The sequence below is a fragment of the Sphingobacterium sp. G1-14 genome, from assembly GCF_002196555.1.
Taxonomy (GTDB): domain Bacteria; phylum Bacteroidota; class Bacteroidia; order Sphingobacteriales; family Sphingobacteriaceae; genus Sphingobacterium; species Sphingobacterium siyangense.
Genome location: NZ_CP021381.1, coordinates 576,714 through 634,384, shown reverse-complemented (window position 1 = coordinate 634,384; position 57,671 = coordinate 576,714). Strand labels below are relative to the sequence as shown.

The window sequence follows — 57,671 nt, the reverse complement described above, 5'->3', positions numbered from 1 at the left end:
GGTTCATCATATGCCGCATAATAGGAAAATCACCCACTATCCCCATTCCGCCAAGGATCTGCCTGGATTCACGCGCAATCTGCAGCGCCATATTCACATTGTTCCGCTTTGCCATGGAGATTTGCTGTGGAGTAGCACGTCCCTCATTTTTGAGCTGCCCTAAACGCCACGACAACAACTGCGCCTTGGTAATTTCCGTCAGAAATTCCGCTAGCTTCTTTTGCTGCAATTGAAAACCAGCAATTGGTTTATCAAACTGATGTCGCTCCAAAGCGTATTGAACCGCAGTTTCATAACAGTCTATTGCTGCTCCGATCACTCCCCATGAAATTCCATAGCGGGCCGAATTCAAACAGGAAAGCGGTCCACGCATTGAATTTACAGCAGGAAGCACATTTTCCGCAGGGATATAAACATCATGAAAAACCAATTCCCCTGTTTTGGAAGCGCGCAAAGACCATTTATGCAGGGTCTCTGGCGTTTCAAAACCAGCCATTCCACGTTCAACAATTACTCCCCGCACCTTTCCGGCCTCATCTCGTGCCCAAACGACAGCAATATCGCAGACAGGCGAATTTGTAATCCACATTTTGGCTCCATTCAATAAAAAACCATCTCCTTTTGCCGTCAATTTCGTTTCCATTCCCCCCGGATCAGATCCATGATTAGGCTCAGTAAGCCCAAAAGAACCGACCAACTCGCCCGATGCTAACCGCGGCAAATATTTACGACGCTGCTCCTCGCTACCATAGGTATAAATCGGAAACATCACCAAAGAGGATTGCACCGATGCCGCCGAACGAATTGCCGAATCACCGGCTTCCAATTCCTGCATAATCAAGCCATAGGAAATCTGATCCAATCCCGCCCCGCCATATTCAGCAGGAATATAAGGCCCTAAAGCTCCAATTGCTCCCAATTTAGGCATCAATCCCGCAATAGCACGGTGCTCCTGCGCCGCGTCTTCAATGAAAGGCTTAATCTCTGTGTTCACAAAATCACGGACAGACTGCCGTATCAGTTTATGTTCTTCGGACAATAAATCGTCCACCTGGTAATAATCGATATTAATTTGTTTGATCATGATATAGTCTACATTAGCTTATCTAAGATAACGATTATTTTCCACTGAACAATATTCAGCACAAACTTGTCATTAAAAAATTTATTTCATATATTTAAACTAATCCACGAATAAAATAAACCATTATGATACAAGCAGCGCTTAAAACACTTGGAATATCTTCTCAGAATTTAGGATCATCAACTGGACAACAATGGTTTTCCGAGGGTAAAGAATTCGAATCCTTTTCACCTGTCGATGGAAAGCTCATCGCAAAAATAAAAGGCAGCAATCGTCAGGACTACGAAGCGGTCATTAAGCAAGCCGGAGATGCTTTTTTACAATGGCGCCTACTACCTGCCCCAAAAAGAGGAGATATCGTTCGCCAATTGGGTGACAAGCTCCGTGAACTTAAACCCATTCTCGGAAAATTAGTTTCCTATGAAATGGGTAAATCTTACCAAGAAGGCATGGGGGAAGTGCAAGAGATGATCGATATCTGCGACTTCGCGTTAGGCCTATCTCGCCAACTGTATGGTAACACCATCCATTCGGAACGCCCCGGGCACCGCATGTACGACCAATATCATCCTTTGGGCGTTGTAGGTATTATTACAGCATTTAACTTTCCGGTGGCGGTATGGGCATGGAACACCGCCCTCGCACTGGTCTGCGGCAACACTGTCGTCTGGAAACCCAGCGAAAAAACACCGCTATGTGCCATAGCTTGCCAAAAATTACTTGCAGAAATCCTACACAGCAACGGGCTGCCCGAGGGAATATCCAACCTCGTCATGGGCGACAGAGAAGTTGGCGAGTGGCTTTCGGCAGACAACCGCATCGCTTTGATTTCTGCAACAGGATCCACGCGCATGGGAAAAGAAGTCGCCGTCGCCGTAGCACAACGCCTCGGTAAAACACTTTTGGAACTCGGTGGAAACAATGCAATCATCGTTACTCCAGACGCAGACTTAAAAATGACCATCATCGGTGCTGTATTTGGTGCCGTAGGTACAGCCGGACAACGCTGTACAAGCACCCGAAGACTTATTATCCATGAGCACATTTATGACAATGTCAAAAAACAACTGACCAAAGCTTATGGTCAGTTAAAAATTGGTGACCCTTTGGACACGAAAAATCATGTAGGACCATTGATTGACAAAGCCGCCGTAAAATCATACTTAAACGCACTGGACAAAATTAAAACACAGGGGGGAAAAATGCTGATCAAGGGAAAGGTACTTGAAGGCAAGGGCTATGAAAGTGGCTGTTATGTACAGCCTGTTATTGCCGAAGTCGAAAATCATTATGAAATCGTACAGCATGAGACCTTTGCCCCTATTCTTTACTTAATCAAATACAAGGGAGATATCAGTGCGGCCATAGACCTACAAAACAGCGTCGCACAGGGATTGTCTTCTGCCGTCATGACGAACAACCTAAGGGAAGCCGAGCTATTTCTGAGTGCTGCTGGCTCTGATTGCGGTATCGCCAACGTCAATATCGGCACATCAGGAGCCGAAATCGGAGGTGCTTTTGGAGGCGAAAAGGAGACTGGCGGAGGTCGGGAATCTGGGTCAGATGCCTGGAAAGCCTATATGCGCCGTCAGACAAATACCATCAATTATACGACTGACCTACCTTTGGCACAAGGTATCAAATTTGATTTATAAACCATTTACACACAAAATTATGAGCAACGTACATGAAAGATTAAGCAAACATATATTGGCCGATGGATTTCCTTTGGTTATGGATATGGAAAAATCCCATGGTTCTTATGTCGTGGATGAAAATGGGGATGAATACCTCGATATGTTCAGTATGTTTGCTTCTATGGCCGTGGGTTACAATCATCCACATTTGGTCGAACAACGTGACTTCTTAGGCAAAATGGCCGTCAATAAGCCAGCCATGTCTGATATTTACCCAAAAGAGTTTGCTGATTTTGTCGACACTTTTGACCGCGTAGCCATACCGAAAGAACTCTCCTATGCCTTTTTCATATCAGGCGGAACACTCGCCGTGGAAAATGCTTTAAAAGCTGCCTTTGACTGGAAAACAAGGCTTAATTTTGCACAGGGAATACAAAAGGAAGCCAGCCAGGTCATTCACTTTAAACAGGCTTTTCATGGCAGATCCGGTTATACCCTGTCCTTAACAAATACACAAGACCCCAGAAAATACCTTTATTTTCCAAAGTTCAACTGGCCACGCATTACCAATCCGAAGTTGAGCTACCCCTTAACAAGCGAACATATTGAGCAGACCATTACTTTGGAGGAAAAGGCTGTCTCAGAAATACGCCAAGCCCTTGCCGCCAACCCCAACGATATCGCCTGTATCATTATTGAACCGATACAGGGCGAAGGTGGCGACAACCATTTTCGAAAGGAATTTTTCGTACAGCTTCGTCAAATCTGTGATGAAAATCAGATCCTATTGATTTTTGACGAAGTACAGACCGGATTGGGCATTACGGGGAAAATGTGGGCTTACCAACATTACAACGTAATTCCCGATATCATTGCCTTCGGCAAAAAAGCACAGGTATGTGGTATACTGGCGAGTAAGGAAAAATTTGATCAGGTGGAACATCATGTCTTTAAAGAGTCCAGTCGTATCAATTCAACATTTGGTGGTGATTTTATGGATATGCTCCGCTTTAAATTAATTCTTGAAGTCATAGAACAAGAAAATCTCGTTCAAAATGCAGCAGAAAAAGGGCACTATCTACAAGATAAGCTCCAGGAACTGCTAGTGAAAAAACCGCAGCTGTCCAATTTACGAGGAGAGGGTTTATTCGTTGCATTGGATTTCACATCGGAAGCTGCACGCAATGAATTTATCAAAAATGCCTATGCAAATAAACTGATTATGTTAGGCTGTGGAGAGAAAAGTATACGTTTTAGACCGCACCTTAATGTGAGTTATGAGGATATCAATAAAACGATAGCAATTATAGAAAAGAGTATTTCCTAAAAAATAAGCAATGCTAAAAAGCTTCAATGTAGCCTATAGTATTGCTTATTTTTTTATAAACTATCTATCTCTACATACATTGGGACGGTCAATATCGACCAGTTCTGAAATTCCATACTCATCAAACAGGTCTAAGAGTGCATCTGTACCCTCTTCAAGTTTGTAATCCATCTCTTCTTTATATACAGGGATCATTGCATAAAAATTGATCAGATTACCATCTTTGGTCTTTAACTCCAAAAATTCCTCATCAAAACTTAGCATAGGTGGAAGCAGCAACATACAACCGAAACCTGTATTTGCAATATCCTCGGCTTCCATCCCATTGGGAATGGTATGCCCATATCCCAACCAGGTTTTGTACTCATGTGGAAACCGCGCTAATCTTTTCAAAAAGTAGACCGGCCAATAATTGTTGTCATCCTGAAATTCCTCTTCTCCGATCTTCCAATCTGCGGGCAACACGACCATCAGCTCCGCCCGTTCATAAGACTCTTTGTTTTCCACTTCATCTGGAACATGCATAGCCAAATCACTCATGCCTGAAGTAACCAATATATGGAATGGATAGTTTGCACTTGGTTTAATCCAATGCACATCGATATGAACAAGTTCGGAGATAATTTCATGGAACACCATATCGGGTTCGGCAATATATTTGGTCAAATGCTCCTCGATTTCATCCAGATAAACACATTGTACCTCCGGAAATAGGTTTTTTGGATCCTTATCATCAGATTGATCTTCATAACGGTAGACCGTAGACCCTCCAGCAGTAATTTCTGTATCTTTTTTTTCGGACGGAGATTCTTCCTCTTCGCCGCTCATAATTTTTTTGACTTTATCCCAAAATGACATATTATCTTATAAATGGTGAAAATTTTAGCGATTATTTTCTATTCAAATTTATTCAATTACAGCTACTACAGGCTGTCTAAATCTTGTTTTAACTGGTTTTCCTTTGACCTGTCCCGGCATCCATTGTGGCGATCTGCGCATAGCAGACAACACAGCCTTTGCAAACTCGGGACTCACTTTATCGGGATTCTCGATTTCAATATTACAGATCGCTCCATCTTCACAAACAATAAATTTCAGCATTGCCGTCTGCCGAGATCCATATTTTGCATAGGCCACACTGTCCATTGCCCTGATTGTTCCCGACAAATCCAGGTTATTTTGCAAAAATCTGGACCAGGCCACCACCCCGCCCTTGAAATAGGGAAAATCATCAACGTGCTGTGCAATACTGTCTGCAGGAATATCCCGTTTAGCAATCACTTGTGCACTTGCAGAAGTACACAATACCATAAAAAGTAGAATTGAAAAAAAAGTCTTAAATCCCGTTAAATACATAATCTATCCTATCCATAATCGTACCATTTAACGCTTGTATAAGATAATTTATTGCTTTAAATCCTCCGGACTAATTGAGCGGCATAGCAACCTCTGCATTAAACGCCCCTGTTTCATCAACAAGAAAACTGATCGGATGCTCCGGATTTTTAATAATCTCGAATAAAGTCAATCCCCAAGGTTTCCAAAAATTTTCCAAAACTTGGCCATAAGTCTTATTTTGCCAATGATCAAAGATAGGTTTCATCGACATATCCGCTAATGGCATAGGTTCAACATAGACTTTTTGCGGGGTGTTTAGATAGGTATAATCTGGCAGACGATTAAATAAGTAGGCTGAATAAAAATAGCGTGCACACAATTCTTCAAACTGGATCGGGTGTAATGTTTTGCCCGCAATGACTTTGAGAATATCTTCGTGATAAATATTGTTTGTCGCATTATCTTGAAGACAGGCAACTACAGCAAAGTCCTTCATACGGATCGAGAAGATCAATGTATTGATTTCATCACGATACATAAATGTATCCGGTGCATTCTCAACAGGTACAACAACCAATGAAAATGGGAATGTATTTTCAAACTCCATCGGTACAACCAGAGACTGTAACATCGCATGTAGATTCGTAAAACGCTGTGCAAGCGCCTGAGAAAAGTTCATATCTTCACCAGAAGCTTTTTGCTGCTGAATTCCCGCAAGAATTTCATTAAAAACCACCCCATAGATGATTTTTGTCATCCATTGAAACAATAGTAATGGATCCAGCTGTTTGACGGCTTCATAGCCTTGTTCAAACGACTGTTCTACCGCACGCTCCATTTGCTCAATAGCTTCGGCTGCAGCCATGGAACACGGTAGTTTCAACGATTTGTAAGTAACCAGATTCTCATCCAGCATTTTAAAAGGTTTATCTTCCAATTGAAAAGATTTCATCATCCATACAGGAAACACCTGAATGGATTCTTCTTCCGACTGAAGCTTATTCCCTGTTAAAAAACAAATATCTGAATCAAACTGAAATTGTTTGAATGGATTATACAAAGTTGTCGCCATAATGCTGGCAAAGTTAAAACAAATCGAAAAGTCCGCAAGAAAAGCAAATTCTTATTACGATATGGTGACTTGCATTCTTAAACTTATTTTATTTTCAGAAATTATTGAAAATTCAAAAACTTTAAATACCTTTGATATAGGCAATCACAAAAAGGATGGGAAAGCCGATCGGTTCAATAGTCCGATAAAAATAAATTGAGGTATTGGCAAAATAAAAGCACGATGGAATTACAAGAAGCAAAACAACAGTTCATAGACACCTGGGGCGCATTAGGTTCTGAATGGGGGATCAACAAATCTGTTGCTCAGGTTCATGCCCTACTCCTTTCTGCAAGCAATCCCATGTCTACAGATGAGATTATGGAAAAGTTAGTGATCTCCCGCGGGAATGCCAATATGAGTATCCGGCAATTGATCGATTATGGTATTGTCTACAAAAAACATATTGCTGGTGATCGAAAGGAATATTTCGTCGCAGAGAAAGAGGTCTTAAAATGGGCGATGAAAATTGCAGTGATGCGTAAGCAGAAAGAGCTTGACCCCGTAATGGATATTCTAAAGGATATAAGCCAGAATACCGAAAAGGACCAGACTGCAGAAGGTAAGGAGTTCCATAAAACGGTAAAGGACATCCAAAATCTGACGGATCAACTCGAAACTATTGCCAACAAGATTTTCAATACAAGCGGTGGAGATTTATTAATCAAATTGATCAAACTAATGATGTAGCGTCATGAACTTCAATATCCTAGCGTACGCAATCTACGGCCTGCTCACCTGTTATATTATTCTTTGGGTCGGTCGGTTATTCCATAAAAATGGCCGGATTTTCATCCTATCGCTTTTCCGCCAGGAGGTCAACTTGGCAGATACGACAAATAATCTATTGCTGCTTGGATATTACCTACTCAACATCGGCTATGCAATCCTGCAATTTAGTTATTGGCGACAAATTGAATCATTTGATGAAATGATCTGCAGCATTGCCTTTAAAACAGGACGATTACTTTTTGTCCTTGTTGGGTTACATTACTTCAATATGCTCAGTATTTACTTCTTCGCAAAAAAAAAGAATTCATTAACCATTAAACATTAATATCATGGGAAATTTAACAGTTATCGGGTACTTTATCTACTTACCCATTGCAATAGGATTAACCTATTATGTTGCCTACGTGCTTTTTAAAAATAGCATTGTTTACATGAATGATATCTTTGCCGGTAGGCCGGAGGTAGCCCATGCGACGAATAATTTATTTCGCATTGGATTCTACCTCATGAATTTGGGATTTGCACTCTACATACTTGAAATCAGCCTGTACAAGCCGAGCATTCAGGAACTTATTGAGCGCCTGAGTTATAAAATCGGTGGATTTAGCATATATCTTGGTGTAATGCTCTTTCTTAATATGTTTCTCTTCTTTAGAGGCAAACGGATTGCAAAACAACGAAGAAACATGGATACAACCTTCAATGCATAATTAAAACAGACTGTAAATACACTTGCCATGAATAAAATAGTCATCGCTGGAGGAACAGGTTTTGTTGGACAATATCTTTCCGAGAGATTTCGTACATTAGGCTATCAGGTGATCATCATTGGCCGTCGGCCGGGCAATATCCTTTGGACCGATCGATCCGCTATTTCCGATTCACTGGAAAATGCAGCGATGCTAATCAATCTAGCCGGAAAATCTGTCAACTGTCGGTATAACGAAAAAAATAAGGCCGAAATATTTTCCTCACGAACAGCAACGACTACGCTTCACGGCGAGCTCACAGCAGGCTGTACCAATCCACCAAAGCTATGGCTAAACGCGAGTACCGCCACCATCTATCGTCACGCCGAAGATCGTCCAATGACAGAAAATTCGGGGGAGATCGGAACAGGTTTTTCCGTTGATGTTGCAACATTATGGGAAAAAACCTTTTTCGACTTCAAATCGGAAAAGACAAGACAGGTGGCGCTTCGGATGGCGATAGTTTTGGGCGCAGATGGAGGGGTCATCCTTCCTTTTAAAAACCTCGTTCGTACTGGCCTCGGTGGAATACAGGGAAATGGTCAGCAATATTTTAGCTGGATTCATATTGAAGATCTATTTCAAATCATTTTATTCTTACAGGGTCGTGATGACATCGCCGGTATCATAAATTGTGCGGCACCCAACCCGATTACGAATAAGACTTTTATGGCAACTTTTCGACAGGTAATGAACCGTAAAATTGGCCTACCATCTCCAAAATGGCTACTGGAAATAGGTGCGGCTTTAATTGGCACGGAGACAGAGCTGCTTTTAAAAAGCCGTTGGGTATTACCTGAAAGGTTGGAGAACAGTGGATTTACCTTCAAGTTTCCAACGATTTCAACTGCTTTGCAGGATATTTTGCAGCGGGGATAAAAACCGAAAAGATAAATACGTGGGGTAAACCATTATCCCACGTTAACCTTGAAATTTTCAAATACAAGCGGCGCAGTGACAATAGCGCCCTCGTTATTTTTTACGCCTTTAAACTCGGAGGTTTTTCCTTTCTCCAGCAGGTTCTTCATCTCTTTTTCGTCCAGAAAGATACCATTTAATGTCCGCCAGATCTTAAAATCACATCCACGGGCATAATGGTCGCACTGGGCCACTTTATCGTAGAGCAAAATCAATCCCTTCTCACATTTCGGACATTTTATCTTTCCTTTTTGTTGAGGTTTAACTTCCTCTTGTGCGAGAGAAATCCGCAGTGTCAACAATTCTTTTGTGATTTTGGCCGTATAGTCCTTAATATGTTTCATAAAAACATCATAAGACACCTTATTGGCCCGCATTTCCTCCAGCTTCTGCTCCCATTTACCGGTCAAAGTTACTTTGGCAATGGAACGATCTTTTACAAGATTGTATACCGCAAGCCCCTTTTCCGTTGGAATCAGTTTTTTCTTGTCGCGCTTAATATAATCACGTTGGAAAAGTGTTTCGATGGTTGCAGCACGCGTAGCAGGTGTACCAAGTCCACAGTCCTTCATAGCCTGTCGCATCTCATCGTCTTCAATTTCCTTTCCCGAGGTTTCCATGGCCTTCAATAACGAAGCTTCGGTATGTATGGGTCTTGCTTTGGTAAAACGTTCGGCAAGTTCGAGGGTCAGAATCTGCAATAATTCCTCGGCTAATAGCTTCGGTAATTGCGCATTTTCGTTATCCTGATCGTCATTGTTTTTATCTTCATCAGGCGCTTCGATCTGCTCCGCGGAAAGACGCCAGCCGTATTGCTTGATCACAGTACCTTTGGCGATAAGTTCAACTCCCTGCGCATCAATTGTCACGGTGGTAATATCTTTTATACAAACTTCCGAGAAACTTTCCACCATACGCTTGGCAATCATATTGTAAACGTTCTGTTGCTCTTTGAGCATGGGCCCCGGCTTTTCATCCGTCACCAACAAGGCATGGTGATCAGTTACCTTTTTGTCATCGACAGAACGTTTGTTCAATTTTGCGCCGATCAGATTTTTTGCAATAGACGCGATGGATTCATCTGCGGTATCTGCTAAATGTTGAAAAAGTGCGCCAATTTCTTCAAAAACATCCTCACCGATGTAACGGGAGCCCGTACGCGGATAAGTGATGACCTTCTTTTCGTAAAGTGTTTGCGCAATACTCAGTGTCTGATCTGCCGAATAACCATATTTTTTATTTGCATCCTGTTGCAGCGATGTCAAATCAAATAGCAAGGGTGGCTGTTCTTTTGTTTCTTTGGCTTCCACCTTTGCCACACGGGCATTGGAACCAACGGTCAATCGCGCAATGGTTTGCTCGGCAACATCCTTTTTATCGATCTTATTGGAGGTTGCCTTAAAACTGATATTGTCTTTTTCAAACCCGGCCTGGATTTTATAAAATGCCTGGGGTTTAAAATCTTTGTTTTCCAGATAGCGTGAACAAATCATGGCCAAAGTTGGCGTCTGTACACGGCCCAAAGAAAGTAATCCTTTATTTCCCGCCGCCAAGGTGATGGCCTGCGTCGCATTGATACCGATGAGCCAATCTGATTCCGAACGTGAGCGGGCAGACATATATAGGCTATCGTATTCCGCACCTGCTTTCAGATTGGCAAATCCTTCTTTAATGGCCTTATCTGTTTGACTCGATATCCAAAGACGTTTAAAAGGAACTTTAGAACCCAAAAAATAGTATATATTACGAAAGATCAACTCCCCTTCCCGTCCAGCATCGGTAGCCACAATGATTTCTTCGGCCTGTTCTAAAAGGGATTTTATGGTGTTGAGTTGCTTAACTGCTCCGCTATCATCCATCTGCTTGCCATCACGTTTCACCTTCTTCGACTCCAGCTTAAATGTTGGTGGAATGATCGGCAAGTTCGAGATTGTCCACGAATTGTATCCGTAAGCCTGTGGCGTACAGAGTTGAACCAAATGACCAAAAGCATACGTAAAAGCATAGCCATTGCCGGCGATATAACCGTCTTTGACTTCCTTCGCCCCCATCACTCGAGCTAGATCACGCGCCACGGAGGGCTTTTCAGCAATTACAACCTTCATTTTAGATATGAGATGTTAGATTTTCGATCCGAGACTAGCTGTAATGCCCGAGGGTATTACAGCTAGTCTCAATTTAATATTGATGTTTTAACCCTTTACCTTAAACGTCCCTATTCTATGGATGGTATCGTTATTCCTTTGATTTTACGATACAGCTCTATCGCATAAACATCAGTCATACCTGAAACAAAATCCAATACACAACGAATTTTCGAATACGAATCTTGTTTGTCCGTATAAAATTGTTCAGGAATTAACGCAACTAGCTTTTTATCGTAATTGTTCTTGTTCTTCTTCAGGTATGCCGGAACAAATTCTTTCAATAGGGCATCCATCACCCGGTAGCCAGCAATCTCAATCTGTACAACTGTGGGTGCATTATAGATTTTTGCAATGGAAATCTTCGAGATTTTGTTCATTTGTGTAACAATATCTTCATCTAGGGCATCCATCAACGCTGATGCGAAAGTTCCTGACAGAAACTTGTCCTGCTCACGTACAAAGACATCAACACATCCTTTAATCAAGGTATTGATCGCTTTGGCACGTAACAATGCTACGCGGCTTGGGGTATCCAGCAATCCATCGAGTCTGTCACGAAGATTTTCTTTACCACATAGTGGCAATAGTAATTCTTCGACTTCCTGATAGGACAATATTTTAAGATGATGAGCATCTTCTAAGTCAATAATATTGTAACAGATATCATCTGCAGCCTCCACGAGATAAACCAGGGGATGTCTCAGATAGCCCTTTGGATTAGAGGGATCTTTTAATAGTCCCAATTCATTGGCAACCTTCTCAAACGCCTTTTGTTCTTCTGTAAAAAAGCCATATTTCTTGCGGTGATGGCTCTTCTTAAGGTGGCCATCAATTGCCAAACAGGGGTATTTTACAATGGAAGCCAGCGAAGTATAGGTCAATGCAAAACCTTTGGGATCCTTGCCCTGGAAGGCATGCGTCAAAATCCGCAGGGCATTTGCATTTCCTTCAAAGTGGGTCAGATCTGCCCATTCTTCGGCTGTGACCTGCTCTTGGTATTTACGTCCATCTCCATCTGTGAAATACGTAGATATGGCGGATTCACCCGAGTGGCCAAAGGCTGGGTTGCCCAAGTCATGTGAAAGACATGCCGCCGAGATAATATTTCCGACTTCTTGCAGAAAGGGGTAATCATTATCCAGGTTTGGATTTTCCTCTTTCAGCTGCGCATAAAACATACGCCCCAAAGAGCGTCCCACACTGGCAACTTCTAAACTATGTGTCAATCTATTGTGCACGAATACAGCACCAGGAAGTGGAAAAACCTGCGTCTTATTCTGTAATCTCCGAAATGGGGATGAAAAGATCAAACGATCATAATCCCGTTGAAATTCCGACCGGGCCACAAGGTAACTATCTACGCTCCGATCTTCGTAACCCCAGCGCTTTGCAGAGAGCAAATCTTTCCAATTCATTTTTTCAGACATAGCGCAAACTTAGATAAATTTGCCTTTAAATACAATTATAATCATAGGATACAGCTTCGGAAATTATCCGAATGACTGTCCGCATATCGCTATATTTTACTCCTGTTATTCACCTATTCAGGAGTCATTATTGCAACAGTATCCATGATTGCATTTCAAAATGACAAATTTTACAAACAGCTGTTATCAAAGTCATTTTTATACAGGTTATATTCTGTATCTTTAACCTAAATACCAATAGGGATCCATCATGACGAAATATCAAACACTTATTCCAAAACATTTTGAAGGTACAATCGAAGGCAAAAACACGCATTTGCTCTTATTAAAAAACGAAGGAGGGATGCAGGTACTCTTAACGGATTACGGTGCACGTATTGTCAGTATTTTGGTACCTGATAACAAGGGAAATTTAGTGGATGTAGCACTGGGCTTCGATTCAATTCAGGCCTACCTAGATTCTGATGAGAAATACCATGGATGCACAGCAGGGCGTTTCGCCAATCGCATTGCTGCGGGTAAATTTGAAATCGACGGAAAACACTATACGCTTCCGCAAAACAATGGCAATAATTGTCTTCATGGTGGTATTTCGGGCTTTCATGATAAGGTTTGGGACAGAAGGGTAACTTATCAATCGCACGTCGAATTTTATTATGTTTCCCCAGATGGTGAAGAGGGCTTCCCAGGAAACTTAAAAGTTATGGTTTCTTATACCCTGACCAGAAATAACGAGATCATTATCAAATATCATGCGCAATCGGATGCCGATACGCACGTCAACTTGACCAATCATACGTACTTCAATCTGGATGGGGAAGGCAGTGGCGACGTATTGCAGCAAATCCTTCAGATCAACTCAGATGAGGTCTTATTTGTAGACGACAACCAGATACCAAATGCAATAGTACCTGTGGAGGGCACCGCCTTCGACTTCCGCATACCCAAACCTATTGTTCAAGATATTACTGCAAATAACGAACAATTGATCGCTGCCAAAGGCTATGACCATTGTTATGTCAACAACCAGCCTATTTCGCAGCCTTGTGCAACAGTCTATTCAAAAAACACAGGCATTCAGCTGGATGTTTTTACAACGGAGCCTGGTGTACAGCTCTATACAGCAAACTGGATGACGGGAAATGATTTTGGCAAAAGAGGTTATAAATATTTGCCTTATGCCGGATTTTGTCTGGAAACACAGCATTTTCCGGATACGCCCAATCAGGCGGAATTTCCTTCAACCCTGTTAAAAGCGGGCGAATCGTTCGACTCCGAGACACATTTTAAGTTCTCTATAAAAAAATAAGAAAAGAAAACGGCCGGTAAGCATGTGCTTACCGGCCGTTTTATGTTGATGTGCTGTTTCCTTTGTAGGGTCACAGCACATTTTTTATTTTAAAAGATCATCCAATGCTGATTCGACTTTTTCAAAACCAAAAGTTGCTTTGACCTCTCCGAACATACGTTGAATCTGATCATTGCATAGATTTCCAATGCTTCCTTCGTGCGTATGGTTTACCTCTTTTGATGGCTTGAAACGGCCTTCATCGATATCAATGCCGATAGTCCTGTAGGCCTCCCGGAAAGGAACCCCTTTCAGAACCTCGTTGTTCACGACTTCAACAGAGAACAAATAATCGTATTTTGGATCGTCCAAGATATTCTCTTTAACGGAAATGTTTTCCAACATGAAAGTTGCTATTTCAAGACATTCATTCAGCGATTTAAAAGCCGGGAATAAATTTTCCTTTAACAATTGAAGATCTCTATGATAACCAGACGGCAGGTTGGTAGTCATCAACGCAATTTCATTTGGCAATGCCTGTATCTTATTACAGCGTGAACGGATCAACTCAAAGACATCTGGATTCTTTTTATGCGGCATGATGCTCGATCCCGTCGTTAAATGTGCCGGAAAGGAGATAAAGCCAAAATTTTGATTAATATACAGACATACGTCCATTGCAAATTTGGCCAATGTCGCCGCGATGGAACTCATGCCCTGTGCCAAGATACGTTCGGTCTTTCCTCTCCCCATCTGTGCATAAACCACATTGTAATTTAGGTCTTCAAATCCCAGCAATTGCGTCGTCATCGTTCTATTTAATGGAAAAGATGATCCATAGCCTGCAGCAGATCCTAAAGGATTCTTATTACAGACCTTCCAGGCGGCACGCATCATCTCCAGATCATCAACAAGGCTTTCTGCGTAAGCACCAAACCATAATCCAAAAGATGAAGGCATTGCAATCTGCAAGTGCGTGTATCCCGGAATCAGAATATGCTTATATCGCTCGCTGAGTTGGATCAATTCATTAAAAAGAGCTTCTGTATTCTGGATGATATGCTGAATCTCTGAGCGGAAGTATAATTTTAGATCGACCAAAACCTGGTCATTACGGGATCTGCCGGAGTGAATTTTCTTACCTGCCTCTCCAATACGCTGTGTAAGCAGCATTTCGACCTGTGAATGCACATCTTCTACCGAGTCCTCAATACGAAAGTCACCGGCTAAAATTTCTTTATAGATATTTTTCAGTTCTTTTTGTACAAGCACTAGATCCTCATCGGTCATCAGATTTATGCTATTCAACATGCGTGTATGGGCCAATGAACCCAAAACATCCGCAGCAGCAAGTTGCAGGTCCATTACGCGGTCATTGCCCACCGTAAACGATTCTACAAAAGAATCGACATCTATATTTTTTTGCCAGATTTTCATTCGTATAATTTCTTTTTGATCCCGTTATTATCAAAAGCCTTTGGTCGGTTTAGCGTTGATTGAAGCTCCTGATAATTCTATCACATACAATTTTTACAAAAATACCAATTGCAAATGGTTATATCAATGCAAAGATTGCATACATTTTGCTCGGACAATTTGATGAAAAACAAAAAATCTCGTGAAAAAAAAGGGCCGTTACAAAAAAAATTAAATGTTAAAAGTTTGTTAAATCGCGATAAACACACATTATAAGTAACCACTCACTTTATTTTTAAAAGTTATTTTGTCAGTTTTTTAAGTATTCCTATGTTTGTAGTGTAAGGGAGATGAAAAAATAAAAGATGGTAAGGTTAGTAAATACTTACCGCTTTAAATACACCGAAATTTCAAACCAAATATGATAGACCCCAAAGTCTTAAAACTTGAAAGAAATTACCTAACCAATTGTGAATCGAAATTTAAAGGCACGTCAAACCAAGATGTGCCTTTTTTCTTGTGCTGCTTATTTTATTGTTTTCAAAGCTGTAATCCGTTCGCTACCAATCGATGGTTTATTGTATATTTTTTGTCAAGTAAGCGATAAGAGGTCGAGCCAAATTTCTCTTTTAATTGAAATTTTGGCTATTTTTGTTTGACATAATTGAGAATATTCAACATAGAAACGTATACGATGGGAACAGAAAGCAAGAGACAGCAACGTTTTGCTGGGGTGATTCAACAGGATTTAGCAGCATTATTTCAACGCGAAGGTAATTCATGGGCTCCTGGAGCATTTATTACGGTTACACGGGTTCGTGTTACGCCGGATTTAGCGATTGCCCGCGTTTACGTGAGCTTTTTAAACACAAAAACGGCACAGGAGGATATTAAGGCCATTCGTTCCAAAACATCTGAAATACGCTACAAACTGGGTGCAAAAATTAAGAACCAGGTAAAGATTGTTCCTCAATTGGAGTTCTTCCTCGATGATACCAACGAATATGTTGAACACATGGATAAACTATTTGAAGAGATAGGCAAAGAACCGCGTCAACCAGAATAGTACCATCTATCGCAGCATGTTAAATAACCATGGTATTTGAACTGGATACGAAAAGACTGGAGTTTCCACACCCAAGCTATGCAGAAGAAGATGGTTTACTCGCCGTAGGTGGAGATCTTTCGGTAGATCGTTTGCTACTGGCCTATAGTAACGGAATTTTCCCCTGGTTCAGTGATGATAGCCCGATACTTTGGTATGCCCCAAATCCCCGATTTGTGATCGATCCGTCCAAGATCAAGATCAGCAAGAGCATGGCGAGTGTTCTCCGGAAAAAAACATTTTCCTTATCGATAGACCGCAGCTTTAAAGAAGTCATTCGGCTTTGCGCAACTATGAATAGAAAAGATCAGACTGGAACCTGGATAACACAGGACATGATCGAAGCATATAGTAAACTTGCGGAGCTGGGGTATGCACATTCGGTGGAAGTTTGGCAAGATGGTATACTGGTTGGGGGGCTTTATGGCGTGTTAATCAATGGGGTCTTTTGTGGCGAAAGCATGTTTTCAAAAGTCGCCAACGCTTCGAAAGCGGCTCTGATTTACATCGCCCAAGAAATTGAACTTCGTTTAATTGATTGCCAATTTCACACGGATCATTTGGAAAGCATGGGCGGAGAATACCTCTCCTTGACAGATTATTTAGCAATACTAACAAAAGACCAAAGACATGAGTAATCCCTATCGTAAACATTTTGACATCGCTTCAGCGGTAACTTACCTCACCACACCAGGATCCGGCTTACTTTCACGTGAAACAAAGGCCTGGCGCGCCAAAAGAGACCAAGATTTCTTCGACGCGAACAGCACCTTACGTGAACAGCAAGGTGCAACTTTAGATGCCTGTCGGGATACGCTCGGTAAATTTTTCAATTGCCCTTCCCAAAATGTCTTCTTATCAAGTTGTTTTTCCTTTGCCTTCAATGCGCTATTGGCAGGTTTACCAAAACAAGCTAAGGTTTTATTACTGAATAATGATTATCCTTCCGTTAATTTTCCGACGATATTAAGTGGTTTTGAACACCAATTTGTCACGATGGACGAACAATTGGAAACGAATTTATTGGACACAATAGCAACATTCAAACCAGATGTTCTCATCCTTTCCATTGTTCAATATATTTCGGGGTTAAAAATAGATCTATCCTTCATACAGGAATTAAAGCATCAGCATCCCGAGTTGTTGATTGTAGGCGACGGCACCCAATACTTAGGGACAGATCTTTTTGATTTCGCACTTTCTGGCTTTGACGCCGTATTATCAAGTGGATACAAATGGCTTATGGCTGGCTTTGGTAATGGCTTTGTCCTCTTAAGTGAAAGACTCAAAGCGATGCTTTATGCGGATATCCAAAAAAATTACAGCTTCCTCAACAATCAATGGATGAATAAATCTGTGGTACAACTCTGTTTTGAACCAGGGCATTTGGACACACTATCGCACGGAACGCTACAGCAGTCTCTTCTTCAATTGGAGGAATGGGGCTTTGCCGAAACTGTGGCCTATACCCAAAAATTGATCGAAGATGCCCGCACAGAACTTGCCGACAGAAAACTGTTATTGGACAGCATCATCAATAGACGTCCACAGAGTAATATTTTCAATATTCAGATCAACCCAGACAATTATCAAACACTCCTGGATGAGGGCATAAAATGCTTTCCCCGAGGTTCGGGAATCCGTGTCGGATTTCATTTATACAATGACCACGCGGACCTTGAGAAGCTACTATATATTATTGACACAAAAGTAAAGTAAACATGAAATTTAGAATAGGCGACTTAGTACGGTTTGTCGATGAACCCATTGAGGGGCATATCACATCCATGCAGCCCAACGATATTGTAGGCGTTACAGACGACACTGGTTTTGAGATTCCGGTACCCATGGATAAAATTACCCTTGTCTTCGGTAATATGCGCCGTGCAGATGATGAACTTGACCAACATGCGACACCACTGACACCACATCGATTTATCGAAAAAGGAATACTTTTGGCCATCTCGGGAGATCACAAAGATGGACTTGCCAAATTACACATCATCAATGAAACGAGTTTTGAGCTTCTGGTATCCGTCGCTGAAGCTACAGCGAATAAAGTGAAAGGTATTTTCAGTAATAAGATACCACCGCATGACTCTATGCAGTTTTACACAGGCAACTTTGCAAATGTTGGTAAATGGCCTACCTTCCGTTTTCAGATCATACGTCATAGCGGCAGTTTGCAGGAACTGACCTCACCAATCAACAGAGAACAACGTGTTCGTCCTGTAGATCTTACTAATCCAAAAGTCCTTAACGAAATTTTGGATGAAAAAATATGGTCTTACGAACTGGATAAGATTGAAGAGGATTTAGGACTGGACAAGCTAAAAAGTCATTTCGTACCGCATCGTCCAAATAAAAAATAAGCTAGATGAATTTCATCTAGCTTATTTTTTTCTGAAACTGCTTGATCTTATTGGCCAGAAAGAACCTCCAGTCCGCTTTGATTGCTGTTGGTGTCTGCGAAGTCATGAAAGTTTTATTTGGACAAACGGCTTTATTTTATTCAGTTGTCGCAGAAACCTTCTTGGTACTCAACAATAACATTAAAATTCCAATCAAATAGACAACCCAGCCCCAGCGCATGTGCAAGGATTTAGAAAGCAATTTATCGGCAAATCCCCAACCGAAATAGTTATTGATCTTAAACCAGACCGCTGTTATACTCAACAGGTACCAACAGGCGGCTAATCGAGTCATCCATTGATAAGCTCGAACTGCACGAACAAAAAATAAAAGGGCAGTTACCCCCAGAATAAGTAATGTAATAAAGAATAAATAGGCATCTACCTGATATAAATTCCAATTTCCTTTAATAGGCACTTTTAAGAACGGCGTCATGCTGGACAAAAAAGAAATGACTAGTCCAACGATGGCAACGTATTTTTTGATAATAATCATGATTCAAATTCCTTTAAAACTGCTACGAATATAAGTTGAATATTGACACATATATAACTTGTATTTCACTTTTTGAAAAATTATTCTATTTTTAAGCGCAATTAACGCTTAGAACAAATAAAAAACAAAGCTAACAAAAAGAATATCAGTCATTTAAACCTTATTTTTCTCTTGTTTAAAAGAGATGAGTATAATTTTTAGCATTAAGCCGAACAATAAACATGAAAAGAGAAGTTGAAGAAATCGCTGCAGAACAACCCGCACAGCCAAATAAAAAGAAAAGGGTATATATCATTATTGGCGCCGTCCTATTGGTTATTCTAGCGGGTGGCGGGTATTACAATTATAGCCAGCGACAAGCTTTCGACGGCTTGCAGGTAGACAGTGCCGCCACGGCTGCCGTCGGATTTGACAATGCCGATCCCAAAGACCTGGAAGATGCTGATGGATGGAGTTCATTAGAAGACTATCAACATTGGAATAATGCAATCTTCACTCTTCCGGAATACGACAACATTCCATTACGCTACAGAAGGGGGATTACAAAGATATTTATGGGCAATAGCTACCTAGAGCCCGTAGATGATAAACCTATATACAAGTTTACCCGGATAAAAGATCGGGCTAAATCTGTTTTCTGCTATGGAAACTTTACAGATCGCAACGATTCAGACAGTTGGAATAAAGAAATGGCTTTCCTAGTAGAAAAGAACGACTACCAGAGTAGTGCCATCTGGATCATATCGGCAAAAGGCGATATTTTATTCTGGAAGGAATATTCAAGCGAACTGCCACTCATTAACAGCTTCAAAAAGGGACAGAAAATTTTTATGGACGAGATGAAGTTAGTACCTGCTCCTGCCGATGGAATTATTGTCAAGAACAAAAACTCCAAGTACGCATTAATTTACAATAAAAGCAGCAAGACCTTCGACAGCTATTATCAATATAGTGATAGTGAAATTCAAGAAGCTACTACTTCTGAAGAAGAACCTTATGTGGAAGAATTGGAAGATGTTACCATCGACTCTGCAAGCACAAATACGGGTATTAAAGAATAGATTATCGTATTTTATCGCTTAAAATTTTCGTCACGATGTATCGTGACGAAAATCATTTAGCATCAATCTATAACATAAGTAATTATAAAACAGATTATTAAATAGAAAAAACAACTATTTAAAATCTTTCTAAATTAATCCCTTTGACAGATTTTTGACACAAGCACAAAGCTTTTAAGCTACATTTGTACCGTTAAATATAAGCGAGGGATTAGAGCTTTGAAAAATCTTAAAGTATTAGCGTTTACTCATAAACATGTCGAACTAAAAGATCTAGGTAATCTAGTAATCTGCAATGAGGATTTAGAAAGTCGCCTCATCAATCTAAAGCATAGCCTAGACATTCCAGAGATCTTTTATATTGGTACTTGTAACCGAGTAGAGTTTGTATTTTATGGTGCTCATGAATTGACCCATGAATTCATTGCTGATTTTATGGGGAAATTAAACTTCTGTGTACCTCAGGAAAGACTACAATGTTACTTGGGACAGGTCAACAAATACGAGGGTATGGATGCTTTAAATCACCTGCTTCGGATGTCATGTTCACTTGAAAGTCTTGTTGTTGGTGAAAAAGAAATTTTGGCGCAGGTACGTCGGGCATATGATCGTTGTAGAGAAGCTGGTTTTACTGGAGATTTTCTACGTCTGATGATGGATCGTCTCGTAAAAACTGCTAAAGAAGTATACACCTATACTAAAATTTCCAGAAACCCAATTTCCGTTGTCTCTCTTGCCTATCGCAAATTACGCGAATTAAAACTGGTTGAAAACCCTAGGATCGTCATCATTGGTTCTGGAGAAACCAATCAGAATTTAGCAAAATATTTTCAGAAGAACCAAAAAGCTAAGTTCGTTATTTTCAACCGCACAGTGGAGAATGCAAAGGCCCTAGCTGAAGAATTAAATGCTGAAGCTTACCCCTTGGCTGATATTGATCAGTACAAAGAAGGTTTTGATATTCTGATTACTTGTACAGGTGCGCCTACCTCCATTATTGACAACACACTTTACCAATCGTTATTAAACGGAGAAACTGATAAGAAAATTATCATTGACTTAGCCGTTCCGAATGATGTTGATGCTGAAGTTCTCCAAAATAATCCGATTCATTATATCGAAGTGAGCAGCTTACAAGCTATTGCGGAGAAAAACATCCAAGAGCGTTATAATGAATTGGAGAGTGCCGAAAAGATTATCCAGGACAATATCCAAGAATTTTTACCTTTAATCAAACAGCGACGCGTAGAAGTTGCTATGCGTGAGGTTCCTGAGAAGATTAAAGAAATTAAATCATTCGCTCTAAATGAGGTTTTTGCCCAAGAGGTTCAAGCCCTAACCCCCGAAGCGAGAGAGGTCTTGGAAAAAGTCATCAACTATATGGAAAAGAAATACATCAAGGTTCCAATGGTTATGGCGAAAGAAATTTTGGTTAAAACTCCAGAAACGGAAAAGAACTAATACTAAACCTGCTCTTGGAGCAGTGATTTCCTTCTACTTTTTATTATCACCCTAGGTTTTGTACTAAGGTTATTCTGCTCGCTGAATGTGCTCTGCTCACATCCCATGGAGCTACCCTTTGACTGTTTCCCATAAATTTCGGTTTATCAATTATTTCCTGACATATAATGACAGTAACGTGTCAACATATTCCTTCTATTTATTTATTTTTGCTCTGATTAATGGTATTAAACACATTTTTCCGAAATTGTTCATTTTCCGGGGCTCAATTGAATTGAAACACATTCTGTGCTAGTTGAATACGTAGCTACCGGTGGAGCATCTTTGTGATTGTTTTAATAGGTAAAGTAAAATTAACGTGAATAGAAAACTAATTATCGGTACCCGGGGAAGCGTTCTTGCCATGTGGCAGGCAAATTTTGTAAAAGATCGATTGGCAGAAATCGGAATTGAAGCAGAATTAAAAGTCATTAAAACACAAGGTGACATTATTCAACACCTTCGTTTGGATAAATTAGAAGGCAAAGGATTTTTCACTAAAGAGCTTGAGGAAGAGCTTTTAAGCGGGACCATTGATTTAGCTGTACACTCACACAAAGATTTACCTACGGTCAATCCTCCAGGATTGATCATTGCAGCGGTTTCTGAGCGCGAAGATCCAGCTGAATTATTGATTATCCACAAAGATTGTGTAGACATCAAAAAACGTCTTTCATTAAAGCACAATGCGACAGTTGGAACATCATCTAACCGTAGAAAAGCGCAGATCTCGGCACTACGTCCTGATCTAGAATTTGACGATCTCCGTGGTAATTTGCAGACAAGAATCCAAAAACTACGTGATGAGCAATATGATGCCATAGTACTTGCAAAAGCAGGTATTAGCCGTATTGAAATGGATATTACAGATTTTCATGTGGAGGAGATTCCTCCTGTTGAAATTATTCCGGCACCAGCGCAAGGGGTACTTGCTATTCAGATCCGTGAGGTTGACAGGGAACTTTTTGGAGCTTTACAGCCCCTGAATAATGAAGAAGTGGCAAAAACAATCTCCGTAGAACGTTTGGTATTAAATAAATTTGACGCCGGCTGTCATGCGCCACTTGGCTGTTATTGCCGCAAAAGCGGCGATGAATACGAAGCTTGGGCCTCTATTGCTGAAACAAGTGAAGATTTCCCTGATCGTGTTTACCTTAGAGATACCGATGCGACACGTTTAGCGGAGCGAATTTTCAATAAGTATGCAAAGGATAGAAAGCTTCCACAATCTGTATTTATCTCCCGGGAGGTAGACGAAAATTCCTATTTCGCAAGAGCAATGGGCAAGCATAATATTACTATTGAGGGCCGTTCTTTAATCAAAATATTCCCTATTATCAATAAACTGGATCCTTTTATCCTAAAACACGTTGACTGGATTATATTTTCAAGCAAAAATGGTATTGAGCACTTTTTCAATTTAGAGCCTCGTTTGAGCAAAAAGACCAAGATCGGTGTCATTGGCCGCGGCTCGGAAGAGATTTTGCGTAAATATGACCGCGTTGCTGATTTCTCTGGCGACAGTGAGGGCATCAATATGGAGGAAATTGCGAAGAAATTTGCTGAATTGGCCAATGGTGGTACCGTGCTTATTCCACGTGCGAAAGAATCTTTGGAAACAATCCAAAAAGCGTTAAGCCCGGAGACGAAAATCATCAATATACCGGTATACGAAACGGTCTTAGAAGAAAATGTAGATCCATCCAATGCGGAAGTATTGGTTTTTACCAGTCCAAGCAACGTGGAAGCTTATTTTGCGGACAATCTGTTGGAACCGGGCCAGAAAGTAATTTGTATTGGCCGCTCTACCGGTGCAAAGTTTGATGAGATGAATGTCCCTTATACACTTCCTTATTCTCCAGATGAAATAGGTCTTTCTGAAGCCGTTTTTGGATTGGAGTATTAGAATCGTATAAAGTAGTTTGTATTTCAACGTCGGTAAACGATTCCACTGACTTTGAAATAAACAACATAGATCATAAATAATCTTAATATAATGTTACAACGTCCGAGAAGAAATCGTAAATCTGCCGTGATTCGCGACATGATTCAAGAGACACGTTTAGACGCGTCAAATTTGATTTTCCCACTTTTTATCGTCGATGGGCAAAATCAAAAAACTGAGGTTAAATCGATGCCTGGCATCTATCGCTATTCAATAGACAATCTATTGAAAGAAGTGGAAAGTTGCCTAAAGTTGGGCTTACGCTCATTTGATCTTTTCCCTAACATTGAAGAGTCCTTAAAAGACAAATATGCTACAGAAAGCTACCGTGATGGAAGTTTATACTTACGTGCGATTGCAGCTGTAAAGAAAAATTTTCCGGAAGCTTGTATCGTAACGGATGTTGCTATGGACCCTTACAGCAGTGATGGGCACGATGGAATTGTCGAAAACGGTGAGATCCTAAACGATGAGACATTAGAGGTATTGGGCAAGATGGCTTTGGCACATGCGCAATCAGGTGCAGATATCATTGCTCCATCAGATATGATGGATGGTCGCATCGGTTACATCCGTGAGCTATTGGACCATAATGGTTTTACAAACGTTTCTTTGATGTCCTATACGGCAAAATATGCTTCGGCCTATTATGGTCCTTTTAGAGATGCCTTAGGCTCGGCGCCCAAGCATGGCGATAAAAAGACCTACCAGATGAATCCTGCCAATGCAAAAGAGGCGCTTATCGAAGCACAGCTCGATGCACAGGAAGGAGCAGATTTTCTGATGGTAAAACCAGGACTTCCCTACTTAGATATCGTTAAACTTCTTGCAGACAACTTCGATCTGCCAATTGCGGTATATAATGTCAGCGGAGAATATGCGATGTTAAAGGCGGCTATTCAAAACGGCTGGTTAGACGAACGTGTCATTCTAGAAACGTTATTGAGCTTCAGACGTGCTGGCGCTACTGCAATCTTATCCTACCATTCCAAAGAAGTATTGGAGAAAGGTTTTATTTAACAACTTCCAAACTATCTTCGATAATCGGAATATAACTAACAGAAGCTCGGGAATTCATTTCCGAGCTTCTGCTTTTTTTAAAATATTATTTAAACCTTTTTATTACATTGCGGTCAAACAGAAAATTATAATCCACCTTATTATGTTAAAAAGTATTATAATCAGCAGTTTCCTGTTATCGGCTCCTTCCGTACATGAACATACATTTTACTCCTTTTTAGAAGGCAATTGGATTGCGGCCAACGCTAAATTGAAATCAATCATATTTAATAAGAATGGCGACGCCTTTTTCACCTTTTCAAATTCAAACCATCAAAGTCCCCCAACTTCAGTTCATCAAAAAGTGGGCAATTTTGCAATATTAGATAGCAAAAAATTCAGTGGGTACTTTTTTAGTCCAAGCCTTTTTGGAAAATATAATGATAATAAGACGGCTTTTGAGATTGAAATTAAATCGGCCAATGAGATTATCCTGTTTGTCAATAAACAAAAAATACAATTGCTAAAAAAGGAAACTATTACTCAATTTAAATAGCTAATATCAGGCTATTATGGATTCCTTACGTTTCTATGAGACTTATCTTCTCAAAAAAAGATAACTTCGCATTCAAATACATAGACTATGCAAGCACCTGATATTTCAAGAGCAAAATCTGCTGAGCTATTTGAAAAAGCAAAACAATATTTCCCTGGAGGCGTAAACTCTCCTGTTAGGGCCTTCAAATCCGTATATGGTACCCCATTATTTATTGAACGTGGCGATAAGGCGCATCTTTGGGATGCGGACGGCAATGAATTCATCGATTTTTGTTGTTCATGGGGTCCCCTAATTTTAGGGCACAATAATGATCAAGTTCGTGAAGCAGTAGCGGCACAACTCGGGAAAGGCTTAAGTTTTGGCGCTCCTACTGCGTTGGAGAACCAACTAGCTGAGTTGATTATCGAAAACAATCGATTTATTGAGAAAATTCGCTTTGTCAGTTCTGGCACCGAGGCTGTAATGTCTGCTATCCGTTTGGCTAGAGGCTATACGAAACGTGATAAGATCATCAAATTTGATGGCTGTTATCATGGGCACTCCGATTCTCTTTTGGTAAAAGCTGGTTCTGGCCTGGTAACCTTTGGTGAGACATCTTCGGCCGGTGTACCTAAAGCATTTGCAGACGAAACCATTGTTATCGAATTAAACGATAAGCAAGCTTTAGAAGCTGCTTTTGCAGAGTTTAAAGATCAGATTGCGGCAGTTATCATTGAGGGTATACCTGCAAACAATGGCTTATTGTTGCAATCTAAGGAGTATGTTCACTTCTTACGTAATATCACCAAAGAACATGGTACAATGTTGATTATGGATGAAGTGATCACAGGATTCCGTGTTGGTTTTGAAGGTGCTTCAGCTTACTATGATGTACAACCTGATATTATTACCTACGGTAAAATTATTGGTGGCGGAATGCCTGTCGGTGCTTATGGAGCCTCAAAAGAATTGATGGCCTGTATATCTCCTGATGGTGCAGTTTACCAAGCAGGAACTTTATCCGGAAATCCAGTTGCTATGGCTGCCGGCATTGCTGCATTGGGTATCTTGGCTCAAAAGGATTTCTACACAAATTTAAATGCCAAAACAGAGGCTTTCGTCGATGATATGCGTACTTATATTGCCGAGAAAGGATATAAAGTTCAACTTTTCCATGTTGCTTCTATTTTTTGGTTTGCATTTACAGAACAGCAAGAAATTAAAAAAGCGAGTGAAATCGATCCTAAATCGATGGAATCTTATAAAATTATGCACCGCGAGTTGTTAAATCGCGGCGTTTATTTTGGCCCTTCAGGCTATGAAGTAGGTTTTGTTTCTGATGCACATACAGCAGCGGATCTTGACCTGGCAAAAAAACATATTTTTGATGCGTTGGACATTGTCTTTAGCGCATAAAAATCAAACTACTTTAAAAAAAGCCCTCTAGTATATTACTGGAGGGCTTTTTTTATAGGTTAGTGGAAGTTTCGGTTTGAATCAACGTACTTATTAAAGTTTGTTTGCCAACTTCTTATCTTTGGATTTCATCTTATTTAATCCGGCGATAAGTTCATCCAACGAAAACTTACCTTTGATATCCATAAATACACTTTCATCTTCATCATCATGGACCAATAAAGAAACCCGCTGAATGACATTGTTCTTATCAATACGAGCATTTAGCGAAATTTCCTGGCCATCGGTGTTAATAACCAGAAGTTCCTCAAATTTATTTTTCTTTAAAAACTTATGGTAATCGTCCAAAATACGCGCATTCTTTGTTTTATCATTATTTGAAAGTGTTAGCATTCTGAACTTCTTCAATTTCTTTACAATTTCGGCCATTGCACGCGCATCTTCATCGTTATCATCCTTTAAGGCTTTTTTCATAAAGGGTTTTGTTAACCACATCGGTAAATTAATAGCAACAATCTCAGCATCGTCAGATACATTGGACCGGCTGACGAAATCCATATTGGACGCTTTTTTTATCATGCATGACTGCATGGTGAAAAGAACGCCAACTAGGCACAACAAGGTTAGTAATCTTTTCATAATTGTCTACTTTTTGTTGTTGTTATCTCCTTTGTTCTTATTCACTTTATTATTCCCTTCGTTGACCAAGCTAGTCACATCTTTCAACGGTATAGCCCCGTCCAGGATCATAAATAGGTTTTGCCCATCTCCATTGATTGTAAGTAACAGATTGTTTAGGATATCGGCATTTGCGGACATATTTTCCACCATGAACCTGATATCTTGCCCATCACTATTGAGCGACATAAGTTCTTCATATTTTAAATTTGACACTGCCCCCCGAATAATACCTGTTAGAGCTTTATCTTCTCCATCCTCAACAATCAGCATCCGCAACGATTTAACATTCTTAAGTAGTGGTGTAATTGTCTGCATATCCTCATCGTCTATTTTCAAATTACCCAATAGTTTGAACATCGGCGCCCCGATTTTGAGTGTTGTCACACCTTTCTTTCCTTGATATTGTTCAAAAAGTTTATCCAATTTTGAAATTTGTGCATTTGCCATACTTGCTACAAGTAGAAGGCAAGCTATTAAAAAACCTTTCATTTTATTTTAGTTAATCGTTATTGACATTTGTTTTATATTCATTGCTTTATCTACACCATTTTCCAGATTATTTGCCAGTAAGCCCAAAGATTTTAGGGTCAGTTCAACAGCTTCCTGTTCGTTCGCGACAGGTTTCCCATTCAAAACAACATAATCTGCCCGGTAGGACTCTTCTGTTGTCAATTCCGAACTTTCAGTCACGACTTCTTTCTTCACTATCCAATCTTTGGCCTGTTTTTTTACTTTTGGACGTTTAAAAGTTTCTGCTGTTCGCATCGCCTTTCCACTGTCCTCCGCACTTACCTCATCATTAAGTTTGGGAACTGTTATTTCTATATTTTGATCGTCAAGCAGCTTCTTATCGGCAGGCTTCGACTCACTCATTTCTTTTTTGGCGAGCACAGGTCCTTGTATTGCTGATTCCTGATTTAGGAATAGTGCAATTCCAATAGCCATTACCAACATGGCTGCTGCTGCATATTTTATCCAGCTATTATTCCACCACACAATACGTTTCTTATCATCATTGATCTCACTTTGGAAGTCCTCAAAGGACCAGTCCATTGTCTTATTTTTTTCCTGATTCAATGATTGAAAAAAAGCATTATCCGAGTTCTTCAATGCTCTTTCTTCCTCTAATGACGACTGACCATTAAAGTACTTCTCTTCCAATTCTTTTAATTTCTTATCTTTCATCACTGTATATCTTATTTTCAAAGAAGATGAAACAATCGGGTTTATTTTTTACCTGAATAAATCCGCGTGGTTTCATAATCGAATAATCTTGTCAATTGTTCTTTTACCTTCTGTCTTGCACGCATCAGATTAACTCTGACTGCTGACTCCCCCATCTCCAATACTTCACCGATTTCATCGATATCATAATCCTCAACATCGCGCAGATGCATAACAAGCCGTTGTTTTTCGGGAAGAGAATTGATCATCTCCAGAATAATTTCTTTCGTATTCCCAACGGTATGTTCCGTCATCGCAACAACCTGATGCTGTTCAACAAAATCCGCCCGGATCTTATCTCTTTTTAAACGATTGAGTGCTTCATTTTTCACACTCTGCATGCAGAAGGCTTCCATATTTTTGTATTGAAGCAACTGATCTTTTAATTGCCACAACCGCATCATCACATTTTGTACCGCATCGAAAGCCTCGTCATCATCAATCAAGATCCGTTTCGCAAAGCGAAATAGCTTATCCTTATGGATGAAAACGGTATTTTTAAATTGCTCTTGATTCATGTTATCGTCAATATTGAGACTTACGCTATTTTAATTTTTAATCGGCTTATGCTCCATCTCAATATCACCCGTGCCTTTTATATAATCAAGACATTTCAGCAGATCGATTTATTACATCTAATATGACTATTTTTTTAAAAATATTTAATTCACTGTGTATTAAACTTCAATGAGTATCCCAAACGGCCTATTTTTAACCTTATTACAAACAAAATAGGAACATAGACTGTTACTTAAGATGCTGAATGATTAAAAAATTAAACAAAAAAATTATGAAGTATTACAGAATTACAGGTATTACTGCTGCAGTAGCGCTCATGGTAGGCGCTATTGGGTGTAACAACTCATCTACGAAAAGTACAGGTGGAGCTGACTCAAGCAGCAGTATGGACACAAATACTGCACAAAAAATGGACTCTATCACCGTTAGTCCTATTGCAGACTCGAAAGAATTTCCTGGAGCTGATCTGCAGATCGCCTCGATCACTGCAGAAAAGGTAGGAACAGACTCCGCAAAAGTAACTGTAAAATATGCGATCAAGAATTTCAAATTGACTGAGATGACCGATGATGCCCATGCTGCCCATATGGCAAATTCGCATGATGGCCAACATATCCATTTTATTTTAGACAATAAACCTTACACGGCTCTTTACAAACCCGAGAACTCCGTAACAGTACCGTTAAATTCGGAACATTACCTGCTCTCATTTTTATCAAGATCCTATCATGAATCCATAAAAACCACTGAAGCTTCTAAATTGGTAAAATTTAAGATTGATGCAACGGGTAAATTGACGACAGATGCAACACCAAAGGAACCATCACTTTTCTATTCGCGACCTAAAGGTGAGTATAAAGGAGCTGAAACAAAAAATCTCCTGTTAGATTTTTACGTAGTCAATACCAAACTTGCTCCAGACGGCAACAAGGTAATTGCAGATATCAATGGCCAGACATTTACATTGGACAAATGGGGGCCATATGAGATAAAAGGGCTGCCAATGGGCAACAATAAAGTAAAATTGACTCTAGTGGATAAGGATGGTAATGCTGTTACTGGAGATAATGTTTCGGTAGAACGTGATATCAAATTGTCTGAAAAATAAATTGCGGGCTGTCCTAAACACAAAAGAGTCGCATTAAAATGCGTCTCTTTTGTGTTTAGGACAAACTTTGAGCGACAAAAAGACATTGTCTTTATTCCTTTTTGATTAAGGCAGTTTGTCAAAATCAATTTTCGGTGCATTATTTTTATTCCGGAATTCAAACTTACTTCCTGGCTTAACAACTTCATTAAAGAAACCACCATTTCTAAGGAAGTATCCGTTTTTGATAATACCGCCGATTGCATCAATGCGTTGATTTGCACGATAGGTATTATCGACACTGAAAGAAGCCTCCTGTACAGCTTTCCATTGTCCATCATAGACCCATTGATTGCCAAACTCGACCTTTCTACCCAGGTAGCCTTGATTAGGACTAAAGTTCTCTAAGAAACTATGGAATCGTTTCAGGTAGGTGTTTGTCTGTGGACGTTTGAAGCTTGCGATCACATTCCATGCATGCTCTTCGGGCACAAAAAACCAAGCCGTATAATCAGTATTCCCTTTTTCATCAGGCACGCCTTTCAAGAGAAACTTATAGGTTACCCCTGCTTTCCAAAAGTACTTACGGTAACTCTGTCCGCCTGACCCTTCATTTCCAAACTCACCCGAATGCACATCCTTTCCTTTTTTTAGTAGATGGATTTTTTGCTCATCTGGAATACTTTTCGGGTCATCTGTGTGAAATGGACTCCAGACGGAAAATAAGATCCGTCGCTCGGTTTCTGAATTAACCTGTATACCAAAGTAGCCTTCGCCAAAACCATTCGCCATAAAATAGGAACCAACTTTATCTTCTCCTTGAGGGACGGTTACTTCGTTATAATAGTAACTAACGTTACCCTCCGTAGGAACAGTATAATTGAGATGACAAGAAGGGCCTCTTCTGGACCAATAGTAATACTCAGGATCATTGGAAAATAGAAGACCTTCCGAAGCCGCTTCGCCGCTCACAAGCAATTCGGTTACATCGGCAAAATTGCTTCCCGATTTACTTAAGCCTTTTAAATTAACCTGAACGTAACCGGGCGATTTTACATCAATCGACAGAGGCGCTGTTTCCGACAGCTCAATACTTTCCACATTCACGATCGTCTTTTTTCCTAAAGCGTCTACTGCTATTTTGGATTTTCCAGCATCGTTTTTTGCCTTCAGTTTCAAAGTCAATTTCCCCGCCTTTTGAGCCCTAAAATAAACCGATACCACTTCCTGATCGCTTGACCATTTTACAAGGCCATTACGACCGGAAATTTCCGCTTCACCAGCTTGTCCTGCGGTAATGAAAGCATTCCCGGCAAGTGGTACGGCATAAGTCTTCCCTACTGTTTGCGCTATACTGCTTATCGAAAGACAGGATAAAGCTCCCATAAAGAGATACTGGATAAAGTGTTTTCTTTTCATACTTTATTTTTTTTATCAATTTATATATCAAACCTAGGCTAGTTATACTACCTGCGGTTATTAATGCTTGCCATGCATTCGAGATGCTGCTATACTCGAATACTTCACGAAACCAAACTCCTTTAGTTGTTCTGAAACTCAATTTATCAGCTATCTTTCTGTTGCACTTTACTATTGAATAAAGATGGTATCGGTTTGCGAAACTGGATTATTTGATGAAGATAAGGCTTAGATTTACAGAAAAAGAAAGGAAATGTATATCAATCGATTGTGTAAAAAAACAGCAATAATTGACCATTATTCCTTTCCATTTAAATGAACTATTATAAAATGAGATGTGTATTTTAACATTTTAAAAATACGATCTAATCTTTTTGTGTATTTTTAAGATCAGAGTCCCCTTTAATAAAAGCTAAAATAGCAAGCTCCATGGACAAATCGGCTGATAGCACATCAAAACGTATCTTAGGACAAAAACAAATCTCCATATTGATCCATGGACTCGCCTGGCTTATTTTCTTATCCTTTCCAGTATTATTTTTTAACAACGGTCAATTGGAAATTAAGGAAATACTTTTTGCGCCGGCATTTTGGATTTTCACAGGCTGTTTTTTAATCCTATTCTATGTCAATGCTTACCTGCTAATTCCTTATGCGATAAGAAAACGAAAATTTATCAGTTACGGAATCTCCATTATTTTGACAGGCTTGTTATTAGCCTGTTATCTTCAGCCCTTCGATCGCTTGATGCATATTGGACGTCAGCAATTACCTACCCCTGGAGAAAGAGAATTTTCGTCTAGGCATCACCCTGATTTTCCACCGCCGCCATCTGCTAGGCATTCCCCAGACCGAGGTCCGGGGCAGACCCCGGGACAACGGCCACAACCCATCGATATTGCTTCCGTGTATATTTTCCTGTTAACCATTAGCCTTGCCGCACTCTATAGAATCGTAACCTACTGGATGGAAACTCAGCAAAAGATGCAATTGGTCGAACAAGACCGGATGAAGGCCGAACTTTCCTTCTTAAAAGCCCAGGTCCACCCCCACTTTTTGTTCAACACCTTAAATAATATTTATGCATTAGCATTGACCAACGATGATGCCGTCGCGAGTAGTATTCATCGTCTTTCACAATTAATGCGTTATTATATGGATGAACGGCATAGTGATACGATTGACATCAAGATTGAAATACAGGCTATACAAGATTTTATCAATCTCCAAAAGCTACGCACTGGCCCAAATTGTTCTATCAGTGAACACTATGCGGGGCTAGAACACCCTAAAACGATACACGCATTTGTGTTGCTTCCTTTTGTTGAAAATGCGTTCAAATATGGATTAAGCACAATAGAGCCCTCCCAATTAAGTTTTGAAGTCATTCTAACGCCAACATCCTGTGTATTAAATGTAAAGAATAGCATAGCTACACAGTCAACCGAACAACACCGAACAGGAACAGGTCTTAAAAATGTTAAACGTCTATTGGAACATTTTTATGCCAACAAACATCGCCTGACGATCCAGCAGGAGGATCATTCTTTTTTCGTTCAGCTTATCCTTTACATTTCTTCATAAATTGTTTCTATATTAGGCTATACGATTATATATACAAAAGCAGTTTATCTTAATTTAATCGATGTTAACTTGCATAGCTCTTGACGATGAACCCCTGGCTCTTCGTATTATTTCGACGTTCACAGCAAAGCATCCTGCTATACAGCTTGCTGCAACCTTCAGTAACCCCCATGAAGCGAAGCTATATCTCGCCAATAACAGTGTTGATTTGATTTTTTTGGATATTGATATGCTCGAGATCAATGGTATTGATTTTGCAAAGAACTTAAAACCAAGACCTTTATTGATTTTCACCACAGCACATAAGGAGTATGCGATAGATGGATTTGAACTTGATTCAGTAGACTATCTTCTCAAACCATTTGACTTCGTCCGTTTTGAACGGGCCATCGATAAAGCGATGACACGTTCAGCTACACAGAGCCATCGCCCCTTTTTAATCGTGAGTGTAGAATATCAACGAATCAAGATCTATCTTGACGAAATTGAGTGCTTGGAAAGCATGCAAGATTATATCAAAATACACCTTATACACGGAAAAACAATATTGACTCTATCGACAATGAAAGCCATGCTCGAGCGTTTGCCAAAAAATCAGTTTATCCGTATCCACCGCAGCTTTGTTATCGCAGTCAAACACATCATTACATTTTCACAGCGTAAAGTACAATTACCCAACTTCACATTGAAAGTCGGCGATGGTTACTATAATGAGGTTATCCAATGTCTACGTGATTCGTCGATGCAATAAGCCTCTTTATCGTTACTTAACATTATTTTACATCTCCGTCTATTACCTTGCTTCCATAAATAAAAAAGAAGAGATATGGAACGCAAAAATTTTATAAAAACCCTATCATTGCTCGCATTTTCAGGGCCAATGGTCTGGGCAGCTTGCAAGAAAGACGATACCACATCAATTACGGATGAGGGCACTGACGTAAATGTCGATTCAAGCTGCAGTGTAACACCTTCGGAAACCGAAGGGCCTTTTCCGACAAAAACACCTTCAAGTTATGTCCGATCAGATATACGCAAAGGTGATGGTATTGGGGCGAATATGCTCGGTTTAATTACCATTGTTAATACAAACAATAGCTGTGCGGCACTAGAAGGAGCTTTAGTGGATATTTGGCATTGTGATGTGGAAGGTAACTATTCCCAATATGGCGGAACACAGATGCAATCCAGCAACTACCAGTCTGTCAATTGGTACCGCGGTAGACAAGTTACGAATGCCAATGGACTTGTTTCTTTCCAAACCATCTTTCCGGGCTGGTATCAAGGTCGAGCAACACATATTCACGTTCATGTATATGATGCTACAGGTAAATCGCTATTAGTGACGCAAATCGCCTTTCAAGATAGTCTGTGTCTTGAAGTCAATAACACAGGTTCTTCTTATGGTTACAAAAAAGGTGTTTCAGGATATACCTATAATGCCAATGACAACGTATTCAGCGATGGTGTTACCAAAGAAATGTCTACGGTCACAGGATCCTTATCTGAAGGTTTCCAAATGAAAATGACGATTCATGTTAATGCTTAACAGCCTGATCATGCAGGATATTAGAATCTATATCGCGGAACAGCGAGGGGAAACATCAATCGAAACACATTTAGTCAGGAGCACACTCAATTATAGCTCCTTTGCTGCTCCTCACCGGGAGGCTATTGGCCGGTTGCAACAAGTCAATAGCTGGCAAGTCGCGCTTCAAGAGACTTTGGAACTCCCGACCAATCAGGATACAGTCTCATTTTTGATTCCTTTGGTTGGGGATCTACTCGTGACGATGGATGGCCAAACCTATACCGTTCCTGTCGGAACAATCTTAGTACACAATTTTGAAAATAATACGGCAATTCACATAAAGGCATCATCCGAAGTTGGGGAGCCTGCGATCTTTCAAGAATTTGTGCTTAATTCGGCAATAAACACTCCTACACTACCTCATATTGTGAATCTTCCACTTTCATCTTCGTTTGAGAAAAACAAGATGTATCCTGTAGGCACCGACTTAGCTACTGATTTTCAGTTCTACTTCGGTGCATTTGCCGGAAAACATGATTTTGAATTACAGATTGGCCAAGACCAAAAAAGCGCATTTGCATTTGCATTAGATGGTAATTTTGAAGTTGAAGAACGTATTCTTTATCCATCTGATGGTCTTTATCTACCAGATTCAAAAAATTTAGACATCGAATGCTTATCGGCAACTGGCCTTTTGGTGGTTTTGTGTTTCTAACGGAATAGATTTAAAAAACGATGATTTCCAAAATAACGACCACGATAAACATAAAAAAGTGAAGGGTCTACCCTTCACTTTTCCACACGATGTTAATAAAATGTTGAAAACCTCATTTCGCTTTTAAGGTGATCCCTCAAGTTACTCACAACTTGTTGATATTGCTGTTTAATATTTTAAAAATGGCTAAAAACCAACGCTTTTCAAGTTTAATCCTGTACGCTCGTCTAAACCGAACATTAAGTTCATATTTTGTACAGCTTGACCAGATGCTCCTTTCAGCAAATTATCGGTCGCATTTAAAATAAGGAGCTTATTTCCGTGCTTTTCGAGGTGGATAATACTTTTATTTGTATTAACGACCTGTTTGAGGTCAATATTTTTAGGACTGACATGTGTAAAAGGGTGAGCGGCATAATAGCTGTCATACAATGCGTAGGCCTGCTCTTCAGACAAATCGGTGTCTACATAAATTGCCGAAAAAATTCCGCGGGCAAAATCGCCACGTTGAGGAACAAAATTAATTTTTGCAGCAGCACGTTCCAACAATGATCGGTCTGACACCGGCAAAAATCCCGCTTGTAGCTGATCCAAGGACTCTGAAATTTCCTGCAAATGCTGGTGTTCAAAAGATTTGTAAGCAGAAAGGTTATTGTTACGCCAGGAGAAATGCGTTGTTGCACCTGGTTTTTGTCCTGCCCCTGTTGATCCAGTCGTTGCATTAACATGGATTTGATCAGGTAATAAGCCTTTACTCGCTAATGGCAATAAAGCCAATTGGATATTTGTTGCAAAGCATCCTGGATTAGCAATATACTGAGCCGTTTTGATTGCCTCTTTGTTTAGTTCCGGAAGCCCATACACGAATTGTTGACCTTGGAAAGCTGTATTCGCACGAAGACGATAATCTTGTGAGAGATCAATAATCTTCACGGATGCATCGATTGGATTTACATCTAAAAATTTGCGTGCATCACCATGACCAACACATAAGAACAATACATCAATAGCTGAGTGAAAGTCCGAAGAGAAGGTCAATTCAGTATCACCAAATAGATCATTGTGAACTTCATATAACTTATTTCCTGCATTGGAAGCGCTATTAGCAAATACGATTTCCACCTCAGGATGATAAATCAATACACGTAATAATTCACCACCAGTATATCCTGCCGAACCAATTATTCCTACTCTTATCATTTTTTTGAATTTAGAATTTAGGTATGCGTTATCACCTATCATGCCATGTACTTTTTCTTATCAAGTTTACTTTAAGAAAAAATACATGGCATAAAACACGGTTTATTTTTTATTCACTTTGTGCCAAATGATGGTTTGATTTCCAAAAATTTTGGAGAAACCTTTCACATCGTCACCTGTATAGCCCTTATTCATTTCACCATAGCTGCCGAATTTATTGGACATCAAATCGTGTTCAGACTCGACACCAATGACGACAAAACGGTATGGGTGAAGTTCAACAATCACTCGGCCAGTCACTGTTTCTTGTGAGGATTGCAAGAATGCTTCGATATCACGCATAACGGGATCGTGCATTTGGCCTTCGTGCATATAATTTCCGTAGAAAGCAGCGATTTGATCTTTCCAGGACAATTGCCATTTAGTTAAGGTATGTTTTTCTAAGGCATGATGTGCCTTGATTAAAATGACAGAAGCAGCGGCTTCAAAACCCACACGGCCTTTGATACCAATGATTGTATCACCAACGTGGATATCACGGCCAATACCGTATGGTTGAGCTATTGTCTGTAATTCTTGAATCACTTTAACGGAAGCCATTTTCTCACCATTTAATGCAATAGGCTCTCCTTTTTCAAAATCGATTGTAATTTGTTGCGGCTCTGAAGAAGTCACTGGAGTTGGCCATGCCGACTCTGGTAAGTATTGGTTGGATGTCAATGTTTCTGCTCCACCAACAGAAGTACCCCAAAGACCTTTATTGATGGAGTATTTTGCTTTTTCAGCAGAATACTCTACACCATGCTTATTCAAATATTCTATTTCGGCTTCACGCGACAATTGTAGATCACGGATTGGGGTGATAATTTCCACTCCTGGAATCAGGGTCTGGAAAATCATATCGAAACGTACTTGGTCGTTTCCTGCACCTGTAGATCCATGAGCAACACATTCAGCGCCAATTTTCTTTGCATAGTTTGCAATTGCGGTTGCTTGGCATACACGCTCAGCAGATACTGACAATGGATAAGTCGCATTTTTTAACACATTGCCAAAAATCAAAAATTTAATAGTTTCGCGGTAATAGTCTGCCGTTTCGTCTATAGCTGTATGTGATTTCACACCTAAAGCATAAGCACGTTCTTCAATATTTTTTAATTCTTCATCCGAAAAACCACCTGTATTTACAACTACGGAATGAACTTCTAAACCTAAATCTTGTGTAAGATAAATACAACAGAATGAAGTATCTAATCCCCCACTAAATGCTAAAACTACTTTTTTCATTAGAATGTTATTTTATGAGTGTTTGTTTTCAACGGCTGATTTAAGCTCGTTTCACTCGGTTTTTTATTATTATGTTGAGAGAACCTTGAACTGATCTTGTTATTACGAACATCTTCAGTTACCTGTTACATCTATTTTCAATATAATCGCTCAGCCTTAGCTTAATATCCTTTTGCGACTTTGTTATGCTTCGGAAAATTGACAGCAATAAATTTATTGGCCGATTTCCAAAACTTCGCCTGTATACGCTTTAGCAGAGACTGTTTTTGTGTAATTCTTTCCAAACGTTCTTTCGCTTCATGCTTGCGCTGGATCTTCTCCCGCAATTCACGTTCTTTCTCTTCGGGATCCCAAAGCATGGCGGTACACATACAGTTTTTACGGTCTTTACTCATCAGGATCTCATAATTCACGCAGCTTTGACAGCCTTTCCAGAATTCATCATCGGAAGTCAATTCGGAATAGGGAACCGGTTCATAGCCCAGTTCTGAATTGATTTTCATCACGGCGAATCCGGTTGTCAAACCAAAGATCTTCGCTTTAGGGTATTTCTCACGTGAAAGCTCAAAGACTCTTTTTTTGATTGCTTTTGCCAAACCGACTTTTCTGAATTCGGGATTGACAATCAAACCTGAGTTAGCGACATAATCCCCATGCCCCCAAGTTTCTATATAACAAAAACCTGCCCATCGGCCATCTCTATGTAAAGCAATCACTGCTTTACCTTCATTCATCTTGTTGGCAACGTATTCTGGTTTACGACGCGCAATACCAGTACCACGAGCCTTTGCAGACTCGAACATTTCGTCGCAAATAACCTCTGCATAATGTGCATGCTCAGGTTTAGCCGGGATAATTAAAAAATCTGATATAGTCATTGACTTACGACCCTAATAATAAAACAACAACTACTGTCGTGTTTTGTTACTAAATAAATTAAAATAATGGATTCAAAACCATCGGACAATCATGGTCTTGCTTGGAAAGATTCACTACCTCAAATCAAGCCCGAGGTAGTATAGGTCGTCGGAGGCGTAAAACAGGTATTTCTACAAAAATGAAAGCACAAAAGACCTTCTTCATAAACTTCTCAAAAGTTTGAATATAAGAATAATCGTTCTTTTTGTTCTGTTTCATTTTTTTATGCTCTGTCAATTGTTTCTGACGATGCAAATGTATAAAAATATTTTTTTCTTTTCCACAATATTCTCATTGATTTTTTGCAAAAATTAAAAATTTACAATCCACCGTCAAAACCTTCCTGTAAGCTTCATTTTCAAGCAATTAATCCACAACAAGTCGGTAATAGAACGATCACATTAGCGATATTAATTTGACAATAAAACGGATAAAGGTTTAAGGCTTTATCAATTGAAATTGTTGTTTTTTCTATCGGTTCGTTATTTTTAGTCAAAAACGATACTTTTGTAGGGATCATTTAATGGAGAATAGTATGTCACCGAGTTTAATTTTCTATATTATTTTTGCCGTCCCTTACATTATCTTTATGTATTGGCTCGTCAAACAGGACAAACATAAATATGCCTGGGGAATAGCAATCATTACTATTGTTGCCCTATTAGCGATCTACGTATCGCAGAAAGCCAGTAAAGTGGCCATGGACAATTATCAACAGCATCAGATCGACTCTAGAGAGATCGAGCGGGAAGAGCGTTTACAAAAACAACAGGATAGCATTAATCATGCTCAACAATAAAAAAGCGGCTAATGCCGCTTTTTTATTGTTCGTTTGTATAATTTGGAATAATCCCTTCCAATTTAAAGAGAAAAGCATATTCCAATGCAATTTCCTTTAAATAGTCAAATCGACCAGATGCACCACCATGACCATAATCCATATCTGTTTTTAACAGTAAAACCGCATCTCCTATTTTAGTAGCTCTCAGTTTTGCTACCCATTTTGCTGGTTCAAAATACTGCACCTGACTATCGTGCAGCCCGGTTGTGACCAATAAATTAGGGTATTCTTTTGCTTCAATGTTTTCATATGGAGAATAGGCCTTCATATAATAATAGGCTTCCTTCTCATTGGGGTTACCCCATTCATCATACTCATTTGTAGTCAACGGTATTGTATCATCCAACATGGTATTCACCACATCTACAAATGGTACCTGAGCTATTATGCCATGATATTGCTCAGGCGCAATATTAGCGATTACACCCATCAGCAAACCTCCGGCACTTCCCCCTTGCGCATAGAGATGTTCGGGCATACAATAATGTTGATCAATCAGGTATTTACCACAATCCACAAAATCATAAAAGGTATTCATCTTGTGCATCATTTTTCCATCTTCATACCATTGGCGCCCCATTTCCTCACCGCCTCTGATATGTGCCAAGGCATAGATAAATCCACGATCCAACAGACTTAGTCGATTGCTCGAAAAAGTGGGATCCATCGACGCACCATAAGATCCGTAGGCATATTGCAATAATGGAGCTGAACCATCAAGTTTGGTTCCCTTTTTATAAACAATAGAGATGGGCACTTGAACACCATCTCTTGCTGTTGCAAAAACACGTTCGGTGATATACGCGGTTTGGTCATACCCTCCCAAAATCTCCTGTTGCTTTAATAATATTTTCTTCTGCTTAGCCATATCATATTCATAGACTGAGCTTGGTGTCACTAAAGAAGTATAGCCATATCGTAACTTATCACTGTTGTATTCAACATTAATACCCGGGTATACCGTATAGGCAACTTCTCCGAAATCCAAATAGTGCTGATGCTGACTCTTTAAATTATAAATTGCCAATTGGGTCAATCCATTTTTCCTTTCAGCAATCGCCAGAAAATCCTTAAACTCTTCAATATCGCTGACCAATACATCCGGTCGATGGTCTATGAATGGCTGCCAGTGGCTGCGATCTGTACGATCTAAGGGACATTGCATGATTCGGAAATTAATAGCTCCATCATTGGTAAGTATTAAGAACCGATCTTCCAATGCAACAACCGAATAGAGAACATCCTGTATCCTAGGCTGAAAAATACGAAATTCCGATTGCGGTGAGTCAGCATTTAATAACCAAATTTCTGAGGATAATGTCCCTTCAGAATTGATCATAACATATTTTCCATTTTTGGATTTACCAACTCCGATATAATTTGTGTTATCTTTTTCTTCATACACAAGCACATCTGCTGCCGGATCGCCCCCCAGTGTATGTCGCATAATCTTTTCACTAAGCAAGGTAACAGGATTCTTGGCCGTATAGAACAAGGTTCGATTATCATTTCCCCAAATAGCGGCTCCCTCTGTATTCTTTATCTGGTCGGGATAGATTTCTCCGGTCTCGATATTTTTGATAAATATGGTATATTCTCTCCGAGAGACAGTATCCACACTAAAGGCAAGCAAACGATTATCCGGACTAACAGAAAATCCTTTTGCCGTATAATATGCATGCCCTTCGGCAAGCTGATCTACATCCAACAGCACTTCCTCTTCGCCCTCCAGTGTCCCCTTTTTCCGACAGAATTTAAAATATTGTTTTCCCTCTTCCGTCCGGCTATAATAATAGTAGCCATTTTTGTAATAAGGCACAGACTCGTCCTTTTCCTTAATCCGGGATTTCAATTCATCAAAAAGATTTTCCTGTAAATCTTCGGTATCTTGAAGCATTAAATTGGTATAATTGTTTTCCTCTTCCAGATAGTCAATAACTTCTTGCGATTTTTCTCCTTTTTTAAAGTAATCAATCATCCAGTAATAATCATCTTGCACAGTATCATCATGTATCTTTCTGACATGAGGGTAAATTGCCGCCACTGGGGCCATCACATTAGGCCAAACTATTTTCTTATTTTGTTGCATTCGCTCTTTTATACGCTAATCAATATATACTCTTTCTTATCCTAGCTATCTAGATCATCTAAATAAAACAGGAGACTCTTAGAAATGGTTTGAATTTAAGATATTTCGTCAACAGTTTGCTAAGAGATATGGATTATAAATACTTTTAATAAAAATTAACAGTTCAGAAGAGGCATTAGCATTATCTTTGCTATTCTGCTATAGGCAGGAATATGCGAGCTTACACGCTCATGAAGAAAATTTAAAATAAACAGGAGAGAATAACCAGGTGGAACGCGTGCATTGCAACAAATGAAAGCAGACACTTCATTAAGAATTATTTACATATGAATTTAAAACAATCACTATACCTAATTGCTTTAGGCTCATTGCCCCTTATCTCTTTCGGACAATCCGATACCATTCCAGCAAATTGGTTCAATTTGGATTATAAAACAGATGGGGTCATGGGAATCAGTACCGAAAAAACATATAAAACGTTATTGAAAGGAAGAAAATCTACTCCAATCATTGTTGGGGTATTGGATGGAGGTGTTGATGTTTATCACGAGGATCTCAAAGATGTTGTGTGGATCAATACGAAAGATAGTCTCACGAATGGTATAGATAATGATGGTAATGGCTATATTAATGATAAATACGGCTGGAATTTTATTGGAAACGCCGATGGAAAGGACGTTCAGTTCGATAACCTGGAATTGACAAGACAGCTTAGGGTTCTGGACAAAAAGTTTGCAAACATCACAGCGGCAACAGAACTCAATGAAGCTGGTCGAAAATCTTTCGCTAGTTATCAAAAGATGCTTGCCAAATATAAAAACAAGCTAGAAGAAGCTAAGATGGGCCAATTTTCCTACGATGCGCTCAAACGTAACATAGACGCTGTGGTACGTGAAATAGGTAAAAAGCCCGAAGATATCACACAGGAGGATATAGACAATTTCAAAGCAACCACAAACACGCAACGTATCGCACTTGGCTATGCAAAGGATGAAATCAACAACGGCGGCTTCGCCAAATTTTTTGATGATATCACCGAAGGTGCAAAATATTTCAACAATCAAGTTGATTATCATTTAAACAAAGCATACGATTCTCGACCTATTGTTGGAGATAATTATGAAGATGCTTCAGAGCGATACTACGGAAATGCAGATGTAAAAGGACCGGACGCATTACATGGTAGCCATGTCGCTGGAATCATTGGTGCAAAACGTAATAATAATGTTGGTATCAACGGCGTAGCGGACAATGTTAAAATACTCACAGTTAGACTTGTCCCCGATGGTGATGAACGTGATAAAGACGTCGCAAATGCCATTCGCTATGCAGCAGACAATGGCGCTAAAGTACTTAACATGAGCTTTGGGAAAAGTTATGCCTATAATAAACAGGCCGTAGACGATGCCATCAAATATGCTGAATCCAAAGATGTCCTGATGGTACATGCCGCAGGGAATGACAGTGAAGATAACGATATAGAGCCTAATTTTCCGATGAAGTATTATACGGATGTAAAAGGTGATACAACCGGGGTTGCTAATGCTTGGATCACAGTGGGTGCAACCGGCCTTCATTTGGACAATGAACTATTAGCCGATTTTTCCAATTATGGTAAAAAAACTGTCGATGTTTTCGCGCCTGGCGTCCACATCAACTCAACGGTACCAGATTCCAAGTATAAAGAAGAACAGGGCACAAGTATGGCTGCTCCCGTTGTCGCTGGTCTGGCCGCCATGATTCGTTCTTATTACCCTAATTTGAGCGCTGTGGAAACGAAACAAATTATTATGGAATCGGTAGAAAAGCCGAATCAACTGGTACAGGTAAAAGTTGGTGAAGATGCCAGCAAAACGGTTCGATTAGCAGACATTTCGGTCACTGGAGGAATCGTTAATGCATATAACGCTATTATAAAAGCAGAGGAATATACTAACAGAAAGAAAAAATAAATATTTTCTCGTTTTTTATACCAAAACTATCTTTTGTCCGTTTAATTAATTAACTTACAGAGACAAAACAACAGATGCTTATGGTAGAAAACTTTACCCAATCAGAAAACGAAGTTCAAAATTTGCTAACCCAAAACGAAAAGGTAATGACAGACGAGGACATAGAAAATGAATTGAAACTTCAATTACCAAAAATGTTGCTTCATCCAAGCAAAAGATGTGTTGAGAATATCCTTGCATATTCTAAACAACTAGAAAAAAGAAAGGCCTAATCTAGAGATTAGGCCTTTCTTTTTCACCTTACGACATCCATGATCAGCTATAGTGTAAAACAGCTGTGACTCGCCTTACCTTCCACAAACTAAAATCAGATTATTCTCCTTTTACTAGGTTTCAAAATTTCTTTTTTGATGGAAATTTTGGCTAGTTTTGAACCGATGTTAAAACAAGAACGATACAAGGCTTTCGTAGATTATTTCTCCAAAAATAGTCCTGACGCACAGACAGAACTCAACTATAGTAATCCCTTTGAATTACTGGTTGCCGTTATTTTATCTGCACAGTGTACAGATAAAAGGATCAACCAAGTCACGCCCAAGTTGTTTGCACGCTACCCAGATGCACACAGCTTGGCAGCTTCCAGCGTAGACGAGGTGTTTAGCTATATACGATCTGTAAGCTATCCGAATAACAAGGCCAAACACCTTGTGGGGATGGCTCAGCTACTGATTGAAAAGTTCGACAATATTGTACCCGAAAAAATTGAGGATCTTGTGAAACTTCCAGGTGTAGGTCGAAAAACTGCTAATGTCATTTCCTCTGTTGTTTATCATAATCCCGCTATGGCCGTAGATACCCATGTTTTTCGTGTTGCAAACCGTCTTGGGCTAACTTATCGTGCAACAACACCATTAGCTGTGGAAAAACAATTGGTAAAAAATCTACCTAAAGATACGATTGCCATTGCCCATCATTGGCTTATCTTACACGGGCGTTATATATGCCTGGCCCGAAAGCCACTGTGTGAGAAATGCCCTATCACTTATATGTGCAAATACTTTGAAAAAAATCACCATATAAAAAGTGTCTCAGCTATACCAGAGACAAAAAACTAATTTTTTTAGTGAAAATATTTGGTTTATGATTTTTAATTTTTAATTTTGAGAAATATATACTAAAAATATGAGCAACACAGATAAACTAAAAGCTTTACAGCTGACGTTAGATAAATTGGAAAAGAACTTTGGAAAAGGTTCAATTATGAAATTAGGTGATACTGCTGTTGAGCCGATCGAAGCTATTTCTACAGGATCTCTAGGCTTGGATATCGCCTTAGGAATTGGCGGTGTACCAAAAGGCCGTATCATTGAAATATATGGACCTGAATCTTCAGGTAAAACTACCTTAGCAACTCACATTGTTGCCGAAGCACAAAAAAAAGGCGGTATTGCAGCAATCATTGATGCTGAGCATGCTTTTGATAAATATTACGCTCAAAAATTAGGCGTAGATGTAGAAAATTTATTGATTTCTCAACCAGATAATGGTGAGCAAGGTTTAGAAATTGCTGATAACCTAATCCGTTCTGGTGCAATCGACGTTATTGTTATTGACTCCGTTGCCGCTTTGGTGCCAAAAGGTGAGATCGAAGGCGAAATGGGTGATTCTAAAATGGGGCTTCAAGCTCGTTTGATGTCACAAGCTTTACGTAAGTTGACAGGTACAATTTCAAAAACAAACTGTTGTTGTATTTTCATCAACCAATTGCGTGAAAAAATTGGTGTGATGTTTGGCAACCCAGAAACAACAACTGGTGGTAATGCATTAAAATTCTACGCTTCTGTACGTTTAGATATCCGTCGCACATCACAAATCAAAGATTCTGATGAAGTATCGGGTAACCGCGTAAAAGTGAAGATTGTAAAAAATAAAGTTGCACCTCCGTTCCGCATAGCGGAATTTGATATCATCTTTGGTGAAGGTATCTCTAAAGTAGGTGAAATCATTGATCTAGGTGTTGAATATGGTATTATTAAAAAAGCAGGCTCTTGGTTTAGCTATGGTGAGACCAAATTAGGACAAGGTCGAGATGCTGTTAAAGCCTTATTATTCGACAATCCAGATTTAATGGACGAACTTGAAGCTAAAATCCGTGCTGAAGTGACAGGAGAAGATCCAATGCTTAACATCGAGGAAAACGAAGACTAGTTGCTGTAAAAATTAGTATAATGTAGGTAGCCATCCTGTTTAGGATGGCTATTTTTTTTACGAAAATTCAAGTGCTTAGATGATTATTTTGTTACATGTCCAAAGTTTTCAATTTGTACTAATAGATTTTATTAATTTTAGCAGGTCGAGCTAAAAACGCCTGACATCCAAATGCTAAACTTAATATAAACAATGAATCGTAAACTAATTCTATTTCTTTTAATACTGCTAGGCTCAGTATTTCATCTACATGCACAAACGATACGCATACTCTCCTTTAATATCCACCACGGAAACCCACCCACCGAAAAAGAATCAGTTATCAACCTTGACACAATTGCCAAAATTATTAAAAATTCAAAAGCTGACCTCGTAGGTCTTCAGGAAATCGATGTCAATCTCGGTAGATCATATTTTGAAAATCAAGCCAAAAAATTAGCCGAATTAACAGGCATGCACTATATATTTTCCAAAGGGATAGACCTGGATAAAGGTGAATATGGTACCGCCATCTTATCAAAAAATCCAATTGAACGTGTAGAGAAACACTTTCTACCTTCCCCTGTGGAAAGCGAAACACGTAGTTTATCTGTAATCGAAGTCACGATACACAAAAGGAAACTCTTATTTGCAAATACACACCTTGACCTGAAAGACAAAAACAAAATCGAACAGGCAAAATTCATCACCCAGCGTTTCAAAAACGAAAAGCTACCCACCATCCTTGTCGGTGATTTGAACTCCGAACCCAATGATCCAGCAATTACTGAACTTAGCAAAATATTCACAAAAAGCAGCATTGCTAACGGATTTACGTTTCCTCAAGATAAACCCACTACTGAAATCGACTATATCATGATCAATAAAACATCTGCCGCAAAGTTCTCCAACCACCGTATTCTGGATGAACAATATGCGAGTGATCATCGGCCATTATATGTCGAGATAAACATTAAATAACTACTTGTGACCTTAAAATATGAATTTTAACAGAAGAAGATTTTTGGAAGCCCTAGCACTGGCTGGGATTACACTGCCCAATATCAGCATCGCTCAAGAAAACAGTTCAAACGAAATTGAAAACGAGTTTAGCTTTGTCGTACCTGCCTATCTACAAAATCAAACCGAAACAGGAATCAGTATTTTTACGATTTTGAGCAAAGATGCCTTTGCTTGGCTCGAGATACTGGACAATGGAGGGAATGTCCAAAAAAAGATCTACCAATCCGAAGATGGGATGATCAATGCCAATACTGATTTCTTTCATTTTACAATTGAAGACGCACCGCGTTCATTTCGTTATCGCATCAAAGCGAAGGAAATGCAAAAATTCGATCCTTATAAAATCGTATACGGCCAAGAAATAGAAACCCCTATTTTCGAGGCCAAATTAGCCAAGAACAATCAAGAACAGATTCGCTGTCTGGTCTATAACGATGTACATGAGGAAAAAAGCAGCTATCGTGACCTTATTCCGCATCAGGATATTTCACCCTACGATTTTTTTGTACTGAATGGTGATTCCTTCCATTATGTCACCAATCAGCAAGATATTACAGAGAAACTAATAAAGCCAATTGAATTTTTTGCGACAAGCAAACCATTCATTATGAATCGGGGAAACCATGAGACAAGGGGATCCTTCGCACGTAATTTCAAACGATATTTTGGTTATCCTGACAACAAGTATTACCAAGCCTTTAAAAGAGGTCCTATTTTTTGGATCATGCTGGACAGTGGCGAAGACAAGCCTGACAATCATGAGGTATACGCCGGAACAGTCGATTATGATAACTACAGAAAAGAACAGGCTAAATGGCTGGAAAAGGTTCTACAATCCAAGGAAAGAAAGAGTGCACAACACACTGTTGTCATTAGCCATATACCGATTTTTCATTCGGATGACTGGCATGGTACCTTGGATAACAGAGCATGTTTCCATCCCTTGTTTCAGAAATATAAAATTGATGCCATGATCTCTGGTCATACACATCAATATGGCTACTACCCCGCAGATAAAGATCACAATTATCCTGTATTTATAGGCGGAGGTCCAAAAGTTGGGAAAAGAACTATCATCGATGTAGCCGGCAACAACAAGTCATTGAACATACGGATGACTAGAGACGATGGCACAGAACTGGGATTATTTAAGAAATAAAAAAGGGCGCTTGATAAGCGCCCTTTTTTCTATTTTGATTGAAGAAAGCTGCGATGCGAACTTTCTTATTCTCCCTTTTCCAAGAAAGGGTATCTATAATCTGTATCTGGATTAAATGTCTCTTTGATTGTACGAGGAGACACCCAACGAAGCAAATTGATCATTGATCCCGCTTTGTCGTTTGTACCCGAGCCTCTAGCACCACCAAACGGTTGTTGACCTACGACAGCACCTGTACACTTATCATTCACGTAGAAGTTACCAGCGGCATGTCTCAATTTATCTGTTGCTAAATTAATCGCATACCGATCTTGCGCAATGATTGATCCAGTCAAGGCATAAATAGATGTTGTATCAACAATATCTAAGGTTTCTTCAAACTTAGCATCCTCGTAAACATATACGGTCAGGACAGGTCCAAACAATTCCTCAACCATTGTCTCGTAATCTGGTTTTGAAGCCTCAATGATTGTTGGATGAATGAAATATCCTTTAGATTTATCGTATGTACCACCAACTACAATTTCTGCGTCATTAGATTCTTTAGCTCTGTCGATATACTTCGCTAATTTATCAAATGACTTCTCATCAATTACAGCATTGAAAAAGTTTGTAAAATCTTCTGTTCCACCGATTGTAAAAGATTTTACGTCAGTAGTCATAGATTCTTTCAATGCAGGCCACAACGATTTAGGAATGTATGCACGTGATGCAGCAGAACATTTTTGACCTTGGTATTCGAAAGCACCACGAACCAAAGCTGTATTTGCAGCTTTCAAATCGGCCGAAGGGTGTACAACGATAAAATCCTTACCACCAGTCTCACCAACAATACGTGGATACGTTTTATAACGGTGGATATTGTTACCGATCGTCTTCCAGATATCCTGGAATACTCCTGTTGAACCAGTAAAGTGGATACCTGCGAAATCTGGGTGTTGGAAAATCACATCACCAGCGTCAGGACCTGAAACATACACCAAGTTGATAACACCATCCGGAAGACCAGCTTCACGGAAAATTTTCATCAATACATTTGCTGAATAGATTTGGGTATTGGATGGTTTCCATACCACAACATTCCCCATCATTGCGACACAGGAAGGTAGATTACCCGCAATCGCTGTAAAATTGAATGGAGTCAATGCAAATACAAAACCTTCAAGAGGACGTTGTTCTACACGGTTCCACACACCTTTACCTGATATAGGAGGTTGTTGTTTATAGATTTCGCTCATGTATTGTACATTGAAACGCAAGAAATCCACAATCTCACATGCCGAATCAATTTCTGCCTGATATGGGTTCTTCGATTGTCCCAACATTGTAGCAGCATTCAACTCATAACGGTATTTACCTGAAATCAATTCAGCAGCTTTTAAGAATATCGCAGCACGATCTTCCCAAGTAAGATTTTCCCAATCCTTTTTCGCCGCTAAAGCTGCATTGATTGCATCTGTTACATGAGATTTATCGCCTTGATTGTATTGACCTAAAATATGTTGGTGGTCATGTGGAGGAGCTAAGTTTACTTTTTTAGAAGTAGTGATTTCTTTACCACCAATATACATTGGGATATCGATTTGTTTCGAACGTGCCTCATCAATTGCTGCTTTCAACAATTTACGTTCTTTCGTTCCGACAGCGTATGTGTACACCGGTTCGTTGGTAGGAACAGGAACTGTAAAAAATCCTTTAGACATATTACAATTATTAATTATTCATCCAAAAAATACTATTTATGAATCATGAAGGGATCAAGTTTGTTCATTCCATTATTTTCATCAGAAACCATGGTTTCAACCTGTTAGCATGACACTAAATAGCGTTAATAGAAGTAAAATTACCTCAAATTTTATGAATACCCAAAGTTACTGTCCTTCTTTGAGCACCTTGGAAAAGATACGTTTAAATTTTTCCAATTTCGGTTTAATCACCAATTGGCAGTATGGTTCTTTTCCATTTAATCTATAATAATCTTGATGATAGTCCTCTGCTGGATAAAATACGGTTGCCGGAACTACTTCGGTTACAATAGGTTTATTGAAAACATGCTCCTTTTCTAACGTCGAAAGATAATATTGCGTCTTATCAAGCTGCTCTTTATTGTGCACAAAAATAGCCGAACGATATTGGGTGCCAACATCATTTCCCTGACGATTGAGCTCCGTTGGATCGTGTGCTACAAAAAAGGCCTCCAATAGTTTATCGTAGCTGATCACTTTTGGATCAAAAATAATATTGGTTGCTTCCGCATGCCCTGTACTCCCGGTACAAACCTGCGCATAACTTGGGTTTGCTACCCATCCACCGGTATATCCCGAAACCACATGTACAACACCCTCTAACTCCTTAAACTGTGCCTCAGTACACCAAAAACATCCTGCAGCAAATGTCGCCGTATCCAAACTCGCCGTATTTTTTTTAGGTAATTTGGTGAAATCAGGTTTCTTTACCCGATGCCCCTGCTGCTGCCCCTGGCAGGAGTTCAATACAAAAAGTGCTGTTAAAAGTATCAGAATATTTCTCATAAATAATTACCCTTCTTCTTTCCTTTTATGTTCCCTGAATTATTGGAGTTAAATTCATGCCCTATAAACAAATACCAACTAGGTGTTGTTTATAAAATAGAAAAGCGACAATAATAACTTATTGTCGCTTTTCTATTGTTCTATCAAATGATCAACTATTTAGCTGCAGCATAGTTTTGTGCTACGGCATCCCAATTGATAACATTAAAGATTTCCTCTAAATACGCTGGACGCTTATTTTGGAATTTCAAATAATAAGCATGCTCCCAAACGTCGATACCTAAGATAGGCGTACCTTTTACCTCAGCAACATCCATCAATGGATTGTCTTGGTTTGGTGTAGAAGTTACTGCAAGTTTACCATCAGCACCAACAATTAACCAAGCCCATCCTGAGCCAAAACGCGTAGCACCAGCAGCTTGAAGTTGTTTTTTCAACTCATCAAATGAACCAAATGTAGCATTGATTGCTTCAGCTAATTCACCTGTTGGAACTCCACCTGCATTTGGGCCTAAAACCTTCCAAAACAAAGAGTGGTTGTAGTGACCACCACCATTATTACGTACGGCTGCGCTGTATTTACTTACATTTTTAATAATATCCAATAGGGATAAGTTTTCTGCGTCTGTTCCTGCGATAGCTTTATTTAAGTTATCCACATATGCCTGATGGTGTCTGTCATGGTGGATTTCCATTGTAGTTTTGTCAATATGTGGTTCCAATGCGTCGGCTGCGTATGGTAACGCTTCTAATTCAAATGCCATATCTATTTTAATTTAAATGTTTATTACTTCGTTTATACATACAAATATAACACAATATACACGGTTATGTTTTTATGTGTTACAATAAATCCATTATTTCCCTACCGTTTTTGACGAAAAAATGATTTTACCAAATCAGCACATTCTTCCTGCAAAACGCCATGTGTAATGACAGTTTTGGGGTGTAATATTTTATCGTGAAAATGGGAATAGCCACGCTTTTCATCTTTGGCTCCATAGACTATTTTACCAATATGTGTCCAATAGGCCGCTCCGGCACACATAATACAAGGCTCAATGGTAACGTATAATGTGCATTCATCCAGGTATTTGCCCCCAAGGTAATTTGCTGCTGCTGTAAAAGCCTGCATTTCAGCGTGAGCTGTCACATCATTTAATCGCTGCGTCAAATTATGACCTTTCCCTATAACACGTCCTCGATGAACAATAACTGCCCCAATAGGCACCTCTCCCTCTTGGTAAGCGACCTTAGCTTCATTCAATGCCATACGCATGAACGACTCGTCACTATCGATGAGTTGTGTTCCTTCAAAATCTATAAATGTCATGGTACAAACTTAACTAAGTTTAGATCCATTTGGTAATTTTTTGTCGACAGATGTCAAAATAATATCTCCATTTTCGTCCGGAAATCCGGTCACTAGACACTCAGAAAAGAAATTAGCGATCTGCTTTTTGGGAAAGTTCACAACTGCGACAACTTGCTTCCCAATCAACTCCTCTTTGTTGTAGTGTACTGTAATCTGGGCACTACTCTGTAATACACCAATTTCATCGCCGAAATCAAGTTTCAATTGATATGCTGGCTTTTTAGCTCTTGGAAAGTCTTTTGCTTCTAAAATAGTTCCTACCCGTAAATCCACTTTCTCAAAATCGCTCCAACTAATGGCATCACTCATAATCGGTTGCTACTAATATCCTGAATCTCTTTACCTATCGTAAATAAAACATAGGAAGGCTTCCGTCCCAAACGTAAAGACAATCTATTGATCAGTTTATCTTCCTCTCCTGCTTGAAAAGCTAAATCTTCATCACTTAAGTGGTTGTACTTGCGACGGAGTTTTTCTTTGGCTACTTGCCACTGTTCTTCGTTAATTTTCAGCATAACTAAGATTTAGGTATAAAATTTGTATATCTTTACTGAACTGTAAAAGTTTGTTTAAAGATACAATATATACATAAATAAAAGATTATGAAAAAGATTTTACCAGCATTACTTTTGATTTGTGGTAGCGTAGCAACGGCACAGGCGCAGCTTTTGCCAGGGTTTGAGGTGGGTGTAAAAGGAGGCTTGAACTTCTCTAAACTTAAAAGCGATGGAAAATATTTCAATTCTGACACGAAAGCAGGCTACCAAGCAGGTCTTTATGGACGTGTTGGTGTATTGGGATTCCATATTCAGCCGGAGGTTTATTTAACAGGTAAAAACACCACTGTGAAAGGTCAAGGAGAAGACGGGGCTTCAACGACTACCGATGTTAAGTTTACCACAGTTGATATTCCTGTATTATTAGGCAAGCGTTTTGGCTTGGGTCCAATCGGGGCGAGAATCCAAACCGGTCCAATTTTCTCATTTAAAGTAGATGATAATCAGCCCAAGATGATTGACCAATTGAATCCAGGTAACTACAAAAAAAGTGGTACAGCTTGGGCTTTTGGTGTAGGTGCTGATGTTTCAAGCTTACGTGTAGACCTACGTTACGAAATGGGCTTGAACAAGGTCAACAACGAAAGTCAGGCAAATCCCAAAATCAACATGTGGAGTATCGGTTTAGGCTATAGATTATTCAGTATCCTATAGTTCTTTAAACCTTGTTCATATACTGTTTAAAAGTCCGTTTTTATTCAAAACGGACTTTTTATTTCAATAAACTTTAGAACCGTTCTAAATTATTGCTTTTTCTTGTCAAAATGGTATCATATTTAATAGCAAATAGTAGATTTGCCTAATTCAAATTAAATTACAAGGATAATGAGTAAATCAAAGCCAGTTTTCAGTTCTTCGATTGGGAAGAAGCTAATCATGAGCTTAACAGGAATCTTCCTATGTTTATTCCTAGTTGTTCACTTGGTTGGTAACTTGCAATTATTTAAAGATGATGCGGGTCTAGCGTTCAACAAGTACGCCTATTTTATGACTCACTTTGCACCAATCAAAGTTGTTTCTTACTTATTGTATGCTTCGGTAATTGTTCACGTCATCTACGCTATTACATTGTCGATGAAAAACAAGGCCGCTCGTCCTATTGGTTATGCCAAATATGATGGTCAAGCAAACAGCAAGTGGAATTCACGCAACATGGGTATCTTAGGTACTGTCATTTTAGTATTCTTAGCTACGCACATGTCTAATTTTTGGTGGAAGTTTCACAATGATGAAGTGCCGTACATCGAATACCGTACTGATTTGGCAACTGGACAAACCACAGCGAGAGAACTTCAAGCTTCTGAATTCCACGACTACCAAGAAACGGTAGAAAACAATGTTCAAATCTTAAAAGCGAGAGATTTGTACAAGCAAGTTGACTTTGCATTCAAAAATGTTGCATTGGTAGCTTTGTATGTTATTGCGATGGCAGCTTTGGCATTCCACTTAATTCATGGTTTCCAATCTGCATTCCAAACTTTAGGTTTTAACCACAGAAGATATATTGGAATCATCAGAGCAATCGGTGTTTGGGTATTTGGGGTATTAATTCCAATTGGCTTTGCAATAATGCCATTGTTTTTCTTCTTTAAATAATTCAGAATCTTTTAAGATAAAGCTCAGGCTTTATCGATCAATATAAAATTAAGAGATATGTTAGATTCAAAAGTACCAGCGGGCCCATTAGCCCAAAAGTGGTCAAATTATAAATTTAATCTTAAGTTGGTTAACCCTGCTAACAAACGTAAATTTACCGTTATTGTTGTTGGTACAGGTCTTGCTGGTGCATCTGCAGCGGCATCTTTAGCCGAATTAGGATATAATGTAATTACCTTCTGTTACCAAGATTCACCTCGTCGTGCGCACTCTATTGCGGCACAAGGTGGTATTAACGCAGCAAAAAGCTACCAAAACGACGGAGACTCTGTTTTCCGTTTATTCTACGATACAATCAAAGGTGGTGACTACCGCTCACGTGAGGCAAACGTTTACCGTTTGGCAGAAGTATCTGTCAACATCATTGACCAATGTGTTGCTCAAGGTGTTCCATTTGCACGTGAATACGGAGGTCTATTGGACAACCGTTCTTTCGGTGGTGCGCAAGTTAGCCGTACCTTCTATGCACGCGGTCAAACGGGACAACAATTGTTGTTGGGCGCTTATTCAGCGTTAAACCGTCAAATCAAAAAAGGAAAAGTAAAATCTTATACGCGTCATGAGATGTTAGACTTGGTTATGATCGATGGTCATGCTAAAGGTATCGTAACTCGTGACTTGGTTTCCGGTAAAATCGAAACTCATGCTGCACATGCAGTATTGATGTGTACTGGTGGTTACGGTAACGTATTCTTCTTGTCTACAAATGCAATGGGATGTAACGTTACAGCAGCTTGGAGAGCACACAAACGTGGTGCTTACTTTGCTAACCCTTGTTATACTCAAATTCACCCAACGTGTATCCCGGTAACAGGAGATCACCAATCTAAATTGACATTGATGTCAGAGTCTTTACGTAATGACGGCCGTGTATGGGTTCCTAAAACTCAAGAAATGGCAGAAAGATTACGTAAAGGTGAGATCAAAGCCAATGATATCAAAGAAGACGACAGAGACTATTTCTTGGAGCGTAAATACCCTTCATTCGGTAACTTGGTACCACGTGACGTAGCATCTCGTAATGCAAAAGAAGCTGTTGATGATGGTCGTGGTGTTGGTAAAACTGGTTTCGCCGTATTCTTGGATTTTAAAGAAGCGATCGGTCGTCTAGGCGAAGATGCAGTACGTGCTAAATACGGTAACTTATTTGACATGTACTACCAAATCACCGACGAGAACCCATACAAACAACCAATGCGTATCTACCCAGCTGTTCACTACACAATGGGTGGGGTATGGGTTGACTACAACTTGATGACTACAATCCCTGGTTTGTATGCTTTAGGTGAGTGTAACTTCTCTGACCACGGTGCAAACCGTTTAGGTGCATCGGCGTTGATGCAAGGTCTTGCCGATGGTTATTTTGTAATCCCTTACACTGTGGGTGATTACTTAGCTAAATTAGGTTCATTTGCGCCAGTAGATCATAGCCATCCAGCTTTCGAAGCTACTCGTAAGGAAGTTGAAGACAAAATCAACAAATTGTTGTCTTTAAACGGTACAGAAACTGTTGATGATATCCACAAAAAACTAGGTCTCATCATGTGGGAATATTGTGGTATGGCCCGTACGGCTGAAGGATTACAAAAGGCACAAGGTTTGATCCAAGAGTTGAAAAAAGAATTCTGGACAAACGTTAGAGTGCTTGGAGAAAACGAAGAATTAAATCTTTCTTTAGAAAAAGCTGGTCGCGTAGCTGACTTCTTAGAATTGGGTGAGTTAATGGTTGTTGATGCATTGCAACGCGCTGAGTCTTGTGGTGGTCACTTCCGTTTAGAAAGCCAAACTGAAGAAGGTGAAGCAAAACGTAACGATGATGAATTCGCCTATGTATCTGCTTGGGAATACAAAGGAGACAATGTACCTGAGGAATTACACAAGGAAGACTTGGTATTCGAGAACGTTCAGTTAACACAAAGAAGTTATAAATAAGAAGGAAAATTATCATGGCACAACATATGAATTTAACGCTGAAAGTTTGGCGTCAAAAAAATGATAAAGATAAAGGTCAATTTGTAACTTATCAGGCAAACGATATCGCTGATGATATGTCTTTCTTAGAGATGCTTGATATTGTCAATGAAGAATTGACTCGTAAAGGAGAAGATCCTGTATATTTCGATCACGACTGTCGTGAAGGTATCTGTGGGATGTGTTCATTAGTAATCAATGGTCGCCCTCACGGTCCTAAAGAAGGTACCACAACATGTCAATTGCACATGCGTAGCTTCCACGATGGACAGACAATCGTCATCGAACCTTGGAGAGCTGCTGCATTCCCAGTGTTGAAAGACCTTGCAACAGACCGTACGGCTTTTGACCGCATTCAACAAGCAGGTGGATATGTAAATATCAATACAGGAGGTGTTCCTGATGCCAACACGATTCCTATCCCTAAACGTATTGCTGATGAAGCTTTCGAATCGGCTACATGTATCGGTTGTGGTGCTTGTGTTGCTGCATGTAAAAATGCTTCTGCAATGTTATTTGTATCTGCAAAAGTCTCTCAATTTGCCTTATTACCTCAAGGCCAAACTGAGCGTTACGAACGTGCACAGGCAATGGTAGATCAAATGGATGCAGAAGGTTTCGGTAACTGTACCAACACGGGAGCTTGCGAAGCAGAATGTCCTGTAGGTATCAAGTTAACAAATATTGCTCGTCTAAACCGCGAGTATTTGACTGCTAAAATCTTCCGTCAAGAAGAGCCACACGTTTAATTAGCATATTAAATCCTTCATGTTTTCGCTAGCATCAACAGCTACGAAAACCTAATGAAGATTCTTTCTGGCCCATGAAAATAGGTAATTCAGAAGAATAATATAAAAGTCCTTGCCCTAAGAAAGCAAGGACTTTTTTTTATATTTACATTAATGTAAATTGACGAACGTGAATTCTGGTATAAAAATTCGACTACTCTTACTTATCTTGACTTTTTGCTTTATAGGAACAGCTATCACTATCAAAGAATCTGTTACCAATAAGGAAATACTGGACATTGATACAAAATCACTCAATGATTATATCGCACAGCAAGAGAAAAAAGTCGACCGTATTTTCAATGACTCACTTTTGCTCAAAACCTTTAAAAACTACGATCAGTATCCTATTGCAGTATATCAGGCCTTCGAAAAGTTTAAAACCAACGAAAAGGTTTTTCTATTTCTTTTTAAGGACCATGAACCTAAGATGTGGAGCACGCATCTATTTGTGCCTATTACAGATCAGGGATTTCCAGAAAAATCCAATTTTATTCAGGATGATAACCGTTCTTACGTTGTTCGAAAAAAAACAATTGGCAATATCAGTATACTCGCCTATATTATTGTAAAAGGCTATACAAATAACAACAACCCGTATTTAAATAGCTCTTTGCGGAGAAACTTCTTCGACTCCAGAAATATTGACATCGCCTCCTATACAGACACGGTCACCATTAAAAATATCTATAGCAATGAGGGGTCTTATCTGTTCTCCGTTAAGCTAAAAGA

At 39.5% G+C, this 57,671-nt stretch carries 57 protein-coding genes (2 of these 57 cut by a window edge); 34 read left to right on the top strand and 23 right to left on the bottom strand.

Features of this window, described 5'->3' with window-relative positions:
* Positions 1-1,084, bottom strand: the 5' portion of a protein-coding gene (locus tag CBM24_RS02825) for an acyl-CoA dehydrogenase family protein (protein WP_088160138.1). Its footprint begins 89 nt before the window's first position; the window shows 1,084 of its 1,173 coding nt (coding positions 1-1,084); its start codon is at positions 1,082-1,084; the stop codon falls past the left edge of the window.
* 125 nt (positions 1,085-1,209) lie between these two features.
* Between CBM24_RS02825 and CBM24_RS02820 the strand changes: the two genes are divergently transcribed.
* Both CBM24_RS02820 and lat read left to right on the top strand, forming a co-directional pair.
* The gene (locus CBM24_RS02820) at positions 1,210-2,739 is read left to right on the top strand and encodes an aldehyde dehydrogenase family protein (protein WP_088160137.1); all 1,530 of its coding nucleotides are present in this window, start codon (positions 1,210-1,212) and stop codon (positions 2,737-2,739) included.
* Positions 2,740-2,758: 19 nt separating this feature from the next.
* Entirely contained in the window at positions 2,759-4,048 is a 1,290-nt protein-coding gene (gene lat / locus CBM24_RS02815; protein ID WP_088160136.1) for an L-lysine 6-transaminase, read from the top strand.
* Positions 4,049-4,108: 60 nt separating this feature from the next.
* Here the strand turns inward: lat and CBM24_RS02810 are convergent, their stop codons facing one another.
* The 3 genes from CBM24_RS02810 to CBM24_RS02800 all read right to left on the bottom strand — a co-directional run bounded on the left by CBM24_RS02810 (position 4,109) and on the right by CBM24_RS02800 (position 6,458).
* Positions 4,109-4,876: a suppressor of fused domain protein gene (locus tag CBM24_RS02810; protein ID WP_198386028.1), complete on the bottom strand. Its 768-nt coding sequence runs from the start codon at positions 4,874-4,876 to the stop codon at positions 4,109-4,111.
* Positions 4,877-4,954: 78 nt separating this feature from the next.
* Positions 4,955-5,359, bottom strand: a complete 405-nt coding sequence (locus CBM24_RS02805) for an energy transducer TonB (RefSeq protein ID WP_157698359.1) — start codon at positions 5,357-5,359, stop codon at positions 4,955-4,957.
* A gap of 115 nt (positions 5,360-5,474) precedes the next feature.
* On the bottom strand, positions 5,475-6,458 hold the full coding sequence (locus CBM24_RS02800) for a hypothetical protein (protein WP_088160133.1): 984 nt from the start codon (positions 6,456-6,458) through the stop codon (positions 5,475-5,477).
* A 222-nt stretch (positions 6,459-6,680) separates the two neighbouring features.
* Here CBM24_RS02800 and CBM24_RS02790 point away from each other — a divergent pair, with 222 nt between their 5' ends.
* Genes CBM24_RS02790 through CBM24_RS02775 form a run of 4 tightly spaced genes read left to right on the top strand, consistent with a single transcriptional unit; the run spans position 6,681 to position 8,857 of the window.
* Positions 6,681-7,187, top strand: a complete 507-nt coding sequence (locus tag CBM24_RS02790) for a GbsR/MarR family transcriptional regulator (protein ID WP_075990935.1) — start codon at positions 6,681-6,683, stop codon at positions 7,185-7,187.
* A gap of 4 nt (positions 7,188-7,191) precedes the next feature.
* Positions 7,192-7,554, top strand: a complete 363-nt coding sequence (locus tag CBM24_RS02785; protein WP_088160132.1) for a hypothetical protein — start codon at positions 7,192-7,194, stop codon at positions 7,552-7,554.
* A 4-nt stretch (positions 7,555-7,558) separates the two neighbouring features.
* On the top strand, positions 7,559-7,939 hold the full coding sequence (locus CBM24_RS02780; protein ID WP_075990933.1) for a hypothetical protein: 381 nt from the start codon (positions 7,559-7,561) through the stop codon (positions 7,937-7,939).
* Between the two features lie 27 nt (positions 7,940-7,966).
* On the top strand, positions 7,967-8,857 hold the full coding sequence (locus CBM24_RS02775; RefSeq protein WP_088160131.1) for a TIGR01777 family oxidoreductase: 891 nt from the start codon (positions 7,967-7,969) through the stop codon (positions 8,855-8,857).
* Positions 8,858-8,889: 32 nt separating this feature from the next.
* Here CBM24_RS02775 and CBM24_RS02770 read toward each other — a convergent pair whose 3' ends face one another.
* A complete protein-coding gene (locus tag CBM24_RS02770; protein ID WP_088160130.1) occupies positions 8,890-11,001 on the bottom strand; it encodes a type IA DNA topoisomerase in 2,112 nt (703 codons plus the stop codon).
* Between the two features lie 110 nt (positions 11,002-11,111).
* Positions 11,112-12,470, bottom strand: a complete 1,359-nt coding sequence (locus CBM24_RS02765; RefSeq protein WP_075990930.1) for a deoxyguanosinetriphosphate triphosphohydrolase — start codon at positions 12,468-12,470, stop codon at positions 11,112-11,114.
* Between the two features lie 250 nt (positions 12,471-12,720).
* Here CBM24_RS02765 and CBM24_RS02760 point away from each other — a divergent pair, with 250 nt between their 5' ends.
* The gene (locus CBM24_RS02760) at positions 12,721-13,779 is read left to right on the top strand and encodes an aldose epimerase family protein (protein WP_075990929.1); all 1,059 of its coding nucleotides are present in this window, start codon (positions 12,721-12,723) and stop codon (positions 13,777-13,779) included.
* An 84-nt stretch (positions 13,780-13,863) separates the two neighbouring features.
* On the opposite strand, the gene argH is transcribed toward CBM24_RS02760, so the two are convergent.
* Positions 13,864-15,195: an argininosuccinate lyase gene (argH, locus tag CBM24_RS02755; RefSeq protein WP_075990928.1), complete on the bottom strand. Its 1,332-nt coding sequence runs from the start codon at positions 15,193-15,195 to the stop codon at positions 13,864-13,866.
* 673 nt (positions 15,196-15,868) lie between these two features.
* Between argH and rbfA the strand changes: the two genes are divergently transcribed.
* Genes rbfA through CBM24_RS02735 form a run of 4 tightly spaced genes read left to right on the top strand, consistent with a single transcriptional unit; the run spans position 15,869 to position 18,651 of the window.
* Positions 15,869-16,240: a 30S ribosome-binding factor RbfA gene (rbfA, locus tag CBM24_RS02750; RefSeq protein WP_088160129.1), complete on the top strand. Its 372-nt coding sequence runs from the start codon at positions 15,869-15,871 to the stop codon at positions 16,238-16,240.
* Between the two features lie 29 nt (positions 16,241-16,269).
* Positions 16,270-16,917 (top strand): leucyl/phenylalanyl-tRNA--protein transferase, encoded by a 648-nt coding sequence (aat, locus tag CBM24_RS02745; RefSeq protein ID WP_088160128.1) that lies wholly within the window; start codon positions 16,270-16,272, stop codon positions 16,915-16,917.
* Positions 16,910-17,998, top strand: coding sequence for an aminotransferase class V-fold PLP-dependent enzyme (locus CBM24_RS02740; RefSeq protein ID WP_088160127.1), 1,089 nt, complete (start codon positions 16,910-16,912; stop codon positions 17,996-17,998). The genes aat and CBM24_RS02740 overlap by 8 nt, the downstream gene beginning before the upstream one ends.
* 2 nt (positions 17,999-18,000) lie before the next feature.
* The gene (locus CBM24_RS02735; RefSeq protein WP_088160126.1) at positions 18,001-18,651 is read left to right on the top strand and encodes a hypothetical protein; all 651 of its coding nucleotides are present in this window, start codon (positions 18,001-18,003) and stop codon (positions 18,649-18,651) included.
* A gap of 136 nt (positions 18,652-18,787) precedes the next feature.
* Here CBM24_RS02735 and CBM24_RS02730 read toward each other — a convergent pair whose 3' ends face one another.
* Positions 18,788-19,186, bottom strand: a complete 399-nt coding sequence (locus tag CBM24_RS02730; RefSeq protein WP_088160125.1) for a hypothetical protein — start codon at positions 19,184-19,186, stop codon at positions 18,788-18,790.
* 221 nt (positions 19,187-19,407) lie between these two features.
* On the opposite strand from CBM24_RS02730, the gene CBM24_RS02725 reads away from it, so the two are divergent.
* The 6 genes from CBM24_RS02725 to hemL all read left to right on the top strand — a co-directional run bounded on the left by CBM24_RS02725 (position 19,408) and on the right by hemL (position 26,645).
* Entirely contained in the window at positions 19,408-20,247 is an 840-nt protein-coding gene (locus tag CBM24_RS02725; RefSeq protein WP_075990922.1) for a hypothetical protein, read from the top strand.
* Between the two features lie 219 nt (positions 20,248-20,466).
* On the top strand, positions 20,467-21,708 hold the full coding sequence (hemA, locus tag CBM24_RS02720; RefSeq protein ID WP_075990921.1) for a glutamyl-tRNA reductase: 1,242 nt from the start codon (positions 20,467-20,469) through the stop codon (positions 21,706-21,708).
* Between the two features lie 358 nt (positions 21,709-22,066).
* Positions 22,067-23,653 (top strand): hydroxymethylbilane synthase, encoded by a 1,587-nt coding sequence (gene hemC, locus CBM24_RS02715; protein WP_088160124.1) that lies wholly within the window; start codon positions 22,067-22,069, stop codon positions 23,651-23,653.
* A gap of 90 nt (positions 23,654-23,743) precedes the next feature.
* A complete protein-coding gene (gene hemB / locus CBM24_RS02710; RefSeq protein WP_070561999.1) occupies positions 23,744-24,712 on the top strand; it encodes a porphobilinogen synthase in 969 nt (322 codons plus the stop codon).
* Between the two features lie 142 nt (positions 24,713-24,854).
* Positions 24,855-25,247: a hypothetical protein gene (locus CBM24_RS02705; protein WP_088160123.1), complete on the top strand. Its 393-nt coding sequence runs from the start codon at positions 24,855-24,857 to the stop codon at positions 25,245-25,247.
* 87 nt (positions 25,248-25,334) lie between these two features.
* On the top strand, positions 25,335-26,645 hold the full coding sequence (gene hemL, locus CBM24_RS02700; RefSeq protein WP_088160122.1) for a glutamate-1-semialdehyde 2,1-aminomutase: 1,311 nt from the start codon (positions 25,335-25,337) through the stop codon (positions 26,643-26,645).
* A gap of 93 nt (positions 26,646-26,738) precedes the next feature.
* Here hemL and CBM24_RS02695 read toward each other — a convergent pair whose 3' ends face one another.
* From CBM24_RS02695 to CBM24_RS02680, 4 genes are read right to left on the bottom strand one after another with little or no spacing between them, the layout of a single operon-like run.
* Positions 26,739-27,284, bottom strand: coding sequence for a DUF4252 domain-containing protein (locus tag CBM24_RS02695; RefSeq protein ID WP_088160121.1), 546 nt, complete (start codon positions 27,282-27,284; stop codon positions 26,739-26,741).
* A gap of 6 nt (positions 27,285-27,290) precedes the next feature.
* Positions 27,291-27,815 carry a DUF4252 domain-containing protein gene (locus CBM24_RS02690; protein ID WP_088160120.1) on the bottom strand — a complete coding sequence of 175 codons (525 nt, stop codon included), beginning with the start codon at positions 27,813-27,815 and terminating at the stop codon, positions 27,291-27,293.
* A gap of 6 nt (positions 27,816-27,821) precedes the next feature.
* Positions 27,822-28,511 (bottom strand): hypothetical protein, encoded by a 690-nt coding sequence (locus CBM24_RS02685; RefSeq protein WP_088160119.1) that lies wholly within the window; start codon positions 28,509-28,511, stop codon positions 27,822-27,824.
* A 41-nt stretch (positions 28,512-28,552) separates the two neighbouring features.
* Positions 28,553-29,068: an RNA polymerase sigma factor gene (locus CBM24_RS02680; protein ID WP_088160118.1), complete on the bottom strand. Its 516-nt coding sequence runs from the start codon at positions 29,066-29,068 to the stop codon at positions 28,553-28,555.
* Positions 29,069-29,340: 272 nt separating this feature from the next.
* Between CBM24_RS02680 and CBM24_RS02675 the strand changes: the two genes are divergently transcribed.
* A complete protein-coding gene (locus CBM24_RS02675) occupies positions 29,341-30,177 on the top strand; it encodes a hypothetical protein (protein WP_088163434.1) in 837 nt (278 codons plus the stop codon).
* Between the two features lie 105 nt (positions 30,178-30,282).
* Here the strand turns inward: CBM24_RS02675 and CBM24_RS02670 are convergent, their stop codons facing one another.
* A complete protein-coding gene (locus CBM24_RS02670) occupies positions 30,283-31,575 on the bottom strand; it encodes a DUF3472 domain-containing protein (protein WP_088160117.1) in 1,293 nt (430 codons plus the stop codon).
* 429 nt (positions 31,576-32,004) lie between these two features.
* Here CBM24_RS02670 and CBM24_RS02665 point away from each other — a divergent pair, with 429 nt between their 5' ends.
* The 4 genes from CBM24_RS02665 (at position 32,005) to CBM24_RS02650 (ending at position 35,405) form a co-directional block, all read left to right on the top strand.
* Positions 32,005-33,159, top strand: coding sequence for a sensor histidine kinase (locus CBM24_RS02665; RefSeq protein ID WP_088160116.1), 1,155 nt, complete (start codon positions 32,005-32,007; stop codon positions 33,157-33,159).
* 61 nt (positions 33,160-33,220) lie between these two features.
* Positions 33,221-33,910 (top strand): LytR/AlgR family response regulator transcription factor, encoded by a 690-nt coding sequence (locus CBM24_RS02660; protein WP_075990910.1) that lies wholly within the window; start codon positions 33,221-33,223, stop codon positions 33,908-33,910.
* A 75-nt stretch (positions 33,911-33,985) separates the two neighbouring features.
* A complete protein-coding gene (locus tag CBM24_RS02655; RefSeq protein ID WP_075990909.1) occupies positions 33,986-34,708 on the top strand; it encodes an intradiol ring-cleavage dioxygenase in 723 nt (240 codons plus the stop codon).
* Between the two features lie 10 nt (positions 34,709-34,718).
* Positions 34,719-35,405 (top strand): hypothetical protein, encoded by a 687-nt coding sequence (locus tag CBM24_RS02650; RefSeq protein WP_157698358.1) that lies wholly within the window; start codon positions 34,719-34,721, stop codon positions 35,403-35,405.
* 186 nt (positions 35,406-35,591) lie between these two features.
* On the opposite strand, the gene argC is transcribed toward CBM24_RS02650, so the two are convergent.
* From argC to CBM24_RS02635, 3 genes are all read right to left on the bottom strand, one after another.
* Positions 35,592-36,605, bottom strand: a complete 1,014-nt coding sequence (gene argC, locus CBM24_RS02645) for an N-acetyl-gamma-glutamyl-phosphate reductase (protein WP_088163433.1) — start codon at positions 36,603-36,605, stop codon at positions 35,592-35,594.
* Positions 36,606-36,707: 102 nt separating this feature from the next.
* The gene (gene argG / locus CBM24_RS02640; protein WP_075990906.1) at positions 36,708-37,892 is read right to left on the bottom strand and encodes an argininosuccinate synthase; all 1,185 of its coding nucleotides are present in this window, start codon (positions 37,890-37,892) and stop codon (positions 36,708-36,710) included.
* Between the two features lie 161 nt (positions 37,893-38,053).
* On the bottom strand, positions 38,054-38,770 hold the full coding sequence (locus tag CBM24_RS02635; protein WP_070561978.1) for a GNAT family N-acetyltransferase: 717 nt from the start codon (positions 38,768-38,770) through the stop codon (positions 38,054-38,056).
* A 575-nt stretch (positions 38,771-39,345) separates the two neighbouring features.
* Here CBM24_RS02635 and CBM24_RS02630 point away from each other — a divergent pair.
* On the top strand, positions 39,346-39,609 hold the full coding sequence (locus CBM24_RS02630; protein ID WP_075990905.1) for a hypothetical protein: 264 nt from the start codon (positions 39,346-39,348) through the stop codon (positions 39,607-39,609).
* A 22-nt stretch (positions 39,610-39,631) separates the two neighbouring features.
* On the opposite strand, the gene CBM24_RS02625 is transcribed toward CBM24_RS02630, so the two are convergent.
* Complete coding sequence (locus CBM24_RS02625; protein ID WP_088160114.1) at positions 39,632-41,740, bottom strand: S9 family peptidase; 2,109 nt, start codon at positions 41,738-41,740, stop codon at positions 39,632-39,634.
* A 326-nt stretch (positions 41,741-42,066) separates the two neighbouring features.
* On the opposite strand from CBM24_RS02625, the gene CBM24_RS02620 reads away from it, so the two are divergent.
* The 6 genes from CBM24_RS02620 to CBM24_RS02595 all read left to right on the top strand — a co-directional run bounded on the left by CBM24_RS02620 (position 42,067) and on the right by CBM24_RS02595 (position 48,061).
* Positions 42,067-43,692, top strand: a complete 1,626-nt coding sequence (locus CBM24_RS02620) for a S8 family serine peptidase (protein WP_088160113.1) — start codon at positions 42,067-42,069, stop codon at positions 43,690-43,692.
* Between the two features lie 80 nt (positions 43,693-43,772).
* Positions 43,773-43,964: a hypothetical protein gene (locus CBM24_RS02615; RefSeq protein WP_153848161.1), complete on the top strand. Its 192-nt coding sequence runs from the start codon at positions 43,773-43,775 to the stop codon at positions 43,962-43,964.
* A 165-nt stretch (positions 43,965-44,129) separates the two neighbouring features.
* On the top strand, positions 44,130-44,807 hold the full coding sequence (gene nth, locus CBM24_RS02610; protein WP_075994622.1) for an endonuclease III: 678 nt from the start codon (positions 44,130-44,132) through the stop codon (positions 44,805-44,807).
* A 67-nt stretch (positions 44,808-44,874) separates the two neighbouring features.
* Entirely contained in the window at positions 44,875-45,900 is a 1,026-nt protein-coding gene (recA, locus tag CBM24_RS02605; protein WP_046674918.1) for a recombinase RecA, read from the top strand.
* Positions 45,901-46,092: 192 nt separating this feature from the next.
* The gene (locus tag CBM24_RS02600; protein ID WP_088160111.1) at positions 46,093-46,860 is read left to right on the top strand and encodes an endonuclease/exonuclease/phosphatase family protein; all 768 of its coding nucleotides are present in this window, start codon (positions 46,093-46,095) and stop codon (positions 46,858-46,860) included.
* A gap of 19 nt (positions 46,861-46,879) precedes the next feature.
* The gene (locus CBM24_RS02595; RefSeq protein ID WP_088160110.1) at positions 46,880-48,061 is read left to right on the top strand and encodes a metallophosphoesterase family protein; all 1,182 of its coding nucleotides are present in this window, start codon (positions 46,880-46,882) and stop codon (positions 48,059-48,061) included.
* A 65-nt stretch (positions 48,062-48,126) separates the two neighbouring features.
* On the opposite strand, the gene pruA is transcribed toward CBM24_RS02595, so the two are convergent.
* The 6 genes from pruA to CBM24_RS02565 all read right to left on the bottom strand — a co-directional run bounded on the left by pruA (position 48,127) and on the right by CBM24_RS02565 (position 52,482).
* Positions 48,127-49,764 carry an L-glutamate gamma-semialdehyde dehydrogenase gene (pruA, locus tag CBM24_RS02590; RefSeq protein WP_075990900.1) on the bottom strand — a complete coding sequence of 546 codons (1,638 nt, stop codon included), beginning with the start codon at positions 49,762-49,764 and terminating at the stop codon, positions 48,127-48,129.
* A gap of 168 nt (positions 49,765-49,932) precedes the next feature.
* On the bottom strand, positions 49,933-50,592 hold the full coding sequence (msrA, locus tag CBM24_RS02585) for a peptide-methionine (S)-S-oxide reductase MsrA (protein WP_088160109.1): 660 nt from the start codon (positions 50,590-50,592) through the stop codon (positions 49,933-49,935).
* A gap of 155 nt (positions 50,593-50,747) precedes the next feature.
* Complete coding sequence (locus CBM24_RS02580) at positions 50,748-51,356, bottom strand: superoxide dismutase (RefSeq protein WP_088160108.1); 609 nt, start codon at positions 51,354-51,356, stop codon at positions 50,748-50,750.
* A 101-nt stretch (positions 51,357-51,457) separates the two neighbouring features.
* Positions 51,458-51,925 (bottom strand): nucleoside deaminase, encoded by a 468-nt coding sequence (locus tag CBM24_RS02575; RefSeq protein ID WP_088160107.1) that lies wholly within the window; start codon positions 51,923-51,925, stop codon positions 51,458-51,460.
* A gap of 9 nt (positions 51,926-51,934) precedes the next feature.
* Entirely contained in the window at positions 51,935-52,276 is a 342-nt protein-coding gene (locus CBM24_RS02570; RefSeq protein WP_075990896.1) for a tRNA-binding protein, read from the bottom strand.
* Complete coding sequence (locus tag CBM24_RS02565; protein ID WP_070561956.1) at positions 52,273-52,482, bottom strand: hypothetical protein; 210 nt, start codon at positions 52,480-52,482, stop codon at positions 52,273-52,275. Before CBM24_RS02565 ends, CBM24_RS02570 begins: the two co-directional genes overlap by 4 nt.
* Positions 52,483-52,569: 87 nt before the next feature.
* Here CBM24_RS02565 and CBM24_RS02560 point away from each other — a divergent pair, with 87 nt between their 5' ends.
* From CBM24_RS02560 to CBM24_RS02540, 5 genes are all read left to right on the top strand, one after another.
* Positions 52,570-53,178, top strand: coding sequence for a porin family protein (locus CBM24_RS02560; RefSeq protein ID WP_088160106.1), 609 nt, complete (start codon positions 52,570-52,572; stop codon positions 53,176-53,178).
* 171 nt (positions 53,179-53,349) lie between these two features.
* The gene (locus CBM24_RS02555; protein WP_088160105.1) at positions 53,350-54,120 is read left to right on the top strand and encodes a succinate dehydrogenase cytochrome b subunit; all 771 of its coding nucleotides are present in this window, start codon (positions 53,350-53,352) and stop codon (positions 54,118-54,120) included.
* A 57-nt stretch (positions 54,121-54,177) separates the two neighbouring features.
* The gene (locus tag CBM24_RS02550; RefSeq protein ID WP_088160104.1) at positions 54,178-56,112 is read left to right on the top strand and encodes a fumarate reductase/succinate dehydrogenase flavoprotein subunit; all 1,935 of its coding nucleotides are present in this window, start codon (positions 54,178-54,180) and stop codon (positions 56,110-56,112) included.
* A 14-nt stretch (positions 56,113-56,126) separates the two neighbouring features.
* On the top strand, positions 56,127-56,900 hold the full coding sequence (locus CBM24_RS02545; RefSeq protein ID WP_172840644.1) for a succinate dehydrogenase/fumarate reductase iron-sulfur subunit: 774 nt from the start codon (positions 56,127-56,129) through the stop codon (positions 56,898-56,900).
* Between the two features lie 169 nt (positions 56,901-57,069).
* A protein-coding gene (locus tag CBM24_RS02540) for an ATP-binding protein (protein WP_088160103.1) crosses the window boundary here: on the top strand, positions 57,070-57,671 show its 5' end (the start). The gene runs 3,145 nt beyond the window's last position; the window shows 602 of its 3,747 coding nt (coding positions 1-602); it begins with the start codon at positions 57,070-57,072; its stop codon lies off the right edge, out of view.

Excerpts from the sequence above, each read along its gene's own strand:
- CBM24_RS02820 (WP_088160137.1), top strand. The coding sequence starts at position 1,210 with ATGATACAAGCAGCGCTTAAAACACTTGGAATATCTTCTCAGAATTTA.
- lat (WP_088160136.1), top strand. The coding sequence starts at position 2,759 with ATGAGCAACGTACATGAAAGATTAAGCAAACATATATTGGCCGATGGA.
- CBM24_RS02810 (WP_198386028.1), bottom strand. The coding sequence starts at position 4,876 with ATGAGCGGCGAAGAGGAAGAATCTCCGTCCGAAAAAAAAGATACAGAA.
- CBM24_RS02805 (WP_157698359.1), bottom strand. The coding sequence starts at position 5,359 with ATGGTATTGTGTACTTCTGCAAGTGCACAAGTGATTGCTAAACGGGAT.
- CBM24_RS02800 (WP_088160133.1), bottom strand. The coding sequence starts at position 6,458 with ATGGCGACAACTTTGTATAATCCATTCAAACAATTTCAGTTTGATTCA.
- CBM24_RS02790 (WP_075990935.1), top strand. The coding sequence starts at position 6,681 with ATGGAATTACAAGAAGCAAAACAACAGTTCATAGACACCTGGGGCGCA.
- CBM24_RS02785 (WP_088160132.1), top strand. The coding sequence starts at position 7,192 with ATGAACTTCAATATCCTAGCGTACGCAATCTACGGCCTGCTCACCTGT.
- CBM24_RS02780 (WP_075990933.1), top strand. The coding sequence starts at position 7,559 with ATGGGAAATTTAACAGTTATCGGGTACTTTATCTACTTACCCATTGCA.
- CBM24_RS02775 (WP_088160131.1), top strand. The coding sequence starts at position 7,967 with ATGAATAAAATAGTCATCGCTGGAGGAACAGGTTTTGTTGGACAATAT.
- CBM24_RS02770 (WP_088160130.1), bottom strand. The coding sequence starts at position 11,001 with ATGAAGGTTGTAATTGCTGAAAAGCCCTCCGTGGCGCGTGATCTAGCT.
- CBM24_RS02765 (WP_075990930.1), bottom strand. The coding sequence starts at position 12,470 with ATGTCTGAAAAAATGAATTGGAAAGATTTGCTCTCTGCAAAGCGCTGG.
- CBM24_RS02760 (WP_075990929.1), top strand. The coding sequence starts at position 12,721 with ATGACGAAATATCAAACACTTATTCCAAAACATTTTGAAGGTACAATC.
- argH (WP_075990928.1), bottom strand. The coding sequence starts at position 15,195 with ATGAAAATCTGGCAAAAAAATATAGATGTCGATTCTTTTGTAGAATCG.
- rbfA (WP_088160129.1), top strand. The coding sequence starts at position 15,869 with ATGGGAACAGAAAGCAAGAGACAGCAACGTTTTGCTGGGGTGATTCAA.
- aat (WP_088160128.1), top strand. The coding sequence starts at position 16,270 with ATGGTATTTGAACTGGATACGAAAAGACTGGAGTTTCCACACCCAAGC.
- CBM24_RS02740 (WP_088160127.1), top strand. The coding sequence starts at position 16,910 with ATGAGTAATCCCTATCGTAAACATTTTGACATCGCTTCAGCGGTAACT.
- CBM24_RS02735 (WP_088160126.1), top strand. The coding sequence starts at position 18,001 with ATGAAATTTAGAATAGGCGACTTAGTACGGTTTGTCGATGAACCCATT.
- CBM24_RS02730 (WP_088160125.1), bottom strand. The coding sequence starts at position 19,186 with ATGATTATTATCAAAAAATACGTTGCCATCGTTGGACTAGTCATTTCT.
- CBM24_RS02725 (WP_075990922.1), top strand. The coding sequence starts at position 19,408 with ATGAAAAGAGAAGTTGAAGAAATCGCTGCAGAACAACCCGCACAGCCA.
- hemB (WP_070561999.1), top strand. The coding sequence starts at position 23,744 with ATGTTACAACGTCCGAGAAGAAATCGTAAATCTGCCGTGATTCGCGAC.
- CBM24_RS02705 (WP_088160123.1), top strand. The coding sequence starts at position 24,855 with ATGTTAAAAAGTATTATAATCAGCAGTTTCCTGTTATCGGCTCCTTCC.
- hemL (WP_088160122.1), top strand. The coding sequence starts at position 25,335 with ATGCAAGCACCTGATATTTCAAGAGCAAAATCTGCTGAGCTATTTGAA.
- CBM24_RS02695 (WP_088160121.1), bottom strand. The coding sequence starts at position 27,284 with ATGAAAAGATTACTAACCTTGTTGTGCCTAGTTGGCGTTCTTTTCACC.
- CBM24_RS02690 (WP_088160120.1), bottom strand. The coding sequence starts at position 27,815 with ATGAAAGGTTTTTTAATAGCTTGCCTTCTACTTGTAGCAAGTATGGCA.
- CBM24_RS02685 (WP_088160119.1), bottom strand. The coding sequence starts at position 28,511 with ATGAAAGATAAGAAATTAAAAGAATTGGAAGAGAAGTACTTTAATGGT.
- CBM24_RS02680 (WP_088160118.1), bottom strand. The coding sequence starts at position 29,068 with ATGAATCAAGAGCAATTTAAAAATACCGTTTTCATCCATAAGGATAAG.
- CBM24_RS02675 (WP_088163434.1), top strand. The coding sequence starts at position 29,341 with ATGAAGTATTACAGAATTACAGGTATTACTGCTGCAGTAGCGCTCATG.
- CBM24_RS02670 (WP_088160117.1), bottom strand. The coding sequence starts at position 31,575 with ATGAAAAGAAAACACTTTATCCAGTATCTCTTTATGGGAGCTTTATCC.
- CBM24_RS02665 (WP_088160116.1), top strand. The coding sequence starts at position 32,005 with ATGGACAAATCGGCTGATAGCACATCAAAACGTATCTTAGGACAAAAA.
- CBM24_RS02660 (WP_075990910.1), top strand. The coding sequence starts at position 33,221 with ATGTTAACTTGCATAGCTCTTGACGATGAACCCCTGGCTCTTCGTATT.
- CBM24_RS02655 (WP_075990909.1), top strand. The coding sequence starts at position 33,986 with ATGGAACGCAAAAATTTTATAAAAACCCTATCATTGCTCGCATTTTCA.
- CBM24_RS02650 (WP_157698358.1), top strand. The coding sequence starts at position 34,719 with ATGCAGGATATTAGAATCTATATCGCGGAACAGCGAGGGGAAACATCA.
- argC (WP_088163433.1), bottom strand. The coding sequence starts at position 36,605 with ATGATAAGAGTAGGAATAATTGGTTCGGCAGGATATACTGGTGGTGAA.
- argG (WP_075990906.1), bottom strand. The coding sequence starts at position 37,892 with ATGAAAAAAGTAGTTTTAGCATTTAGTGGGGGATTAGATACTTCATTC.
- CBM24_RS02635 (WP_070561978.1), bottom strand. The coding sequence starts at position 38,770 with ATGACTATATCAGATTTTTTAATTATCCCGGCTAAACCTGAGCATGCA.
- CBM24_RS02630 (WP_075990905.1), top strand. The coding sequence starts at position 39,346 with ATGTCACCGAGTTTAATTTTCTATATTATTTTTGCCGTCCCTTACATT.
- CBM24_RS02625 (WP_088160114.1), bottom strand. The coding sequence starts at position 41,740 with ATGCAACAAAATAAGAAAATAGTTTGGCCTAATGTGATGGCCCCAGTG.
- CBM24_RS02620 (WP_088160113.1), top strand. The coding sequence starts at position 42,067 with ATGAATTTAAAACAATCACTATACCTAATTGCTTTAGGCTCATTGCCC.
- CBM24_RS02615 (WP_153848161.1), top strand. The coding sequence starts at position 43,773 with ATGGTAGAAAACTTTACCCAATCAGAAAACGAAGTTCAAAATTTGCTA.
- nth (WP_075994622.1), top strand. The coding sequence starts at position 44,130 with ATGTTAAAACAAGAACGATACAAGGCTTTCGTAGATTATTTCTCCAAA.
- recA (WP_046674918.1), top strand. The coding sequence starts at position 44,875 with ATGAGCAACACAGATAAACTAAAAGCTTTACAGCTGACGTTAGATAAA.
- CBM24_RS02600 (WP_088160111.1), top strand. The coding sequence starts at position 46,093 with ATGAATCGTAAACTAATTCTATTTCTTTTAATACTGCTAGGCTCAGTA.
- CBM24_RS02595 (WP_088160110.1), top strand. The coding sequence starts at position 46,880 with ATGAATTTTAACAGAAGAAGATTTTTGGAAGCCCTAGCACTGGCTGGG.
- pruA (WP_075990900.1), bottom strand. The coding sequence starts at position 49,764 with ATGTCTAAAGGATTTTTTACAGTTCCTGTTCCTACCAACGAACCGGTG.
- msrA (WP_088160109.1), bottom strand. The coding sequence starts at position 50,592 with ATGAGAAATATTCTGATACTTTTAACAGCACTTTTTGTATTGAACTCC.
- CBM24_RS02580 (WP_088160108.1), bottom strand. The coding sequence starts at position 51,356 with ATGGCATTTGAATTAGAAGCGTTACCATACGCAGCCGACGCATTGGAA.
- CBM24_RS02575 (WP_088160107.1), bottom strand. The coding sequence starts at position 51,925 with ATGACATTTATAGATTTTGAAGGAACACAACTCATCGATAGTGACGAG.
- CBM24_RS02570 (WP_075990896.1), bottom strand. The coding sequence starts at position 52,276 with ATGAGTGATGCCATTAGTTGGAGCGATTTTGAGAAAGTGGATTTACGG.
- CBM24_RS02565 (WP_070561956.1), bottom strand. The coding sequence starts at position 52,482 with ATGCTGAAAATTAACGAAGAACAGTGGCAAGTAGCCAAAGAAAAACTC.
- CBM24_RS02560 (WP_088160106.1), top strand. The coding sequence starts at position 52,570 with ATGAAAAAGATTTTACCAGCATTACTTTTGATTTGTGGTAGCGTAGCA.
- CBM24_RS02555 (WP_088160105.1), top strand. The coding sequence starts at position 53,350 with ATGAGTAAATCAAAGCCAGTTTTCAGTTCTTCGATTGGGAAGAAGCTA.
- CBM24_RS02550 (WP_088160104.1), top strand. The coding sequence starts at position 54,178 with ATGTTAGATTCAAAAGTACCAGCGGGCCCATTAGCCCAAAAGTGGTCA.
- CBM24_RS02545 (WP_172840644.1), top strand. The coding sequence starts at position 56,127 with ATGGCACAACATATGAATTTAACGCTGAAAGTTTGGCGTCAAAAAAAT.